The following is a 57,671-nucleotide window of genomic DNA, read 5'->3' as shown; positions in this document are numbered from 1 at the left end:
CGCGTCCGCGAAGGCGTCGACGTCACCGGGCGGCACGACGATCCCCGCGTCGGCGATCGCTTCGCGCGGGCCGTACCGGGCGTCGAACGAGACGACCGGCAGTCCGCGGGCGAGCGCCTCTGCGATCGACAGGCCCTGGCCTTCGAACGCCGTCGACGTGACGAACAGCGCGGCTCGGTCGAAGATCGCATCGCGCTGGTCGGTGGCTCCGTGGAGCGTCACGGATGCTGCGACCCCGAGCTCGTCGATCAGCCCCTGCAGCTCGTCCCGGAGGGGGCCGTCGCCGTACACGTCGAGCCGCGCCTCGGGCACCACCTCGGCCACCTGCTGCCAGGCCCGGATCGCGAGGTCGACGCGCTTCTGCGGGGCGAGGCGGTTCAGCATGACGACGCGGTGCGGATCGCGAGACGCCGCGTCCGGCGGTGTGGCGCCGAGCTCGATCGTGTTGGGCACGACGTGGAACGTGCCGGGGTCGCCGAACCGCGCGGCCACCTCGTCCCGCTGCGCGGCCGTCGGCCACAGCACCGCGTCGTAGCGATCGAACGTCGACAGCCACCGCTGCCACAGCCCGACGACCGGAGCTTGCGGATCGTCGTGGGGCTCCGGCAGGTGCGAGTTGTGCACGGTGTGGACGAGACGCACGCGCGGGTCGTCCCAGTCGACGAGCGTCTCGCCGATCTGACGTGATTCGAAGATCACCACGAGCAGCCGATCGGGGTCACCCGCCTCGGCGCGCCGCTCGTCGGCGAGGTGGGTGAGCCATGCGGCGTAGAGGCTGCGGAACCCGCGCAGCACGCGGTCGCCGTCGGGGGCGTGCACGACGAGCGGGGCGTCGGTGAGGTGCCACGTCGGGTTGTCGCGGAACACCGGGAGCGACACGATCGCCGAGCCCGAGGCATCCATGATCACGCGCTGCTCGCCCTCGAACGAGCCGTCCGTGCAGGGCTCGCCGGCGGCGAAGAGCCATGACGGATCCGCGACGATGTCGTCGAAGAGGTTGCGGGCCGAGGTCGTGCTCTCGAGCAGACCCGCATCGACGAACGCCTGCCGCTGCGCGGCGTGGTCGTCGGGGGTCCCGCCGTCGACGCTCAGCAGCAGCGGATCGGGCGCCCCTGCCGACGCGAGCAGGCGCAGTCGCGAGGGCACGGCCACCGCGAACCCGCCGTCGAGTCCCAGCGCCACCCGGCTGCCGACCAGGAAGTAGTCGGCCTCGGGCAGCGAGTCAGCAGTGTCCGTCACTCGTCCATCCTTCCCCACGCGCCCGGAAACGACGGATGCCCCGAACCAGTGTGGTTCGGGGCATCCGTCAAACAATCACTCCCACTCGATGGTCCCCGGGGGCTTCGAGGTCACGTCGAGGACGACGCGGTTGACGTCGCGCACCTCGTTCGTGATGCGGTTCGAGATCTTCGAGAGCACGTCGTAGGGCAGGCGCGTCCAGTCGGCGGTCATCGCGTCTTCGCTCGAGACGGGACGCAGCACGATGGGGTGGCCGTAGGTGCGGCCGTCGCCCTGCACACCCACCGAGCGCACGTCGGCGAGCAGCACGACCGGGCACTGCCAGATCTCGCCGTCGAGGCCGGCCTTCGTCAGCTCTTCGCGGGCGATGGCGTCGGCATCGCGCAGAATCTCGAGACGGTCAGCGGTGACCTCACCCACGATCCGGATGCCGAGGCCGGGGCCCGGAAACGGCTGGCGGCCGACGATGACCTCCGGGAGTCCGAGCTCACGGCCGATCGCGCGCACCTCGTCCTTGAACAGGGTGCGCAGCGGCTCGACGAGCTCGAACTGCAGGTCCTCGGGAAGGCCGCCCACGTTGTGGTGCGACTTGATGTTCGCGGTGCCGGTGCCGCCGCCGGACTCGACGACGTCGGGGTAGAGCGTGCCCTGGACGAGGAAGCGGATGGGCTCGCCGTCGGCAGCGGCCTCGGCGACGAGGGCCTTCTCGGCCGCCTCGAAGGTGCGGATGAACTCGCGCCCGATGATCTTGCGCTTCTGCTCGGGGTCGCTGACGCCGGCGAGCGCGTTCAGGAACTGCTCGCGGGCGTCGACGGTGACCAGGCGGACGCCGGTGGAGGCGACGTAGTCCTGCTCGACCTGCTCGCGCTCGTCCTTACGGAGGAGTCCGTGGTCGACGAAGATGCAGACGAGCTGGTCGCCGACGGCCTTGTGCACGATCGCTGCGGCCACGGCGGAGTCGACGCCGCCCGACAGCCCGCAGATGACACGGCCGGAGCCGACCTGCGCCTGGATCTTCGCGACCTGCTCGGCGATGACGTTGCCGCTGTTCCAGTCGGCGGGAAGGCCCGCCGCCTTGTGCAGGAAGTTCTCGATGACGTTCTGCCCGTGGTCGGAGTGCTTGACCTCGGGGTGCCACTGCACGCCGTAGAAGCGACGCTCGTCGCTGCCGAAGGCGGCCACCGGGGTCGCGCCGGTCGAGGCGAGCACGTCGAAGCCTTCGGGGGCGCGCGAGACCTGGTCGCCGTGGCTCATCCACACGTTCTGCTCGGCCGGCTGACCGCCGAGCAGCACACCGCCGTCGCCCGTGACCGCAGCATCCGTCGCTCCGTACTCACGGAGTCCGGTGTTGGCCACCTCGCCGCCGAGCGCCTGCGCCATGACCTGGAAGCCGTAGCAGATGCCGAGCGTCGGCACGCCGAGATCGAAGACGCCGGTGTCGAGTGCCGGCGCACCCTCTTCGTAGACCGACGACGGGCCGCCCGAGAGGATGATGCCGACCGGGTTCTTCGCCGCGATGTCAGCGGCCGTCGCCGTGTGCGGCACGATCTCGCTGTACACGCCGGCCTCGCGGACGCGGCGCGCGATCAGCTGCGCATACTGGGCGCCGAAGTCGACGACGAGGACGGGACGCTGGGAAGTCTCGGTCTGTGCGGTCAACGCTTGTTCTCCGTCGGGATCGAGTGGGTGAGGGTCGAGTGCGCGGCCTGGGAGTGCAGCTCCGCTGCCTCACGCTCGGCCAGGTAGGTCTTGACGTCGCGGCCGACGCGCGCCTCCATGAAGAACGACAGCAGGGGCACGATACCGCCGGCGGCGAGCATGCCCAGGCGCAGGAGGTTCCAGCGCATGAGGCTCCACACGCGGAAGCACGAGATCAGGTAGACGACGTAGAACCAGCCGTGGGCGACGAGGATGCCGAGCGACAGGTTGAACCCGTCACCGGTCGACTCGAGGCCCGAGGCCGTCTCGACGACGGGGGCGAACCACAGGAACCCGCCGGAACCACCGAGGAACAGCTCGTAGCCGACGACGTACTTGATGATCATCTCGGCGACGAGCAGCAGCAGCATCGTGCCCGTGATGATCGAGCACACCTGGTAGAGCTTCAGGGCTCCGCGGATCGCCGGAAAGGAAGCGAGCTTCGGGGCGCGGGGCATGACCCCCAGTCTACCCGCGGGGTTCCGGGGCGTTTCCCGCAGGCGTGCGACGCGGAACCGCCCTCCCCCGGCTCGGCAGAGGGCGGTCCCGGATGCTGCGGCCCGGGGCCGCAGCATCCGTCATCGTCACTCGGGCAAGGTCACCTGGATCAGCCCGACCGGATAGCGGTCACGCGCCGAGACGTACAGCGCGTGCGTCGTCGGATCGATCGAGACGCCGTACACCTTGTTGCCGTAGCGGTTCTCCTCCAGGCGCTCGACCAGCGCGAGGTCGCCGGTGTAGACCGACACCCCCGAGTTGTCGAAGATGATCCCCTGATGACCGACCACGACAGTGTCGGCGGCGGGGTCGACGGCGATGGAGCGGAAGTCCGCGTTCGCGTAGGCGAGGCGGTCGACGAGGGTGTAGTCCGATCCGCGGTACACGCGGATGCCCTCGGTCGAGCCGGCCGCGTCGCTGTTGCTGACGTAGATCAGATCGTTCGCGGCGTCGTATGCGATGCCGTGCGAGCGCCAGGCTCCGCCGTCGGCGGGGCCTTCGACGAGCGTGATGAGCTCGCCCGTCGAGGCTTTGCGCACCTCGAAGCCCGACTGACGCAGCGCGCCGAACACGCGGTCCCCGGCGGGGTCGATGTCCATGCCGCGCACGCCACCCGGACCGAACGACAGCGGTCCCGAGACCTTGGCGCCGGTCTCGGCATCCATCACCACCCAGCTGTCGCCGAACCCGACGGTCAGGTTGCCGCTGGCCGAGTCGAACGCGATGTCGCGCAGCCCGTCCTGGGCCGGGTCGAGCGTGGGCGCCGACAGCACCCGGACGACCGTGTCGGTCTTCGGGTCGACGACATGCACCCGCGCGGGGCGCATCTCGTTCGCCACGTAGACCAGGCCGGTGGCCGGGTCGACCGCTGAGCCGACGGGCTTGATATCGGGGTCGAGCTCGGTCGCGCCCGCGGGGAAGACCGTCAGCGCCGTCGCGGTGAACGGCTCCACGCCGGGATCCGTCGGGTCCGTGGGATCGGTCGGGTCCGTCGGATCGGTCGGGTCCGTCGGATCGGTCGGGTCCGCCACGCGGATGCTGACCGTGACGGCCTTCGGGGCGAGCTCCTCGCCGGGCGGGTTGAGGCGGAAGTCGCGGTTCGCGACGAAGACGCGCTGACGCTCCTCGTCCACGACGATGCCGTAGCCGTCCTTGCCGAACTGCGGGCCGACCTGGTCGACGAGCTGCTCGCCGGTCTCGAGCGCGTGCACCGAGAAGCCGCCGCGATCGGCCGACGTGCCGGTGTAGCCGATGTAGAGCAGGCCATTCGTGCTGTCGATGTCGAGCTGACGGGCGTTCGGACGCACCGCTTTCTCCCACTTCTTCACGAACCCGTTCTTCGCGTCGAACGCCTGGATGCCGGCGTTGCCCTCGACATCCGTGAACGACGTCGTCACCATCCAGCCCGTCTCCGGGTCGGCAGCGACGTAATACGCGTCGGCGGTGCCGTTGATGACACCGAGCGACTCGCCCGTCGAGGCACGGAAAACCTCGACGCCGCGCGCCGGCACGGCCACGTAGACGCAGTCGTTGACCGGGTCGACGTCGATCGAGCGGTTGGACTCGATCACCGGGTACGAACCGCGCACCACCTCGCCGAACGTGGCGTCGGCCGTGGAGACGACCACCCAGTTGCGGTTCTGCTGACCCACGTAGAGCAGCTGACGCTCTTCGTCGATGCCCAGATCGCGGATGTTCTCGGGCAGCGTCATCTCACGCAGCACTTCATCCGTGTCGGGGTCGATCTCGAAGACCTTCCGGCTGTTCTGGTCACCGAGGTACAGCAGGTCTCGGCTCTGGTCGTAGGCCACGCCCGCCGGGAGGGCGGCCGTGTGGGCGCCGCCGACGGCGTTGGGCATCACCGACTCGAGGTGACCGAGCTGCTCGTAGACGAACGACTCGGCCGGGTCGGTCGGGTCCTCGGTGTCGATGCGCGTGCTCTCGGTGACGGCGAACGGCTCGAGCTCCTCCCCCGGAGGGTTGAGACGGAAGTCGCGGTTCGCGACGTACACGCGCTCCTGCTCCTCGTCGACCGCGATGCCGTAGCCGTCCTTGCCGAACTGCGGGCCGACCTTGTCGACCAGCAGCGCCCCGGTCGCCAGCGAGTGCACCGAGAAGCCGCCGCGATCGGCCGACGTGCCGGTGTAGCCGATGTAGAGCAGGCCATTCGTGCTGTCGATGTCGAGCTGACGGGCGTTCGGGCGGACGGCCTTCTCCCACTTCTTGGCGAACCCGTTCTTCGCGTCGAACGCCTGGATGCCGGGGTTGCCCTCGACATCCGTGAACGACGTCGTCACGATCCAGCCCGTCTCCGGGTCGGCGGCCACGTAGTAGGCATCCGCCGTGCCGTTGATGACACCGAGCGACTCGCCCGTCGAGGCACGGAAAACCTCGACGCCGCGCGCCGGCACGGCCACGTAGACGTAGTCGTTGACCGGGTCGACGTCGATCGAGCGGTTGGACTCGATCACCGGGTACGAACCGCGCACCACCTCGCCGAACGTGGCGTCGGCGATCGACACCACGACCCAGTTGCGGTTCTGCTGGCCGACGTAGAGCAGTTCGTTCTCTTCGTCGACGCCGAGGTCGCGGATGTTCTCGGGCAGCGTCATCTCACGCAGCACTTCATCCGTGTCGGGGTCGATCTCGAAGACCTTCCGGCTGTTCTGGTCGCCCAGGTACAGCACATCCCTCGCCTCGTGGTATGCCACACCCGCCGGCAGGGCCGCGGTGTGCGCGCCGCCGAAGCTGTTCGGCATCACGGCGTCGAGCTGGGCGGTCTGCTCGTAGTCGAAGTCTCCCGCCGGATCGGTCGGGTCTGTCGGGTCGGTGGGGTCGGGACCGCCGGGCTCGCAGCCGAGGCACGGCGACGGTGTGCCCGGGTCGATCACCTGCGGCTCGACACCGTCGACGACGAGCTTCTGGCCGTCCTTCTTGGTGATCGTGAAGCCGTCCAGGAACGAGCCGTCGGCCGTCCGCGACTCGAAGCGCAGCGTGCCGGAGGCGACGTCGACGACCTGGTAGGTCTGCATCCCGGTCACGAGGCGGCGCAGGTGCGCGTCGTTCTCGTTCCAGTGCCGGGGACCCGCCTCGTAGAACTTCGACCCGACGCTCGAGGTGACGTACACCGTGCCGGTGTGGCTCAGCTCGGGATCTGCGCCGGCCGGCAGGTCGGCCTCGCTCGCGAGGGTGTTGCCGCGACCGTAGGCGTGGTCATGCCCGGTGAGGACGAGGTCGACGCCGTGCTCCTCGAAGATCGGCCCCCACGTCTGGCGGATGCCGAGGTTGTTGCGACCCTCGTCGAGCGAATACACGGGGTGATGGAAGAACACCACCGTCCACTCGGACGGATTGTCGTCGAGCACGCCCTCGAGCCACTCCGCCTGGACTGTCAGCCCCTCGGTGTCGACGATGTTGCTGTTGAGCGAGATGAAGCGCACGCCCTCGTGGTCGGTGTAGTAGACGGTGCCGTCGAGCTCGTCGTACACCCCGCCCTCACCCTCGGGCCCGTTGTCGGGGAACGTGAACTGGCTCTGCCACTGCTCCGAGAGGCCGCCTTCGTACTCGTGGTTGCCGGGCGTCGTGAGCATGTTCTGCGTGCCCAGCGTGTACGAGAACGCGTCGTAGAGCTCGCCCCACTGCGCGTCGGACTCGGCGTCGTCCACCAGGTCGCCGATCTGCAGCACGAGGTCGGCGTTGGGGCGGTCGCGGAACGCGTTGCGGATCACGCGCGAGGCGTCGCTCGAGATGCCGTTCTGGATGTCGCCGAGGTACACGAACGAGAACTTGTCCGCGGTGGCGGACGCCGTCTCGAAGTCCTGCCACTCGCTGAAGTTCGTGCCGTCGCCGACGCGGTACATGTACGCGACGCCGGGGAGCAGCCCCGACAGTGTCGCGGTGTGCACCGCCTGCGTGTAGCCGAGATCGGTCGTCTGCTCGGTGCGCTCCTGTGCGACGAGTTGCTGTACACCGCCCGGGTACGGAGCCGGGGTGAGCGTGCGGAACTCGATGATGCCGTCCGTGACGTCGGTGGACGTGCGCCACGCGACGACCTGCTGCGTGGTCGGGTCCTCACCGGGGGTGAGCGTGATGCGGTCGGGCACGCGCGAGGCGGCGTACCGCTCCGCGGCGGGGACGGATGCCGCGTGCGCAGGCGCTGCGACGAGCACGCCGGCCGCGATCACGCCGAGGGCGAGACCGCCGGCGAGCAGACGCCGGGGTGTGCGATGACGAGCCATGGCTCAGGAGGCCTTTCGGTTGCGGAGGACGGTGCGGGTGATGAGGACGCCGCCGCCGGCGGCGAGGAGGCCGCCGAGTGCGATGAGCGCGATCGGCAGTTCCGTGCCGGTGGTGGCGAGCTGGGCCGCGCCGCTTCCCGCCGGGCGGGTCACGATGATGTCGACGCTCACGGTGCGGTCGGACTCGAGTCCCGTCAGCACGATCGTGTGCTCGCCCGGAGTCGTGTCCTGCGGGATCGTCACGGTCGCAGCGACCGCACCCGCGTCGGTCGCGGTGGAGAGCGCGAGGGTGACCGGCGTCGAGTGCAACTCGATCGAGACGCGCTCGTCGGCGAGGAACCCGGTCGCGGTGAGCGTCAGGGTGTCCCCGGGTGCGACGGTGGTGTCACTCAGCGTGAGCGTGGGCTGATCGGGGTCCGTCGGGTCCGTCGGGTCCGTCGGGTCGGTGGGATCCGTCGGGTCCGTCGGGTCGGTGGGGTCGGTCGGGTCCGTCGGCAGCGCCGGCGGGGCGACGCCGTCGCGGCTCGAACCGGGGCCGCCGGCCCACAGCGTGTCGTCCGTGACGAGCTTGTCGCCGCCTGGGCCCCTGGTGATCGTGAACGCGTCGAACAGTGCGCCGTCGACCGTACGCGCTTCGACGTGCATGCGGCCGTCGTCGGTCACATCGACCGTCTGGAACAGCTGGACGTCGCGCCCCATGACCCGCAGGTCGGCGCCGTTGCTGGTCCAGTTGTTGTCGCCTTCGGGATCGGGAACGTACATCTTCGGTCCCGCGACGCTGACGAGGTAGACCGGTCCGGTGTGACTGGTCGCCGGGTCGGCGCCGTCCGGGAGGTTCTCCTCGTTCGCGACGAGGTTGCCGCGACCGTAGGCGTGGTCGTGGCCCTGAACGACGAGGTCGACGTCGTACTCCTCGAAGACCGGAAGCCACGACTCGCGCAGCTGCGCGTTGTCGCGGCCGCTGGTGACCGAGAACACCGGGTGGTGGAAGCTGACCACCGTCCACGGGTTCGGGTTGTCGGCGAGCACCTGCTCGAGCCACGCGGTCTGCGCTGCGCGCGACTGTGTGCCCATGGCCTGCGTACTGTCGAGGCTGATGAATCGCACGCCCTGGTAGTCGGTGTAGTACACCGTCTCGGCGAGGGTCGGCTGGTCGGCCGGGCCGTTCTTCGGGTACTCGAACTGCGCACCCCAGTACCGCGAGAGGTCGGGGCCGGGGTAGTACTCGTGGTTGCCCGTCGACGCGATCACGTTGAGGTACTGGTTCGAGAACGCGGCGGCCTCATGCCATTCACCCCACTCGGCGTCGCTCGTCTCGGTGTCGATCAGATCGCCGGCGTGCACGACGGCACGCGCGTACGGCCGCGCCTCGAACGCCGCGCGGAAGGCGCGCGACGTGTACGCCTTGTTGTCGTTCTGGGCGTCGCCCTGCACCAGGAAGCTGAAACCGCCCACCGCGTCGGCGGCGGTCGTGAACTCGAGCCATTCGCTCCACGTCTCGCCATCGCCCACGCGGTAGACGTAGGTGGTGTCGGCGGCGAGTCCTTCGATGGTCGCGGAGTGGTGCGCGATCTTGTAGCCGAGGTTCGCGACGAACTCGGTGTTCGTGGACGCTGCGAGCGTCTGCGCACCGGAGACCAGGCTCGGGCCGCTCAGCGCCCACTGCACCTGCGGCGACGTCACCGCCTCCGACGTCCGCCACGTGACCGACTGGCTGGTCGTGGGCGTGGTCGTCGGCGTCAGGATGACCCGGTCGGGCACGGCGGTGGGCTTGTGGACGGTCGCGGGGGTGACGGCAGGCGGTGCGAGGCCGCCACCTGCTGCGACGGCCACACCTCCACCCATCGTGCTGAGACCCACGGCCACGGCAAGGGCACCTGCCGTGATCAGTGCGGGGCGAGCGTTTCGGGGCACGCGTGATCACCTCTCGAAGGAGCCGGCAGGCCGGCTCGGTCGGCGCGCAAGGCGCAGGCCCGCCATATGGCGGGCCCGAGGCGAGTCTTGCGAAGCGGCGAGCCCGAATCCGGGCGGTTCCCCGGCTCTTCCCCGAGTGTTCACCCGCGCGCGAAACATTCACGCGGATGAATCTCGCGGGGCCCTCGGCGCTTCTCCGTCCCGTCGGATTCCGTTCACCTGAAGCCGTGAGGATTCCCCTCGCAGCCACGGAATTGTTGGTCCGGGTTCAGGATGTCGCGGGCTCGGGGTCGCCTTCCGGCTCGCGGCGGTCGTCCTCGAAGTCCTCGACCTCCTTCTCCCACGCGTCCTTCGCGAGGCGGTACCAGAGGTAGAAGGCGAAGCCGGCGAACACGGCCCACTCGACCGCGTAGAAGATGTTGAGCCAGTTGATCCCCGAGCCCTCCACCGGTGCCGGCGACGAGATCGCATCGAGCCCGGCGACGGCATCCACGGAGGCGATGTACGGGCGGTACACGAAGAGCGCATCGGTGTCGTGCCACTGACCGAGCAGGGCCGCGGGCGACATGCGCGTCAGCGTCTGCGGGTCCGCACCACGAGGCGGGAGCAGCGGCCCCTCGTCCGAGATCAGGCGTCCTGTCACCTCGACGGTCTCACCGGCGGATGCTGCGTCCTCGAGCTGCTCGATGGCCGCGCGCGCATCCTCTTCGGTGGCCGCCCACCCGAGCGCCACGGCGACCGAGGTCGGGCCGACCGTCGCGCTCACGTCGGGGTCGATGCGCAGCTGCCCGGTCACCCAGTAGCCCTCGGCGCCGTCGTTGTAGCGCGACTCGACGACGATGAAGTCCTCGGGGACCCAACTTCCGCGGGTCTCCACGCGCTGGCCGACGAGCGGCTCCGGCAGGTACTCGCCCGGCAGGGCGACGTCGGCCAGGGGCTGCACCTCTTCGGTCGCTCCCGGCGGCACCGGGTTCGTCGTCACCGCACGACCGAGCTGCCACTGCCCCAGCCACGCGAACACGCCCGCGACGACGAGGCAGAGCAGCAGCATCCCGATCCATCGCGGGCGCAGCATCACCTCGCGCAGGGTCGGCGGGAAGGCCTCGGGCGCGAGGTCAGCCGCTCCCGTCGGGTCGGGGTCGGTCATGGCACCCGTCATCCCGCGGCGTACGGCGCGACGACGACCTCGACCCGCTGGAACTCCTTGAGGTCGGAGTACCCGGTCGTGGCCATCGACTTGCGCAGGGCCCCGATGAGGTTCGCGGTGCCATCGGCGACCGGCGCGGGGCCGTAGAGGATCTCCTCGAGCGACGCGACCTGGTCGACCTTCACGCGGCGGCCGCGCGGAAGCTTGGCGTGGTGCGCCTCGGGTCCCCAGTGGAATCCCTGGCCCGGAGCATCCGTCGCGCGCGCGAGCGCCACGCCGAGCATGACGGCGTCGGCGCCCATCGCGATCGCCTTGACGATGTCGCCCGACGTGCCCACGCCGCCGTCCGCGATGACGTGCACGTAGCGGCCGCCCGACTCGTCGAGGTAGTCGCGGCGCGCGCCGGCGACGTCGGCGACCGCGGTCGCCATCGGGGCGTGCAGGCCCAGGGTCGCGCGCGTGGTGGACGCGGCTCCCCCGCCGAAGCCGACGAGAACGCCGGCAGCGCCCGTCCGCATGAGGTGCAGGGCGGCGGTGTACGTCGAGGCGCCGCCCACGATGACGGGGACGTCGAGGTCGTAGATGAACTTCTTGAGGTTCAGCGGCTGGTCGACGCTCGAGACGTGCTCGGCCGAGACCGTGGTGCCGCGGATCACGAAGAGGTCGACACCGGCGGCGACGACCGTCTCGTACAGCTCCTGGGTGCGCTGCGGGGTGAGGGAACCGGCGACCGTGACACCGCCCGCGCGGATCTCGGCGAGGCGATCGCGCACGAGCTCGGGCTTGATGGGCTCGCTGTACAGCTCCTGCATGCGACGGGTCGCGGCGGCCTTCTCCATGCCGGCGATCTCGGCCAGCAGCGGCTCGGGGTCGTCGTAGCGGGTCCACAGGCCCTCGAGGTCGAGGACGCCCAGGCCGCCGAGCTGGCCCAGCATGATCGCCGTGCGGGGGCTGACGACCGAGTCCATCGGGGCACCCAGCACCGGGATGTCGAAGCTGAAGGCGTCGATCGTCCACGTGGTCGAGACGTCTTCGGGGTTGCGCGTGCGCCGCGAGGGCACCACCGCGATGTCGTCGAACGTGTAGGCGCGACGCGCCCGCTTGGCCCGGCCGAGTTCGATGTCCATGCTCACGCGACCAGCCTACCTTCCGGGGTTCTCACGACTCGAAAGCGTCAGCGCGCCCGCGCGACGCGGGACTCGTCCCACACCGGCTCGTTGGACTCGAAGACGCGCCCGTCGGAGCCGAAGACGAGGAACCGGTCGAAGGACTTCGCGAGCCAGCGGTCGTGCGTCACGGCGAGCACCGTGCCCTCGAATCGCGCGAGGGCGTCCTGCAATGCTTCGGCCGAGACGAGGTCGAGGTTGTCGGTCGGCTCGTCGAGCAGCAGCAGGGTCGCGCCCGAGAGCTCGAGCAGCAGGATCTGGAACCGCGCCTGCTGGCCGCCCGACAGGCTGTCGAACGTCTGCTCGGCCTGGGCGACGAGTCCGTACCGGTCGAGCGCGCTCGACGCAGCCTCGCGGGGCAGCCCGGCGCGGGCGTCCTCGCCGCGATGGAGGATGTCGAGCAGCGTCTTGCCGTCGAACTCGGGGTGGCGGTGGGTCTGCGCGAACCATCCCGGCACGACGCGCGCGCCGAGGATCCCGCGCCCCGTGTGCGCCACGGGATCCAGTGCCGCGCCCGTCGTCGTGAGATGCCCGAGGCGCCCGTCGGGGTCGGTGCCGCCGCGGGCGAGCAGCCGAAGGAAGTGCGACTTGCCCGAGCCGTTCGATCCGAGCACCGCGACCCGGTCGCCGAACCACACCTCGAGATCGAACGGCTTCATGAGCCCCGTGAGCTCGAGCTGCTCGGCGACGACCGCGCGCCGGCCCGTGCGCGCGCCGCGCAGGCGCACGTCGAGGTCCTGCTCCCTCGGGCGCTCCTGCGGCGGACCCGCCTCCTCGAACTTCCGCAGCCGCGTCTGAGCCGCGCGATACCGAGACGTGAAGGTGTCATTGGCCGTGGCCTTGACCTTGAGGGTCGCCACGAGCTCTTTGAGCTTGACGTGCTGCTCGTCCCAGCGGCGGCGCAGCTCGTCGAGGCGCAGCATCCGGTCCTCCCGTGCCCGGTGATAGGTGCCGAAGCCGCCGCCGTGGACCCACGCGGTGCTCCCCGCGCCGCCCGCTTCGAGGGTCACGATGCGATCGGCCGCACGGGCCAGCAGCTCGCGGTCGTGCGACACCAGCAGCACCGTCTTCTGCGTCTCACGCAGGCGCTCTTCGAGCCACCGCTTGCCGGGAACGTCGAGGTAGTTGTCGGGCTCGTCGAGCAGCAGCACCTGGTCGGGGCCGCGCAGCAGCGCCTCGAGCGCGAGCCGCTTCTGCTCGCCGCCCGACAGCGTGGTGAGCTCGCGGAACCGTGCACGGGAGAACGGGATGCCGAGTGCCGTCGTGGTGCACGTGTCCCAGACGGTCTCGTACTCGTAGCCGCCGGCTTCGGCGTAGTCGGCGAGCGCTCCGGCGTAGCGCATCTGCGTGTCGAGGTCGTCGTGCTCGATGATCGCCGCCTCGGAGTCCTCGAGCTCGCGCGCAGCGCGACGCACGCGGTCCGGAGCGACGGCGATGAGGAGGTCGTGAACCGTCTGCCCAGCCTCGCCGTGGCCGACGAACTGGTCCATGACGCCGAGGCCGCCGTCGATCGACACGACACCGGAGAGCGCCGGAGTCTCCCCGCGGATGATGCGCAGCAGCGTCGTCTTGCCGGCGCCGTTCTGGCCGATGAGCGCCGTCGTCGACCCCTCGCCCACGCGGAACGAGACCTCGTCGAGCAGCGGGCGCCCGTCCGGCAGCGCGTACGAGACGGCGGCGATGTCGATGTACCCCACGGTGTTCCCTGTCTGCTCCGCGGGACGGGTTCGTCCGATGGGGAGCCGACCAGACTACCCCAGCGCTCAGGCGGCGGGGGCGGCGTACCTGCCCGAGCGGATCGCGCGCTCACGCGCCTTGGCGGCCTCGACCTCGCGGTTCTTGGGCGGCGTCACCGCGACGAGGTCGTCGAGCAGGTGCTGCGTGATGTGCGCGATCTCGTGCACGGCGTGGTCGAAGGCCTCCTGGTTCGCCTTCGAGGGCTTGGTCGTGCCCGCGATCTTGCGCACGTACTGGAGCGCGGCGGCGTGGACCTCGGCGGACGAGGCTGCGGGCTCGAAGTTGTGGAGCGTGTGGATGTTCCGGCACATGCCCCCGACCCTACGCCGCGCCCCCGACGCGGGCCAGGGCGCAGCATCCGTCCCCCGCTTCTACCAGCGGTCGGTGCCGCGCGGGAGGACCTCGAGCACGTGGGGCAGCTCGGTCGGGAAGCACGAGCGGAAGAGCTCGGTGATCTGCGGGTCGGAGCCGTAGTCGTCGACGATGCGCAGGCCGATCATCGTGGAGATGAGCATGCCCTCGGCCATGAACGCGCGCGACTCGTCGGCGTCGAGCCCCATCTCGTCGCGGAAGAACCGCCAGACCTTCGCGAAGCCCTGGCGCGCGGCCGCGCCGATCACCGGATGGCTCCCGAGCAGGTAGGCGTGCGCGAGCGTCTGGTGGAGGCCGCGCACCGCGATGAGGTCGACGTAGGCCTGTCCGATGCGCTTGGCCGCCGCCTTCTCCGGCGTGATGTCGGGGTCGTGCGGGGAGTCGTCGGCGAGCGCCGCCCGGAAGCCGGCGAGCATGCGCGCCAGGGCGTCTTCGATCGCCGCGAGGAACAGGTTCTCCTTCGAGCCGAAGAGTCGCACGACGTACGGCTGACTGACGCCGGCGGCGCGGGCCACCTCATCGGTCGTCGCGCCCTCGTAGCCGCGGGCGCCGAACACGGCGAGCGCGGCCACCAGGATCTGACGGCGCCGCTCCTCGGACGACAGGCGCTTGCCCGTCTCGGCCCGTGCCTCGTCGACTGCCGGAGATGTCATGCCGAAAGGTTATCAGCGAATGACTTGACTTTGTAATCAGTCGATTACTACATTGATCTCCAACAGGTAATCATCCAATTACAACCGGAGCCTTCCATGACCGAATCACCCCTCACCGCGACCCCCCGTCGCACGCGGCCGTTCGCGCTCGTGGTGGCCGCGGCATCCCTCCCGATGTTCATGGCCACGCTCGACAACCTCGTCATGACGAACGCGCTCCCGGTGCTGCACCGCGAGATGGGCGCGAGCGTCGAAGAGCTGCAGTGGTTCGTCAACGCGTACACGCTGGCGTTCGCCGGCGCGATCCTCATCGCCTCGGCGCTCGGCGACCGGTTCGGCCGCCGTACCCTCTTCGCGATCGGCATCGCCGTGTTCGGCGTGGGCTCGGTGCTCGCCGCGCTCAGCACGGATCCGGGTCAGCTCATCGCCGCCCGCGCCGTGCAGGGTCTGGGCGCCGCGGGCGTGATGCCCCTCTCCCTGGCGCTCCTGAGCGGGGCGGTGCCACCGGCCAGGCGCGCCCTCGCGATCGGCATCTGGGGCGGCGTCTCGGGCCTCGGCGTCGCGGTCGGCCCGCTCGTCGGCGGGGCGATCATGGAGGGCTGGGACTGGCAGGCGATCTTCTGGATCAACGTGCCCGTCGCGATCATCGCGATCCCCCTCGCGCTCGTCGTGCTGAACAACGACTTCGGGGCGCGCGCCCGGATCGACATTCCCGGTGCGCTGCTCGCCGCGGCGGGTGTGCTCGCCCTCGTCCACGCGATCGTGCGCGGCAACGACGACGGCTGGGACTCGATCGGGGTCATCGCCGAGATCGTGCTCGGCACGCTGCTCATCGCCGCGTTCCTCTGGTGGCAGACCCGCGCGCAGGCGCCCCTCATGCCGCTGCGCCTCTTCCGCGACCGCTCGTTCTCGATCACCAACATCGTCGGATTCGCGTTCAGCTTCGGCACGTTCGGCGCGGTGTTCATCCTGATCCAGTACCTGCAGGTCGTGCAGGGATCCACGCCCCTCGAAGCCGCGGTGCAGACCACCCCGTGGACGCTCGCGCCCATGATCGTCGCCCCGATCGCCGGCATCCTGGCTCCCCGCGTCGGGACGCGCATCCTGCTGGTGCTCGGTCTCGCCCTGCAGGGCATCGCACTCACGTGGATCGCCGCCGTCATGTCCACCGACCTCGACTACCCGACGCTGATCGCGCCGTTCATCATGGCCGGCGTCGGCATGGCGCTGGTGTTCGCCCCGTCGGCGACGGCGCTGCTCGCGACACTCGGGCTCATCGACCACGCCAAGGCGTCCGGCGTGAACTCCACCGTCCGCGAGCTGGGCGTCGCCCTCGGCACCGCCGTGATGACCGCCATCTTCGTGAGCGCCGGTGGCGAGCTGCTGCCCGACATGTACGTCGACGCGGCCCGCCCCGCGGTCTTCACCGGTGCGGCCGTCCTGTTCGCCGCGACGATCGTGGCGCTGTGGCTCCCCTCCGGCAAGGGGACGACGGATGCTGCGACCCCCGCGGCGGATCAGGCCGAGGCGGCCGGGTCAGAGGTGGCAGAGGCGACGCCCGCCGCCGTCTGAGCGCTCGCGCAGCACCCCGGGACGGAGCATCCGTCCCGGGGTGCTGCGCGTCAGCCGTTCCTTCCGCGCAGGAGTCGCGTGAACGGCCCGTCGAGAGCGAACAGCAGGAATGCGATCGACCCGATCCACGGCGCGAGCACCACGACGAGCGCCGAGATGATGAGAGCGCTCAGCGAGCTGCGCCCGTATGCGATGGCGTCGTCCTTCGTCATGTCGGGGAGCAGCACATCGCGCCGGCGCACCGCCCAGCCCCACTGCAGCCAGCTGAACAGGATCGCGAGGAAGAACGTCACGGGCATCGCGAGCCGGCCCGCGAGCCACTCGGAGTACTCGGTCGTGAGGTTGGTCGCGAACGGCACCAGCACGATGAACAGCAGGCGCGCGTTGTTCAGCCACACCGTCGTCGCATCCACGCGCGCGACGTGCTCGAACTGCTGCACGTGCACCATCCACATGAGGCACAGCAGCACGAAGCTCAGGCCGAAGTTCAGGAACAGCTCGTACATGCCCGCGAGCGCGGCCCACATCTCTGCGTCCGACTCGACCTTGCCGAGCGAGTGCTGGGTGAGGTCGAGCACAAGAAGCGTCGCCGCGATGGCGAAGACCCCGTCGGTGAACGCCTCGAGACGCGTCGTTCGCTGCGTCGCCGCCGGATGCCGCCGCTGCCTGATCATGGCGCCAGGGTAGCGACACTTGCGACGCACGGTGCAGAGCGCCTGCCGTCACACGGGGTCACCGCAGCTTCGCGGCCGCACGTGCTGGGGTTGGATGGAGGAGGAGACGGATGCTGCGCCCCTCGGCATCCGAGACCTGGGAGGCCCGCGTGACCGAGCATGTTCCGTACGTCGTCGTCGGCGCGGGTGCCATGGGGCTGGCGACGACGTGGCAGCTCGCGCGCCGCGGACATCGCGTGGTCGCGCTCGAGCGGTTCGAACGGGGACACACCCGCGGCGCCTCGCACGGCGCCACCCGCAACTTCAACAACGCCTACGGCGCCGCCCACTACCTCGATCTGCTCACGCTGGCGCGCGCCGAGTGGGACCAGCTCTCGCGCGCGACCGGCGAACCGCTGCTGCGCCTGCACGGGCTCGTGACCCACGGCGACGACGCCGTCGTCGCGGAAGTGCACGGCGCGCTCATCGCCCGCGACGAGCGCGCCGAGGTGCTCGCCGCGCACGAGGCGGCCCGGCGCTGGAGCGGAATGCGGTTCACCGGGGACGTGCTGTTCACGCCCGACGCCGGGGTGGTGCGCGCGTCCCCGGCCCTCCAAGCGCTCGAGCAGGACGCGCGAAGCCACGGAGCCGACGTCCGCTTCGGGCACCGCGTGGTCTCGCTCGACGAGCGCGCCGACGGCGTCGCGCTGACGGTCGACGTCGGCGGCGAGCGCCACGACCTCGTGGCCGAGACCGTGGTGGTGACCTCAGGAGCCTGGACTCCCGGCATCCTTCCGGCGTCCTTCCCGCTCCCCCGGCTGACCGTGACCGAGGAGAGCCCCGCGCACTTCGCCCCCATCACGCCGGATGCGCTGTGGCCCTCGTTCAACCATCTCCTGCCGCCCGAGCGGTACCCTGCGAACGTCTACGGCATGCCGACGCCGGGCGAGGGCGTGAAGGTGGGCTTCCACCTCGTCGGCCCTGTGGTCGATCCCGACGCCCGCACCTTCCGCCCGGTCGCCGCGCAGGCCGCGCAGCTGCGCGACTATGTGGCCGAGTGGTTCCCGGGGCTCGACGCCGGCTCGGCCGAGCCCATCAGCTGCACCTACACGTCCACCGACTCGCAGGATTTCCTCCTCGACAGGCGCGGCCGCATCGTGGTCGGCGCCGGCTTCTCCGGCCACGGCTTCAAGTTCACGCCGGCCGTGGGCTCCGTGCTCGCCGACCTCGCGACCGACGACGCCGCCCGGGCCGCGGAGCCCTTCCGCCTCCCCTGACCACGCTCACCGGGAACGACGGATGCCTCGACCCTGCGCAGCGCGCGGGGCCGAGGCATCCGTTTGTGAAGCGGGCTACTTCTTGTAGTTGGGGGCCTCGACGACGATCTGGACGTCGTGCGGGTGCGACTCCTTGAGGCCGGCCGCGGTGATGCGGACGAACTTGCCCTTGGCCTTGAGCTCGTCGATCGTGCGGGCGCCGACGTAGAACATCGACTGGCGCAGACCGCCGACGAGCTGGTAGGCGACGGCCGAGACCGGACCGCGGTAGGCGACCTGGCCCTCGATGCCCTCGGGGATGAGCTTGTCGTCGGTGGGGACGTCTGCCTGGAAGTAGCGGTCCTTCGAGTACGACGTCTTCTTGCCGCGGGTCTGCATCGCACCCAGCGAGCCCATGCCGCGGTACTGCTTGAACTGCTTGCCGCCCTGGAAGACGATCTCACCCGGCGACTCGTCGGTGCCGGCGAGGAGCGAGCCGAGCATGACGGTGTCGGCACCGGCGACGAGCGCCTTGGCGATGTCGCCCGAGTACTGCAGGCCGCCGTCGGCGATCACCGGGATGCCGGCTTCGCGCGCGGCCAGGTAGGCCTCATACACCGCGGTCACCTGCGGCACGCCGACGCCGGCGACGACGCGGGTGGTGCAGATCGAGCCGGGCCCGACGCCGACCTTGACGGCGTCGACGCCCGCGTCGATGAGCGCCTGTGCGCCCTCGCGGGTCGCGACGTTGCCGCCGATGACGTCGATGTGGTCGAAGCTCGCGTCGGCCTTGATCCGGCGGACGATGTCGATGACACCCTGCGACTGGCCGTTGGCGGTGTCGACCACGATGACGTCGACGCCGGCGTCGCGCAGGGCCTCGGCGCGCTGCCAGGCGTCGCCGAAGAAGCCGATGGCGGCACCGACGCGGAGGCGGCCCTGCTCGTCCTTGGTGGCGAGGGGGTACTTCTCGCTCTTGTCGAAGTCCTTGATGGTGATGAGGCCCGCGAGCTTGCCGTGCTCGTCGATGAGCGGGAGCTTCTCGACGCGGTGCTGCGCGAAGAGCGCGATGACCTCGCCGGCGCTGATGCCCACGCGGCCGGTCACCAGGCCGTCGGTGGTCATGACGTCGCGCACCTTGGTGGTCTGACGCTCGAAGCCCGACACGAAGCGCATGTCGCGGTTCGTGACGATGCCCACGAGGTGGTTCTCATCGTCGACGACCGGAAGTCCAGAGATGCGGTACTGCGCGCAGAGCGAGTCGACCTCTTCGATCGTGGTGTCGGGGGTGGTCGTGATGGGGTCGGTGATCATGCCCGACTCGCTCCGCTTGACGCGGTCGACCATCGACGCCTGGTCCTCGATCGCGAGGTTGCGGTGGATGATCCCGAGACCGCCTTCGCGGGCGATCGCGATCGCCATGCGCGACTCCGTCACCGTGTCCATCGCGCTCGAGATGAGCGGCGTCGCGACGGTGATGCGTCGCGTCACCCGGGACGAGGTGTCGGCTTCGCTGGGGATCACGTCGGTGTGGCCGGGCAGCAGCAGCACATCGTCGTAGGTCAGTCCGACGAAGCCGAAGGGGTCGTTGTGCTCCATGGGGGGTCTCCTCGCGCGGGCGCGCGCGTGCTCTGGGGGTGGACGGCGGCGGCCGGTGCGCTCGTGACGCTCCGTACTCGATTCTAAGCGCGCACGGGCGCCGTTTGTTCCCGGGATAACGGCACGCGCGAGCGCGCGCGAGCCGGTGAGCGCTGTCCGGTTGCGATCGGATCACTTATCCACAAGGGACCTTGGGCGAAACAGTGACGACACATTACAGTCGTAGCGTCGTCATCACGGCCGATGCGACCCGAGCTTCGGTGTCCGCGTGGTGTGCCGAACTGGAGGTTCTGTGGGTCCTACGACTGTGACCACGATCAACAGCCGCCGCTGGATCCTCGTGATCTTCGGCCTGCTCTTGGCCGCGGGAATGGTGTTCCTGTCCGCACCCACCGGTGCGCACGCGGACGCCCCCGACACCCCCGGCGGCGACCAGGAGCAGACCGACTTCTACTTCGGCGGCGTGATCAAGTACAACGACGAGCCCGTCGAGGGCGTGACGATGTCGATCGAAGGCAACGGCTTCAAGGCCGAGACCGTCACGGATGCCGAGGGCAAGTGGCGTCTGTACGTGCCGGAGAAAGAGGAGTACGTCCTCACCGTCGACGAGGACACTCTCCCCGACGGCGTGATCGTCGACCCGGCGCAGCTGCCGGAGGGCATCCAGCCCAAACAGGGGACGACGGCGTCGTTCGATGTGAGCTTCGGCCTCACCGGCTCGAAGATCGTCAACCTCTTCCTCGGCGAGGGCGAACGCGTCACCACATCGTTCTGGGACCAGCTCATCGAGCGACTCATGAACGGCATCAACTTCGGCCTGCTGCTCGCGCTCGCGGCCGTCGGCGTCTCGCTCATCTTCGGAACCACGGGCCTCAGCAACTTCGCCCACGGCGAGATGCTGACGTACGGCGCCGTCATGGCGCTGATCTTCGGTGTGTGGCTCAAGGTGCCGATGTACATCACGATCCCGATCGTGATCGTGCTGGGCGCCGTGCTCGGCTGGGCGCTCGACGCCGGCCTCTGGCGCCCGCTGCGGCGGCGCGGTCTCGGTCTCGTGCAACTCATGATCGTGAGCATCGGGCTCTCGCTCGCGGGCCGCTACGTCTTCCAGTTCTTCATCGGCGGCGGCACGTACCAGCTGCCGGGAGCCGGCGCCCCGCGCGACATCGTCATCGGCCCGATCAAGCTGTCGTGGATCGACGTCACCTCGATGGCGATCAGCATCGTCCTGCTCATCGCGGTGGCGTACTGGCTGCTGCGCACCCGCATCGGCAAGGCGACCCGCGCGATCAGCGACAACCCGGGCCTCGCCGCCGCCTCCGGCATCAACGTCGACCGCGTGATCCGCATCGTGTGGATCCTGGCGGCCTCGCTCGCCGCGATCGCCGGCGTGCTGTGGGCGTACTTCCGCCCCGGCGTGAAATGGGACATGGGCGTGCAGGTCCTGCTGCTGATCTTCGCGGCGGTGACCCTCGGCGGGCTCGGAACGGCCTTCGGCGCTCTCATCGGCGCCCTCATCGTCGGCATCCTCGTCGAGATCTCGACGCTGTGGATTCCGCCGGACATGAAGTACGTCGGCGCACTCGCCGTGCTGATCATCATCCTGCTGGTGAGACCCCAGGGCATCTTGGGCCGGAAAGAGAGGCTCGGTTAGTCATGGACTGGGGACAGATCTTCAACAACACCGCCTACTGGGTCTTCAGCCCGGAGACCATCGCGTACGCTCTCGCGGCGACCGGCCTGGCCGTCCAGTTCGGATTCGGCGGCCTGCTGAACTTCGGTATGGCCGGCTTCATGGCCCTCGGCGCCTACGGGTACGCGATCTCGATCCTGAGCTTCGGCTGGCCCTGGTGGGCGGGCATCCTGGTGGGCTGCGTCGCCGCCGTGATCTTCGCGCTCATCCTCGGTATCCCGACGCTGCGTCTGCGAGCCGACTACCTCGCCATCGTGACGATCGCCGCCGCTGAGATCGTGCGTCTGCTGCTCACGACCCAGCTGTTCGACGAGTGGACGAACTCCGCCGACGGTCTCGGCGGCTACCATGCCGGTTTCCGCGGGGCGAATCCGTTCCCGAAGACCGGCGCCGACGGCGAGCCGATCATCTACGGCTTCGGGCCATGGCAGTGGACCGCCGACCAGCTGTGGGTGCGCGTCTTCGGCATCATCCTGCTTGCGATCGCCGTCTACCTCGTGTGGGCCATCATGCGCAGCCCGTGGGGTCGCGTACTGAAGGGCATCCGCGAGGACGAGGACGCCGTCCGCTCGCTCGGAAAGAACGTCTTCTCGTACAAGATGCAGGCGCTCATGATCGGTGGCGTCTTCGGCGCCCTCGGCGGTGTGGTGTTCGCCCTCCCGTCGGCGGTGGTCCCGGCGACGTACACGACGAGCCTCACGTTCTTCATCTGGACGATCCTGCTGCTCGGCGGCGCGGCCACCGTGTTCGGCCCCGTCGTGGGGTCGGTCATCTTCTGGGTGATCATGGGCTTCCTCGACAACGTGCTCCCGGTGCTCGCCCAGTCCGACATCCCGATCATCTCGCTGCTGACCGCACAGCAGGCGGCGACGCTGCGGTTCATCCTCGTCGGCGTCGCGCTCATGCTGATCGTGATCTTCCGCCCGCAGGGCATCTTCGGAAACAAGAGGGAGCTGACCTTTGTCAAGTAACCCGCCCAGCAACCCGCCGGCCGACGAGCCGGTGGTCCCGGTCACGACCGCGACCGGCAGCATCCGTCGCCCGAAGACCACGGGTCTCGCGAAGGGCGATGCCGTCCCCGGCGTCGCGAAGAACGATCCGATCCTCGTCATCGACGACGTCACCCGCCGCTTCGGCGGCCTGACCGCCGTCGACGTCGAGCACCTCGAGATCCCGCGGAACGCGATCACGGCTCTCATCGGCCCGAACGGCGCCGGCAAGACGACGCTCTTCAACCTGCTGTGCGGCTTCGACAAGCCGAACTCGGGAACGTGGAGCTTCGACGGGCAGAACCTGTCGGGCATCCCGTCGTTCAAGGTCGCCCGCATGGGTCAGGTCCGCACGTTCCAGCTCACCAAGGCCCTGTCGCTGCTCACGGTGCTCGAGAACATGAAGCTCGGCGCCACCGGCCAGCGAGGCGAGAGCCTGTTCGCCAGCATCGTCCCGGCGATCTGGCGCAAACAGGACAACGACATCGAAGACAAGGCGATGGAGCTGCTCACGCGGTTCAAGCTCGACGCCAAGTCCGATGACTATGCGGCATCGCTCTCGGGTGGCCAGCGCAAGCTCCTCGAGATGGCGCGCGCCCTCATGAGCGACCCGACGCTGGTGATGCTCGACGAGCCCATGGCCGGCGTCAACCCGGCACTCACCGAGTCGCTGCTCGACCACATCCTCGACCTCAAGGACCTCGGCATGACCGTGCTCTTCGTCGAGCACGACATGCACATGGTGCGCCACATCGCCGACTGGGTCGTCGTCATGGCCGAGGGCAAGGTCGTGGCCGAAGGCCCGCCCGACACCGTCATGCAGGACGCAGCGGTGATCGACGCCTACCTCGGAAGCCACCAGGACGTCGACCTCGGTGTCGTGACCGGGCGCGTGGCCGGCGAACTCGACGCGTCGGCGGAGGAGCTGCTCGAGGAGATCAAGGAGGCCGAGGAGGCCTCGATCGCCGAGGCCGAGGAGGAGAACAAGTGACCGACCCTTCGACAAGCTCAGGGACCGGGTCCGGCTCAGGGACCGAGTCCGGCTCGGGCAATGGGGCCGGCTCCGGCAATGGGGCCGGCACCGCACCCGCCGGCGGCACCGCCACCGAGATCAAGAGCGACCGCATCGTCGTCGAGGTCAAGGACCTCACCGCCGGCTACCTGCCGGGCATCAACATCATCAACGGGGCCAACCTCGTCGCCCGCAAGGGCGAGCTGATCGGCATCATCGGCCCGAACGGCGCCGGAAAGTCGACGCTGCTGAAGTCGATCTTCGGCATGGTCAAGGTGCGCGGCGGCGAGATCACGGTCGACGGCACCAGCGTCGTCGGCCTCAAGTCCGACAAGCTCGTGCAGCGCGGCGTCGGCTTCGTGCCGCAGACGAACAACGTCTTCCCCTCGCTCACCATCGAGGAGAACCTGCAGATGGGGCTCTACCAGCGCCCCAAGGCGTACGCCGAGCGGCTCGACTTCGTCACAGGGATCTTCGCCGAGCTCGGCAAGCGCCTCAAGCAGCGCGCGGGCTCGCTCTCGGGCGGTGAGCGCCAGATGGTGGCGATGTCGCGCGCGCTCATGATGAACCCGTCCGTGCTGCTCCTCGACGAGCCCTCAGCCGGCCTGTCGCCCGTCCGCCAGGACGACGCCTTCATCCGCGTCTCCGACATCAACAAGGCCGGCGTGACCACGATCATGGTCGAGCAGAACGCCCGCCGCTGCCTGCAGATCTGCGACCGCGGCTACGTCCTCGACCAGGGCCGCGACGCCTACGAGGGCACCGGGCGCGAGCTGCTCAGCGACCCCAAGGTCATCGGCCTCTACCTCGGCAGCCTCGGCGCCGACGGGGCCTGACCCGCTACAACTCATAAGAAGGAGGGGACCGGATGCTGCAGCATCCGGTCCCCTCCTTCTTCTCTGTCCGCGCGGGGCCGAGCCCGCCGTCGACCCGCCCTCCGCGCTGAGACCCCAGTGGCGGGCCGAGACCTCGGGGAATCCCCACGGTCTCGTCCGCCGACTGTCGTCTCACGGATGAAGGAGGTGTCGCGGCCGCCCATGCCCGGAGCGCCCCCTGGCCTCGGCGAGGGCGCAGGGCACACGCCGGGAACGCGACAGGGCCCCGGATCGCTCCGGGGCCCTGCGCTGCGTCAGCCTGTTTTACAGGTCGATGCGGGTGTAGAGGTTGTCGGCACCGTACTGGAAGACACCGATGGTGGCCTCGGTCGGGTCGCCGTTCTCGTCGAACGTGATCGGGCCCGAGAAGCCGTCGTAGTCCGCGACGCCGCCGCCGAGGATGATGTCGGCGCAGTCGGCGAAGTTGTCGCACTTCTCGCCGTCACCCGAGCCGCCCGAGACCTCCTGCAGCTTGCCGGCGATGTCGGCCGGGTCGGTGGAGTTCGCGGCCAGCGACGCGAGCGCGAGCAGCACGACGGCGTCGTAGGCCTCGTTGGCGTACGAGAAGTCGGTCAGCTCGGGGTTGCCCTCGCCGGTCCACCACTCGTTGAGGCGTCCCTGGAACTCGGTGTCGGGAGCCGGACCCGCGGGGGTCGTGCCCTTCGCACCCTCCATGCTCACGCCGGCCGGCCACTTCTCGTCCGAACCGAAGTTCTTCAGGTTGCCGTCGACGAGGTACAGGTTCTCGGCGGGGTAGCCTGCGGCGAGGAGCGCCGGGCCGATCGTGTAGATCTCGTCGAACGTGATCAGCGCGATGGCGTCGGGGTTCGAGGCAAGGATCGCGGAGATCTGCGCGTCGAAGTTCGTGTCACCGGTGTTGTAGGACTGCTCGGCGACGATCTCGCCGCCCGAGCTCGTGAAGGTGTCCTGGAACACCTTGTTGAGGCCGGTGCCGTACGAGTCGTTCTGGTACAGGACCGCGACGTTCTCGTGGCCGTCCTCGGCGACGAGGTTGCCGAGCACTTCACCCTGGAGCGTGTCGGCCGGGGCCGTGCGCCAGTAGAGGTTGTTGTCGTCCCACGTGGTGAAGTCCAGCGAGGTGTTCGCCGGGGAGAACGTGATGATGCCGGCCGCGACGGCGTCGTCGAGGAAGAGCTTCGTCACGCCCGAGGACGCGGCGCCGATGGCGGCCGAGACCTTCTCGGAGATCAGCTTCTGGATGGTGGTGGCGTACGCCTTGTTGTCGGTGTCGCCGGAGTCGCCCCAGACGATGTCGGGGATCGTGATGCCCTTGGCGGCGTCGTTGATGTCGGCGGCAGCCAGGCCGACGCCGGCCTCCTCGGGCGGTCCGAGGAACGCGAGCGTGCCCGTCTGGGGCAGGATCGTGCCGATCTTCATGGTGAGGTCGCGCTCCTCCGTGGGCGGAGTGGTTTCGCTGCTCCCACCGCCGCCGCCGGAACAACCGGCGAGGACGAGGGCGCTGGCGCCGATGAGCGCGATGCCACCGAGGACGGTGGTCGTGCGCGAGCGGGTGAAGACGCTCATGTTGCTCCTTGCTGTGCGATTACAACGGGAACGGCTCGGGCGCCGACCCAGTGCACTAAACCTAATCGCCGTCAAGCGTCGGCAATGTTGCCTTTCGTTAACGATCTGTAACAGCTTGAAAACCGTGATCGGACCGTAATTCTGGACGCTCGCCGGGTTGCCCTGCTGTGGATAACTCGTCACCCTGTTCGCGCACTGCGCCGGGGCGGAATCCCGGTCCGGCGCCGGCCGCCCATACCCCTTGCGGGTATACACTGGAGCGATCGGGTACCCCTCAGGGGTATCCCCCACGATCCATAGAGGAGAAGTCATGGCTGAGGCCGAGTACACGGTGACGGGAATGAGCTGCGGGCACTGCGAGGCGTCCGTGCGCGGCGAGGTGTCGAAGCTCGATGGCGTCCAGGACGTCCAGGTGAGCGCGGCCGCCGGCACGCTCCGGATCGTCTCCGCCGCCGAGCTCGCCGACGACGCCGTCATCGCAGCCGTCGACGAGGCCGGCTACAGCGCGGTCCGCGCATGAGTGTCCCCACGCCCCCTCCAGACGCCGCTAGCGCGTCGCCCGGAGCCTCCGGGCGCGTGGGCCCAGCCTCGATCCCCGCCGCCCGGTTCGAACTCGAGATCGGCGGGATGACGTGCGCGTCGTGCGCCGCGCGGATCGAGAAGCGGCTGAACCGGATGGACGGGGTCGAGGCATCCGTCAACTACGCCACCGAGAAGGCGTTCGTCACCGCTCCCGCGGGACTCGACCCGCAGGAGCTCATCCAGGAGGTGGAGAAGACCGGCTACACCGCCGCACTCCCCGCGCCGCCGGCCGCCGAGCCCGGCACCGAAGAGCCCGCCGACCCCGAGCTCACGAGCCTGAGGCAGCGACTCATCGGGTCGATCGTGCTGTCGGTGCCGGTGATCCTTCTGGCGATGATCCCGGCGCTGCAGTTCACCTACTGGCAGTGGGCGTCACTGGCGCTCGCGGCGCCGGTGGTGGTGTGGGGTGCGTGGCCGTTCCACCGTGCCGCCTGGATCAACCTGCGCCACGGCGCGGCCACGATGGACACGCTGATCTCGCTCGGCGTCTCTGCGGCGTTCCTGTGGTCGCTGTACGCGCTGTTCTTCGGCCACGCGGGCATGCCGGGCATGACCCACACCTTCGAGTGGTCCGTCACCCCGCAGGACGGCGCGGGCGACATCTACCTCGAGGTCGCCGCCGGCGTCACGACGTTCGTGCTCGCGGGCCGATACTTCGAGCAGCGGTCGAAGCGCCGGGCGGGTGCCGCACTGCGCGCCCTGCTCGAGATCGGCGCGAAGGACGTCGCGGTGCTGCGTCCCTCCGGCGACGGCGTCGCCGAGGTGCGCGTGCCGGTCGCCGACCTCCGCGTCGGCGAGGAGTTCGTCGTGCGGCCCGGCGAGAAGATCGCCACCGACGGCGTCGTGACCTCCGGCACCTCCGCCGTCGACGCCTCGATGGTGACGGGCGAATCGATCCCCGTGGAGGTCTCCCCCGGCGACGCGGTCGTCGGTGCCACCGTCAACGCGGGCGGCCGGCTGGTCGTGCGCGCGACGCGCGTCGGCGACGACACGCAGCTCGCCCAGATGGCGCGGCTCGTCGAAGACGCCCAGTCGGGCAAGGCCAAGGTGCAGCGCCTGGCCGATCGCATCTCGGGCGTGTTCGTCCCGATCGTGCTGCTGATCTCGCTCGGCACGCTCGTGGCCTGGCTGCTCTCCGGCGCCCCGGCTTCCATGGCCTTCACCGCGGCCGTCGCGGTGCTCATCATCGCGTGCCCGTGCGCGCTGGGGCTCGCCACCCCCACCGCCCTGCTCGTCGGCACCGGCCGGGGCGCGCAGCTCGGCATCCTCATCAAGGGGCCCGAGGTGCTCGAGTCCACGCGAACGGTCGACACGGTCGTGCTCGACAAGACCGGCACCGTCACGAGCGGACGCATGTCGCTCATCGACGTCGTGGTGGCCGGGTCAGTCGATCCGCACACGAACGAGGCGTCCGCGGCCCGCGCCGAGCTGCTGCGTCTCGCGGGCGCTCTGGAGCACGCCTCCGAGCACCCGATCGCGCAGGCGATCGCCCGCGCCGCGACCGCCGAAGCCGGAGACCTGCCGCCGGTCGAGTCGTTCCAGAGCGTGCCCGGCAAGGGCGTCTCGGGCGTCGTCGAGGGGCACGCGGTGCTCGTCGGCCGCGAGGCCCTGCTCGCCGACTGGGCGCTGACCCTCCCCGACGACCTCGCCGTCGCGAAGGCCGCCGCCGAGGCGCTGGGCCGCACCCCGGTCCTCGCCGCCTGGGACGGCGCGGTGCACGGCCTCCTCGTCGTCGCCGACCAGGTCAAGCCCACCAGCCGCGAGGCGGTGCGGCAGCTCAAGGCCCTCGGCCTCGCGCCCGTGCTCCTCACGGGAGACAACGCCGCCGCGGCACAGGCCATCGCCGACGAGGTCGGCATCGAGCGCGTGATCGCCGAGGTGCTTCCGCAGGACAAGGTCGCCGTCGTGACCGAGCTCCAGAACGAGGGCCGCGTCGTCGCGATGGTCGGCGACGGCGTGAACGACGCCGCCGCCCTCGCACAGGCCGACCTCGGCCTCGCGATGGGAACCGGGACGGATGCGGCGATCGAGGCGTCCGACATCACCCTCGTCCGCGGGGACCTGCGCAGCGCGGCCGACGCGATCCGACTCTCGCGCGCGACCCTCGGCACGATCAAGGTCAACCTGTTCTGGGCCTTCGCGTACAACGTCGCCGCGATCCCGTTGGCGGCGCTGGGCCTCTTGAACCCTATGATCGCCGGAGCGGCGATGGCGTTCTCGAGCGTTTTCGTCGTGGGCAACAGCCTGCGCCTGCGTCGCTTCCAAAGCCAATCCCGGCCCCAGGGCCGTTCCCGGCCCCGAGGCCGTTCCCGGTCCCTGAGCCCGTCGAAGGGCCGCAGCCTCTCGACCGCTCACCGTTGAAGGAGTCCGACATGACCGACACCGCTCTCGAGCACTCCGCTGAGCACACGCACGCCGGCGATCACGCCCACCACGGCTACATCACCGACAAGGACAAGTACCTCAATCGCCTGAAGCGCATCGAGGGGCAGGCCCGCGGCATCCACAAGATGGTCGAGGACGAGAAGTACTGCATCGACATCCTCACGCAGATCAGCGCGCTGACCTCCGCACTCGAAGCCGTCGCCGTGGGTCTGCTGGACGACCACCTGCGCCACTGCGTGGTGGATGCCGCCCGCCTGGGCGGCGCCGAGGCCGACGCCAAGATCACCGAGGCCACGCAGGCCATCGCCCGCCTGGTGCGCTGAGCGTCAGGCCGCGACCCGGCTGCGGCGGGCGTGGATGAGCGAATCGACCGTGAGGACGACGAGCGCCACCCACACCAGGCCGAAGCCGATCCAGCGCTCGAGCGGCATCGGCTCGCCGAGCCAGAGCCAGCCCACGAGGAACTGCAGGACCGGCGCGACGAACTGCAGCAGCCCGATGGTCGTGAGCGAGACGCGGCGCGCACCCGCGGCGAAGAGCAGCAGCGGCACCGCGGTGATGACACCGGTCAGGCTGAGGAGCAGCGTGTGCTGCCAGCCGTCCGCGCCCATCGTGAGCCCCTCGGTCGCGCCGACGATCACGAGCACGACGACTGCGATCGGCGTGAGCCACAGCGTCTCGAGGGTCAGCCCGCTCACGGCGTCGACCGACGGGCCGACCTTCTTCTTCACGAGGCCGTAGACGCCGAAGGACGCTGCGAGCGTGAGTGCGATCCACGGGAAGGCGCGGTAGCCGATCACGATCACCGCGACCGCCGCCGCGGCGATGCCTATGGCGACCCACTGCGTCGGCCGCAGCCGCTCGCGCAGCACGAGCACGGCGAGCAGCACCGTCGCGATCGGGTTGATGAAGTAGCCCAGGCTGGTCTCGATCACGTGACCGTTCAAGGCCCCGTAGATGAACACCTGCCAGTTGACGTAGATCAAGAGGCCCGCGACCACCGTGAGGCCGAGCACCCTCGGCTGCCGGAAGATCCCCGCGAGTCGCGGCCACGTGCGGGTCACCGTGAGCAGGAGCGCGCAGAAGACCAGTGAGAGCAGGATGCGCCACGCCACGATCTCCCACGGCCCGGTGGGCGCGAGGAGCAGGAAGTACAGCGGCAGGAAGCCCCACAGCAGGTACGCGGAGAACGTGAAGACCCCGCCGAGCCGGCGCTCCCGGGCCTCGGCCGCATCGGACACAGCACTGCGGGTCCCGGTGGTGACGCCCAGGTCGAGCGCCGTCGAGTCGTCGAGTCCGTCCACCACGTCGCGATCGGGAAGGGAAGACTGCTCGTGACTCACCGAGTCAGCCTACGCCCGCCCCGTCGCGGCACGGCCCGCAGGCCAAGGGCCGCGGCATCCGGTTTCCGTCGTCCGTCACGCGATTCCGACCAGCGCGGACGACGAAAGGGCCGGATGCCGAAGCATCCGACCCTTTCGGTACGCGCAGTGCGCGGAACTCAGCGAACGACGACCGCGAGGACGTCGCGAGCCGACAGGACGAGGAACTCGTCGCCGCCGAACTTGACCTCGGTCCCGCCGTACTTGCTGTAGATCACGCGGTCGCCGACGGCGACGTCGAGCGGGATGCGGTTGCCGTTGTCGTCGATACGACCCGGGCCCACCGCCACGACCTCGCCCTCCTGGGGCTTCTCCTTGGCGGTGTCGGGGATGACCAGACCGCTGGACGTGGTCTGCTCAGCCTCGACCTGCTTGATGACGATGCGGTCCTCGAGCGGCTTGATGGAAACCGACACGGTCTACCTCTTCTTTCTTGAGACTAAGACTCGTTAGCACTCTGACGTTGAGAGTGCTTACGTCAGTCTAGGCAACCGGCTGGCACTCATGCAACGTGAGTGCCAATGAGTCGTCACACGGATGCTGCGCCCCGCCGTTGCGCCGAACCGGACACCGATTCGCACGCGGATGTATCAGAACCGCGCCGGGCGACTCCGTGAATGTGTCTTCGTTTTGCGGGCATCCCCTCGCGCTCGACTGTCTGCGGTGGTAGACCAGTCGCGGGGGGAGACTCGTCCTGAACTCTTTGGGGGAGTTTCAGCGATGGTTTCGCATGAGTACGCACTCGCGGTCGATGTCGGCACGAGCAGAACGGCCGCCGCGACGGCCCGAACCGGATCCAGCGGCCAAGCGACGGTCACACCTGTGCCGTTGGGCCGAAGAGGCGACAACGTCGCCTCCGTCGCCTTCGTCACGGACGACGGAGACCTCCTGTTCGCCGACGCCGGCGAGCGCCGCGGCCTGAGTCAGCCCGAACGCCTCATCCGCGAGTTCAAACGCGGCGTGGGCGACGACGTCCCGATCGCGGTGGGGGGACGCTCGCTCAGATCCGAGGACCTCTTCGCGCGCGCCTTCGCCGCGGTCGTGCAGACCGTGACCGAGCGCGAGGGCGCTCCCCCGGCGGCGATCGCGCTGACGCATCCGACGGCGTGGGGACCGCACCGGCTCGCCCTGGTCACGCAATCGCTCGGCGGTCTCGGCATCCGCGACGTCGAGCTCATCCCCGAGCCGGAGGCCGCGGCCCGCCACTACGGCGCGACGCACCCGCTCGCTGTCGGCCAGGCGCTGGCGGTCTACGACCTGGGCGGCGGGACGTTCGACGCCGTCGTCCTCCAGCAGGGTGCCGGGTCGTCGTTCGCGGTGCGCGGCGAGGCCGCAGGCATCGACGACCTCGGCGGCGCCGACTTCGACGACGCCGTGCTGCGCCACGCGCTCACGGTCTCGGGCCTCGCGGCGAGCGCGCTGTCACTCGACGACGCGGACACCCGCCTCGCCCTGCAGCAGCTGCGACGCGACTGCGTCGAGGCGAAGGAGGCACTCTCCTTCGACTCGGATGCCGTGATCCCGGTGTTCGTCGGAGGCGCACGTTCGAGCATCCGGGTGACGCGGGCCGAGTTCGAGGCGATGATCGAGCCGGCGCTGGAGCGCACGGTGGACGCCCTGGAGCGGACGATCGACTCGGCGGATCTCGCGCCCGGTCAGCTCGCGGCGCTCGTGCTCATCGGCGGCTCGTCGCGCATCCCGCTGGTCGCTCAGCGACTGTCCGAGAGATTCGACCGTCCCGTGGCGATCGATGCCGATCCGAAGGCGTCCATCTCGCTCGGCGCCGCGCGCACGGCGCTCGCACGCCTCGAGGAGCGCGCGCTCGCCGTCGTTCCGGAGACGCCGGCGACGTTCGACGACCTCGTGTCGCAGGCCGCACGCGGGCTCGATCTGCTTCCGCCGCGCGCAGTCGGTGCCGCAGCGCGACCGGAGCACGCGGCGAAGCGCGGACTGTCGCTGCTGATCAGCGCCGCCGCGGTGGCGGTGGCGGGCGGGCTCGTCTTCGCCGGCACGATGGCCGCCGGGTCGCTCGCCGACGCGGACGACCCGCGCCCAGCGCCCAGCAGCACCGCGGACGAGGAGGAGCCGTCGTCGGCCCCGCCCGCCGCGCTGCCGAAGGCGGCACCGGTGTCGGCCGCGGCGCCCCTCACCGAGCACGCCGCCGCGCCGGTCGAGGAGAAGACCACCACGCCCGCGCCGAAGACGGCGAACCCCCGCAAGGCGACCGCGACCAAGGCGATGGCGGAGTCGGACGCACGCACCCCCGCCACCAGCCCGAGCCAGGCCGCGAAGGCCGCGTCGCCGTCGTCGGGCTCCGGTTCGGGATCGGGCTCAGGGTCCGGTTCGGGGTCGGGCTCGGGGTCGGGCTCGAACTCCGCGTCGACCAGCCCTTCGACGAGCACCACTCCCGGCGGGTCGACGGCGGACGATCCACCCACCGGCCCGCCGCCGAGCGATCCGCCGTCCGATCCGACGCCGACGGATCCGCCCGCCGATCCCACTCCGTCCGACCCGCCCGCGGACCCGACGCCCAGCGACCCGCCCGCGGATCCGACGCCGACCGACCCGCCGGCGGACCCCACCCCGACCGATCCGCCCGCGGACCCGCCCGCGGATCCGGCCCCGAGCGACCCTCCCCCCGATCCCGCCCCGAGCGAGCCCGCCCCGACCCCCGAACCAACGGACGTGCCGATCCCGCAGTGAGCGGGAGAGACACACGACACGCAAGGGTTCGACATGCTTCTCGCGACAGATCGCCCGGCCACCACGGCCGCTCGCAGTGGTGCACCCGGCCTCCCCCGGCGCCTCCGGCCCGTCGTGGACGCGCTGGCCTCACGGGCGGGGCGCGCACCGCGTGCGCTGGTGGTGGGCACGGCAGGCTCCGGCAAGACCGCGCTGCTGCAGCGCCTGCAGGACGCCCTCGCCGCCGGCGAGCGCGACGTCGCGGCGATGCCGGACACCGCGGGTGAGATCGTCCGTCTTCCCGCGGCGCACGTGCTCCTCGTCGACGACCTGCACCTGCTGCGACCGGAATTGCTCGCCGCGGTGCGCCGTCGGGCCGACGACCCCGACGCGGGTCTCATCGTCGCGAGCAGGCCCTGGCCGACGACGGATGCCACCGTCACCATCGCGCGCCTGCTCGAGCACACGCAGCCCGCGATCGTCCTGGGGCACGTCTCGCGCTCGGACGTGCTCGATGATCTGGAGACACGCCGGCTGTCGATCCCGACGGCGTGCGTGGACCGCATCCTCGAGGTCACGGACGGGGTCTCGTGGCTCGTCGCCGAGGCCATCGCCGCCCACGACGAGCGCGACTGCGTCGACGACGCCTCCCATCGTGCGCTGTCGCGCGTGCTCGACGACCGCGTCGCGCACCGGCTCGAGACCGTCGACGGCGACATCCGCACCTTCGTCGAGCGCCGCTGCCTCGTCGCGGCCCACGGCCATTCGCCGGCGGACGACGAGAGGGATGACGAACTCGCCCTCCGCGCCTACGCGGAGGGGCTGCTGCTACGCGGCGGACGCGCGGCGCCGGCGGTGCGCTCGGCCGTGCGGTCCGCGGCGTCGGCGCAGACCATCGCCCTGCTGACGGCGGAGCTCGGCGACGGCCTCACCCTCGCCGTCGCGAGCGACGACCCGGACTACGCCGCGATGCTGTCGCGCCTGCACACACCCGGGCTCGGTGCCGCGCTGGCCGACCAGGGCGACCGGCTGCTCGAGACCCACCCTGAGCGGGCACGCGAGCTGTACCAGGCGGCCTGGGATGCCGGTCTTCAGACGACGGCGGTTCTCGAACGCCGCGCGCAGGCGGCCTGGGCCGTCGGCGATCTCGACGAGGCGTCAGTCCTCACCGAAGCCGCGCGCACCCGGGCGGGCGAAGAGCCCGGCACCGGCGACGCGGGTGCCCCCGAGCATGCCGAGCCCCTCACCGACCTCGCCGCGGCCGTCTGGGCCGCACGGGGCATGCTCACCCAGAGCGCTGCGACCTACCGCGCGATGCCACCCCAGACCGCGACCGCATCGGCCCGCGCGACCATCGCGGCGCTGGGCGTCGGCGACGGCGCCGCCCTCGCCGCCGCGAAGACGGAGCCCGACGGGCTCCCCGCCATGCCGTCGACCCTCGGCACCGCGATGAGCCTCGTCGACCGGGGCGTCCGCGCGACGCTCGCCGCCGACGCGACGGACACGGTGCTCGTCGACCTCATCCGGGCGTCCGAGATGTACACGTCCGCACGCACGTCGGCGCCGATCGCCGAGCCGCCCGCGGTGATCGCCGCGATCGTCGCGCTCAACCTCGGCGACACCGTCACGGCGCAGTCCGTCGTCGACGATGCGATCGCGGGCGGGCACGGCGGGCAGTGGGCGCGCCCGCGGCTCCTGCTGTGGCGCGCGTGGATCGCCGTGCAGCGCGTGCGCCCGCACGACGCACGCCTCGCGCTGGCGCAGGCCGAAACCCAGCCGGGCGCGCGCTCGCCCCGCGACCGGCTCCTCGCGCGGGCGGTGGAGGTGGCGCTCGCGCGCCGATACGGCGACGCCGCCGATCTCGCCGCTGCCTGGCGCTCGGCCCACACCGCGCTCCTCCGCGTCGACGTGGACGCCTTCCTCTTCCTGCCCCTGACCGAGCTCGTGTGCGCGGCCGCGAAGACCGGCGACGCCGATCGCGCCGCGCAGGCCCTGGAGCGGGCTCTGGAGGTCGCGGACGGGCTCGGGGGGTCGCCGCTGTGGACGGCGGCCGTGCGATGGGCGGGCGTGCAGCGCAGCATCCTTCTCGGTCGTCCGGATGAGCTGATCCCGCACGCGCACGCCCTCGTCGCCGCCGGCCACCACAGCGCCGTGGCGGCAGCGATGGCGAAGGCGGGCCGCATCTGGACGTCGGTGCTCGCGGGCACCGTCGACCCCGACGCCGTGGAAGCGGCCGCCCAGCAGCTCGCCTCGTACGGAATGGCATGGGATGCTGCGCGCCTGGCCGGTCACGGAGCCGCACGCTCGACGGATCGGCGCGTGAGCGCGCGGCTGCTGGCCCGGGCACGGGAGCTGCATCCGATCGAGCTGGAGCGGACCACGGCGCCCGCGTCCGGCGAGCCCGCCGCACGCGCCGAGAGCGACGCGTCGCCGGCCGCCGAGGTGCTCAGCGAGCGCGAGCGCGAAGTCGCGCGGCTCGTGCTGCAGGGCAAGACCTACGCAGAGATCGGCGAGGCCATCTTCATCTCGCCGCGCACCGCCGAGCACCACATCGCGCACATCCGCCGCCGCCTGGGCGCGACGTCGCGCTCGGACGTGATCGCGAAGCTGCGCCTGCTCATGAGCGAAACCGCCACGACGGCGGACGCTCCGGACACCGAGACCGACGCGGACCCCCATCGGGCCGCGTGACGCCATAGGGGTTAGCCCCGATGCCGACCCCACGACATCTGAATACCGTGAGCAAGACGTTCAGTATTGCGGACACCTGTGCCGCAACCACCCGACGCTGGAGGGGACCATGACTACGCCGATCGAGACGGTCGCGGATGCGCTGATCGCGTTCATCCTGAGCCTGCTGCGCGATCCGAACGCGGTGGAGGAGTTCAACGACGACCCCGGCGCCGCGATGGCCGCACGGGGACTGCAGGGCGCCTGTGCCGCCGACGTGCGCAGCGTGGCGCCCGTCATCGTCGACCACCCCTCGGTGGCGCCGCGGCCGGCGTCGAATCAGCACAGCGTCGCGAGGGACACCGTCCCAGAACCCTCCACTCACACGACCGACACCGAGACGATCCGCGAGATCTCGCGCATCATCAACCAGTTCACGACGATCGACGCGCGCTCGACCATCGTCGACCAGTCCACGAATCAGAACATCTGGACGCAGGGCGGTGACGTGACCCAGATCTTCGACCAGAGCGCGGTCATCGCCGCGGGCGACGGATCCGTGGCCGCGGGCGACGACGTCCTCGTCGACGAGTCTGAGACGACGATCGGCGTCGGCGACGTCGCGGTCGGCAACACCACCGGCAGCCACAACACCACTGCGACCGGCGACGCCGACGACGAGGCCGACGCACCCGTCGACGCCGATGCGACCGACGGCGACGGGGCGGAGTCGGATGCCGCAGCATCCGTCCTCGCGGATCCCGCGCTCGACGACGGCCTGTCGCAGGTGACCGACGCGGTGGACACGGCAGCGGATGCCGCTGCCACCGCGGCGACGGACGCACCGGCGCCCGCCGAGCCCGCACCGGCGGAGGACGCGGCACCGCTCATGGCGGACATGACGGACACGTCGGGCGTGGACGCCGCGGAGCCGCTGACGCCGCCTGAGCCCGAGGCATATCCCGACGAGCCGCTCGAGGATCAATGAGCAATCCGGCCGTGACCGACCCGACGACTCCTCCGCCCGGCGCGCCCGCGGCGTCGTCCTCGCCGGCCTCCGGTCCGGCGCGGCCCGCGCCGGAGCGCCCACCTGTCGCGCGACCGAGCACGGCGCCGGTGATCGTGAAGCTGACGCCGCCGTTCTCGGTGAGGCTGAGCCAGTTCTGCTGGATCCTGAGCTTCGCGGTCGGCGCGTTCGCGATCGTCTACATGTTCGTGATCCGCGAGACGCAGCTGCCCCTGATGGCCGATGTCGTGCGTGGCGTCACGGAGGGCCGGAGCGACGAGACCTACACGACGGCGGCCGACATCATCTTCTGGTCGGTGTTCGGCACGCTGGTGGCGCTGTTGCTGACCCAGGTCACGCTGCTCGTGTCATTCATGAGCCGCAAGCCTCATGTGCGGTGGTGGCAGCTGGGCACCCTGCTGCTGCAGGCGATCGTGGTGCTGCTGGCGTCAGAGGTCGTCGCGATCGGCGAGCGCGGCGAGCCGCTCTTTCCCGTGCTCGCCGGACAATGCGGACTCGTCGCGCTCGCTCTGCTCATCAGCGCGCTCCCCCGAGCGATCGCCTGGTCCGCCCGGCGTCACGACGTCCGCCACGGTGCCGACCCCCCCACCCTCGGGGATTTCTGACACGATCGCCTCCAGGCTGCGGATCACGACGCGGCACACCGCGACCGCGGCGCGGTCGGTGAGCGGCGAGTCGCTCAGCCGCCGCCAGTGGTCGAGCTGCGCGAGGGCGCGCTGTCGCACGGCCTCCGCTCCCGCGTCCTCCGGGAGCCCCAACCGCGTCGTCGCTGGCGTCCCATCGCCGCCGATGATCGCGACGGCCTGCGCCGCGTCGGGTCCCGCGAGCGGCAGCCCCTCGGCGCGGGCCGTCGCGAGCAGCGAGAGCTCGCGCAGGGCGTGGGCGCCGGCCGACAGCCGCTCGATGCCGGCGCGGATGACGACGGCACCGGCGACCGGGCGCTCGTCGATGAGCCGCTCGAGCCCGAGGAGCACACCGCGGACCTTGAGCGTCGCCTCGCGGGTGCGGAACTGATCGCGGACGAACTGCTGCAGCGGGATGAGGCCGCTCTGCTCGACCAGCTCGCGCGACAGGTCGGACGAAGAACGCGCCCCTCCCCGGATGAGCGCGGTCGCCAGCCGCACGCCGAAGATGCCGAACCGCTCCAGCAGGGCGGTGCGCTCGTCGGCGCCGAGGGTCGTGAGCGCGGTGTCGCGGACGAACCGGTCCGCCGACACCAGGAGCCGCTCCCGGTCGGCCCGCTCGAGAGCGGCAAGCTCCCGGAACGCGGCGTACTCCCGTTCGCGCAGTGTGCGCGCCCCCTCAGCGAGGAGCCCGGCGACGGGGATCACCCCCAGGAGCAGCGACGCGAGCGAACTGTCCCGCGCGTAGCGCCGCGCGACCTTCCCCGCTGAGAGGAGGGAATCGATGCGGCCCGACCCGATCTCGTCGGCGCGCGACAGCACGCCGACGGCGCAGATCGTCTGTGCGGCGCCCGCGGCGGTGTCGCGGAACGCCTCCAGGAACTTCACGTCCGACGGATGCAGATGGCGGAGGAGGTAGACGACGGCGTCCGCTCCGGAGGCGGACTCCTCGGGCGCGAGGAAGGTCGCCGCGCGCGCGGAGGTCGAGGCCGACAGCGACGCGATGCCGGGGGTGTCGATGAGGATCACCGATTTCAAGGCATCCAACGGCCATCCGACGTCGATCCACGAGACGTCCTCCGCGGCGGTGTCGCCGAGGTCCAGGACGAGGCGGCCGTCATCGCGACGCACGGGCATCCGACGGGTCTCTCCGGTCCGCAGGTGCAGCGTGATCGTCGGTGTCATCGAGTAGCGGTACCAGGTGACGACCTTCGTGCACTCGCCGGCATCGGTGGGGGCGATCTGCTCGCCCAGCATCGCGTTGAGGAGCGTCGACTTGCCCGCCTTGACCATGCCGGCGAGCGCGAGCCGCAGGGGCTCGGCGAGACGCCGGTCGAGCTCGTCGAGCACGCCCAGCGCGGTCGCATCGCCGCCGTACGCGTCACGTGCCTCGGCCAGCAGCGCCCGTGCGTCCTCCCGCATCGACGTGCTCACCGGTCGGCCGCCGCGGGCTGCGGCTCGTGCGGCGAAGCCGCCGGCGTCACAGCCGGCCGCGGGGGCGCGGGTGTCACCGCCCGCGTCTCCCCCTTCGGCAGCGGAGGGATCGCCTTGCCGAAGGTCTCGAGACGCCCGAGCTGTGCGCGCAGCTGGGCGACGCGCTCGTCGCGCTGCGAGGTGTAGGTGACCGCGGACTGCTTCGCCGCGTTGAGGGCGTCGGTCAGTGACCGGTGCAGCTCGTCGGCGATGGCGCCGAAGTGGTCGCGTCCCGCGCGCTGGACGAGCCGCAGGCGGTCCTTGAGCTGCTTGCCGACCTGGAAGCTGACTTCGTCGATGTACCGGCGCACGAGGGTCTTCGCCTCGTGCTGCCGGCGCGACAGCCGCGCCGACATGTCTTCGCGGTAGGCGCGGCGCCCGACGAGCACACCCGCCAGCAGGGAGAACGGGTTGATGAGCGACAGCCCGACGAGGCCCGTGGCGAGCCCCACCATGAGCACCCCGCCGTACGAGCCGCGCACGCCGATGTATATGCGCTCGGCGGCGTTCATGCGTCCGGGGTCGAGGCCGGCGAGCTCTTCGACCGGATCCATCACGCCCCGCGTGTCGCCCACGTCGATGTGCGGCAACGAGAGCTCCCCCTCGGCGAAGAGCTGCGCGACCTCCTCCGACAGCCACTTGGAGCGTTCGTCGGTCCAGACGAAGGTCTCCGACACCGCCGCGACCACGCGCTGGCTCAGCCACTCCGAGAACTGGTCCCAGATGGGCCCGGGGTCGCCGTCCTCGATCGCGTTCTCGGCCTCGCGCTGAACCTTGCGCAGCCGATCGCGCAGATCGTGCTCCATGTCGGCGATGAGGTCGGCGATGCCGTCGGTCAGGGTCACCTGCCATCGCGCCGAGCGGCTGCGGAACTCGTCGGCGCGCGCCTTCGCCTCCTCGAGCCGGGCGATCATCTGCGGCGTGCCCTCGGGGTTGAGGATCGTGCTCAGCTCGGTGCGCAGCGACATCGCGAGCTGCTCGACGACCGAGGTCAGATCGTGCACCGCGCTGCGCTCGTGGATCAGCTCCGCCTGGGCGAGCACGTCGCGCCTCAGGTGCGCGACGAGCGCCGGGAAGCCCGATTCGTCGTTGAGCGTGCCGTCCTGCAGTTCCGCGGCGAGCAGGCGCAAGTCGCTGGAGACGGAGTAGAGCGGCACATCGCCGATTCCCTCGAGGTGCCCCTTGTCGATTGACTCGATCTCACGCCACGACGGGTAGAGGTCGGTCTTGGCGAGCACCGCGGCGACGTTCGGCGAGATGCGCATCGCGTGCTTGAGCAGCTGCATCTCGGGCTCGGTGTACTCCTGCGACGCATCCGAGACGAGCAGCACCGCGTGCGCCGTCGACAGCGCCGACAGCGTGCTGAGGGCGTTGAACGACTCGAGGCCGCCGACACCGGGCGAATCGACGAGCTTGAGCCCGCCCTTGAGGATCTCGCGCGGCAGCAGCACCTCCGCCGACACGATCCGGCGTTCGTTGCCCGGGTTGCCGCGTTCGGAGACGTACTCGGCCACGGATGAGAGGGGGATGGTGCGCCGTTCGACCGCGTCCGCGGCATCCGTCTCCCTGATGAGCACGGATGCCGACGGCTCCGCCGCGTAGCCGACGGAGGTCGACACGCTCGTCGCGATGTCGTCGTCGACGGGGCAGGCGGGGGCGTTGACCAGGGCGTTGATGAGCTTGCTCTTGCCCTGCTTGAACTCGCCGACGATGATGACGCGCACATCCGGGTCGAGCAGGCGCGCCCGGGTCTGCTCGAGACGGCGGAACAGGTCGGCCCGCCCGGTCTCGGACGCGATCTTCTCGACGCCGGAGGCGACCTCGATGAGGTCGGAGGTGCGGCGGGCGGCGGGCGCGAGAGCACCGGGGCGGTCTGCGGGGTCGGCAGTCGCGGCCATCGTGGCCTCCTCAGGGTCGCGTGTGTCAGCGCCCCTCCCCTCCCCCATGCTGGCAGAGGGAGCGAAGGGATGCACCGGGTGCGGTTGCGGCCGATCCGGTGCGCTCAGAAGGGAAGGTCGTCGCCGCCGTCGGCCGGCGTGTCCGGCCCCCAGAGAAGGTCGGCATCCCAATCCGAGGCGTCGACGTCGGCGATCTCGGCAGAGAACGGGTCGGTCGAGTCCGCGAACGCGGAATCCGCGAACGGGTCCGGCGCTGCGTCCGCGGCGCTCGACCAGTCGTCGGGCTCTGTGGGCACGGAGTCGTCGGGCGTCGGGTCACCGGGGATCCGCCAGTCCGACATGACCTGCACCTCCCTCGCGCCGCTCCGACTCTAGCCCGAGCCCGATTCCCGGGGCATCCCCCGGCGTGCGACGTGCCCGGCCGCCGGTGTGGGGGCGGCCGGGCCTGTCGCTCGGGTGTGACTCAGAGATCGAGATCGAAGTCGTTCGCGTCAGCGCCAGGGCTGAGCAGGTTCACGTCTTCGACGTCGACGTCCACCGAGTGGTCGTCTTCCCAAGAGTTGTCGACCGAGTTGTCGTTGAAGGCGTCGCTGACGTCGACCGTCCAGTTGTCGGAGTAGTCGTAGTCGTCGTTGTACGAGTCGGTCGTGTTGCCGATGTTGACGTCGCCGACGTTCACCTCGAACGAGGAGTTGTCGATGTTGACGTCTCCGCCGGCTGCGGCCGACCCGTCGCCCGAGGCGACGACGTTGTCGTTGCTGAACACCTGCGTGACGTTTCCACCGGTCGCCCAGCCACCGGCTGCGCCGGTGTCGCCGGCCGCGCCGCCCGATCCCGCACCACCCGTGCCCGCGCCGCCGCCAGCGCCGGTGCCGGCGCCTCCTGCCGCGCCCGTGCCTGAGCCGCCCGTGCCATTGGCTTCGGCGTTCGCGTCCGCGCCGAGGCCGACCGTTGCCGTCGCGGTTCCGCCCGAGCCCGAACCGCCCGTGCCCGCACCGCCTGCCGCGCCCGTGCCCGAGCCGCCTGAGCCCCCAGTGCCCAGGCCGCCCGTGCCGGACCCGCCGTCGGCGCCGATCGCCCACGCAGCTCCACCCGAACCCGACGCCGTCGTGATGTTCTGGTTGACGGAGTTGTCGACGTTCGTCGAGCGGTTGTCGATCGACAGGTTGAACGCGCCGCCGCCGTCGTCGAGGGCCGCGAAGCCCGCGCCGCCACCGCCGCCGCCGTCACCGGTCGAGCCGATGATGTTGAGGTCCTCGAAGCCGACGTTGTACTGCCGCACGCCGGCGTTGACCGAGAAGTCGTTGGCCGAGTCGTGGACCGACTTGTCGTTGAAGGCGTCCTCGATGTCGACGTCGATGTGGGTCGAGTTGTCCGAGTTGTCGGAATTGTCGGAGTTGTCCGAGTTGTCCGAGTTGTCCGAGTTGTCGGAGTTGTCGCTGTTGTCCGAGTTGTCGCTGTTGTCGGAGTTGTCCGAGTTGTCGCTGTTGTCCGAGTTGTCGGAGTTGTCGCTGTTGTCCGAGTTGTCCGAGTTGTCGGAGTTGTCGCTGTTGTCCGAGTTGTCGTTGAACGAGTCGGAGATGCCGACCCCGATGTCGGTCGAGTTGTCGTTGTTCGAGAGGAGATCGTTGTTCGACAGGATGTCGTCCGTGACGGTCTGGATCCCCAGCAGGTTGTTGTTGTCGTCGGCCATGATCTTCCTTCTCTCAGAGTGCCGAAAAACCGCTTCCAGATGAGTGTCCCGAGGCGGGCGAACCCGCACATCGGGGGTGTTCCCGGGGCTTGCCCCCGATGAGAGGGGGATTCGGATGGGGGTTCCGGGGGGAGCTGCGGGGTCAGCGGTGCCCGCGCGGGCGCCCGCGCCGTAGGCTCGGCGGGTGGAACTCTCCGAACTCGAAGCGCTCCTGACGCCCGAGGGCCTGCGCCTGCTCGACGCGATGCCGCCGGTGGACTCCTCCGACGACGTCGCGCGCACCGTGACGCGGCTGCGCCGCGACGGCCACTCCCCCGACCTGGTCTCGGCGGTCGTCGGCCAGGCACGCCTCCGCACGCGCGCGCGGGCGAAGTTCGCCGATCTGGCGGAACGGATGCTGTTCACCCGCGCCGGGCTCGAACAGGCGACGCGCCTCGGTATCGCGGCCCGCCATGCGGCGCGGTTCCGCGACGCGGGCTTCACACGGGTCGCCGACCTCGGCTGCGGCATCGGCGGGGACGCCCTCGGCCTCGCCGGGCTCGGCCTGCGCGTGACGGCGGTCGACGCCGACGAGGTGACCGCCGGCATCGCCGCCTACAACCTCGCGCCGTTCGGCGCGGATGCCGAGGTGCGTCTCGGCACCGCGGAGGACACCGACCTCGACGGCATCGAAGCCGTGTGGCTCGATCCGGCACGCCGCACCGCCGGGCACTCCGAGACCGCGCGCACGCGCCCGGAGGACTGGTCGCCCTCGCTCGACTGGGTCTTCGACCTCGCGCGTCGCATGCCCGTCGGCGTGAAGCTCGGTCCCGGCCTCGATCGCGACCTCATCCCCGACGAGGTCGAGGCCCAGTGGGTGAGCGCGGACGGCGCCACGGTCGAGCTCGTGCTGTGGTCGGGCGCGCTCGCGCGCCCCGGCGTGCGCCGCGCTGCGCTCGTCATCCGCGGCGACCAGGCTCACGAGCTGACGGCGGAGACGGATGCTGCGGACGAACCCGCCCGCGAACTCGGCGCCTTCCTGCACGAGCCCGACGGCGCCGTCATCCGCGCGCGCCTGATCGGCGACGTCGCACGCACCCTCGAGGCGGGGATGCTCGACGAGCACATCGCCTACCTCACCTCCGACGCCGCCCTCACGTCGCCATTCGTCTCGACGTTCCGCGTGCGGGAGGTGCTGCCCGCTGACGAGAAGGCGCTCGGCAAGGCGCTGCGCGAGCGCGACATCGGCCGACTCGAGATCAAGAAGCGGGGCGTGGACGTCGACCCCGCCGCCCTCCGCACCCGCCTGAAGCTCCGCGGCTCGGCGGCCGCGACCCTCCTCCTCACGCGGATCGGCACCCGCCGCACCGCGATCCTCGCCGACCGCGTCTGACGCGGATCAGCCGATGATGTTGGCGCGCGCCGCGGCGTAGAGGAGCCAGCCGGCGCTGTACAGGATCGACAGCGTGCCGAGCACGATCGCCCAGACGGCCACCGCGCGGCTCTCGAGCGGGCGGCGCAGGGCGATGATCGCGGACACGACCGCGACGAGCCCGATCGGGAAGCCCCAGCCGACGAACATCGACACCAGGAGCCCGAGGATCGCGAACCCGAGCGACCAGCCCGCGAGCCCGCGGTGGAACGCCGAGTCCGACGTCGTCCACGACGTGGCGTCGGGCGTGAACTCGCCTCCAGGCTCTGCGGGTGCGGTCTCCACCGTGACGGCGACCGGTGCCGTCGGCAGCCTCTGGAACCCGCCGCGGTGGGCGCCGGGCAGCGGCGACGCGTCCTGCGCGAGGTCGACGTCGGGTGACACGGAAGACACTGTCGGCCCGGCCGGCCGAGCCGGAGCCTCAGGGGGAACACGCGCCGCGGCATCCGACGTCGCCGAGTCGAGGTCGCCCGGATCCTCGGTGCGTTTCGTCTCGCTCGTTCCTCGCTCGCTCAACGAACGGGATGTGGCGTCGGGATCTCCCGTGAGGGCTTCGGCCGGATCAGTCCCGGGCGTCGCGACCTCGGGCTTGGCGGGGTCGCCGGGCTGCGGCATCCGTTGGTCCGTCATGCCGACTCCGCGACCTGGATGTCCGTGACCGGAAGAGTCGAATCGGCGCCGAACTCGAGGGTCGAGGGCGCGCGGCCCGACATGATGAGCTCGGAGGTGAGCGCCGCGATCATCGCGCCGTTGTCGGTGCACAGCGACAGCGGCGGGATGCGAACGGTGACGCCCTCGGCGGCGCCGCGCTCGAGCGCGACGTCACGCAGCCGGCGGTTGGCGATGACGCCGCCGCCCAGCAGCAGGCGCGGCACGCCGTGGTCGCGACACGCGGCCAGGGCCTTCGTGACGAGCACGTCGACGACGGCCTCGCGGAAGCTCGCAGCGACATCCGCAACGGGTACCGGCTCACCCGCCGCCTCCCGTTGCTCGACCCAACGGGCGACCGCCGTCTTGAGTCCCGAGAACGAGAAGTCGTAGCGATGCTTCGCCATGTCGCTCGCGCGCGAGAGTCCGCGCGGGAACGGGATCGCCTTCGGATCACCGGATGCTGCGGCCCGGTCGATCTCGGGACCACCGGGGTACGGCAGCCCGAGCAGCCGCGCGACCTTGTCGAAGGCCTCGCCGGCGGCGTCGTCCATCGTCTCGCCGAGCAGCTCGACGTCGGTGGTGAGGTCGCGGACCAGGAGCAGCGAGGTGTGCCCGCCCGAGACGAGCAGCGCGACGGTCGGGTACTCGAGCGGCGGCGCGTCGGCGTCGAGGATGTCGGCGGCGATGTGCCCGACGAGGTGGTTCACGGCGTAGAGCGGCTTCTCGAGCGAGACCGACAGCGCCTTGGCGGCGCCCACGCCGACCATCAGCGCGCCGGCGAGCCCCGGTCCGCTCGTGACGGCCACGGCGTCGAGGTCGGCGAGCGCGACGCCCGACTCGGCGAGCGCCGCTTCGATCGACGGCTGCAGCGCCTCGAGGTGCGCCCGCGCGGCGACCTCGGGCACGACGCCGCCGTAGCGGGCGTGCTCGTCCATCGAGCTCGCGATCGTGTTCGACAGCAGGGTGCGACCGCGCACGATCCCGATCCCGGTCTCGTCGCAGCTCGTCTCGATGCCCAGCACCAGCGGTTCGGCGCGATTCACGTGCACACCCCTCCGTCGAATCCGGTCGCCGAGCCTGTCGAAGCGCGGGCCCACCCGCGCAGATCGAGCTTCATCACCACGGCGTCGACGTCGTCGGGCTGGTAGTACCGGGGCTTGCGGCCGATCTCGGCGAAGCCCTCCGACACGTACAGCGCCTGCGCGACGGGGTTGTCGGCGCGCACCTCGAGGAACACGTCCGTCACGCCGCGGCGCGCGGCCTCCTCCAGCAGCGCCCGCAGCATCGCGCGACCGCGGCCCCGCCCCCGCGACACCTCGGCGATCGCGATGGTCTGGATGTCGGCATCCCGTGCCCCGGCGACGGCGCGGAGTCCCGCGTACCCGACGAGACGGCCGGCCTCGTCGTCGACGACGTACCAGCCGTGCGGCGAGGCGAGCTCTTCGCGCATCATGGCCTCGGACCACGCGTCGGTCGGGAACGACGTCCGCTCGAGCGTCATGATGGCGGCGAGGTCCTCGCCGGTCGCGGGGCGGAGGGTCACGAACCCACCCGCTTCGGTGCGTGCGGGAGCGTCACGTCGGGCGAGCGCAGGTAGAGCGCGTCGGCGGGGCCGATCGTGCGCCCGGCGACGAGCGCGCGGGCCGCGGCGAGCGCGAGCATGGCCGCGGGGATGCGGTCGGCGTCGCGGCGTGCGGCCGCGGCGTCCGCGAGCACGTCGTCGAGGGCGTCGCGGGGCGTCAGCGCGGACTCCGCCACGCGGATCGGCAGCCCGTCGTCGTCGATCCCGCGGTACAGCGTGTACGCGAACTCGCGGCGACGCGCGTCGGTGACGACGGCGAACGTCTCGTCGGCGGCATCCTCGTACCCACCCGTGAGCGCGTCGTGCAGAAGCAGTTCGAGGGCGACCGCGTCGTGGCTCGGGACCGGAACGACCGGCACGCCGCGCCCGAGGGCGAAGGTGCGCGCCGCGGCGATGCCCACCCGCAGCCCCGTGAACGGGCCGGGTCCCATACCCGCGGCGACATGCGTGACATCTGTGGCGGAGATGGATGCCTCCGCCAGCGCCCGTTCGATCAGCGTGCCGATGACCTCGGCGTGGCCGCGCGGGTCTGCGCTCTCGACCTGGGAGCGGATCACGCCGTCCGGCTCGACCACCGCCACCGCGGAGCCGAGCGACGTGTCGATGCCGAGGATCACCCTTCCAGGGTAGTCGGGCGCGGTGGGAGCCTCTCCGCCCGACCCTCCCGGCCCCCTCATTCGAGGACGAGGGCCGAATCGAGGAGCCGAACCGCCGGTGCGATCCGCATCTCGGCACACATCCTCAATCGAGGGCAGGGGGAGGAGTGCGCGCCCGATCGCCTCGCGTCGACTCGGCGGCCGTTCCGAGCCGCCGACGGCTAGGGGTGGCGGGTGATCTTCACCAGGCGGGGGGTGTCGGCGTCGAGGTCGGCCTCGTGGGCGATGGTGCCGCAGGCGTTGTCGACGCCGCGGCCGTGCCACTCGCGCTCGAGCTCGACCTCCCACCACCGCTCACGGAGTCCGTCGACCAGGCCCCGACCCCACTCCACGATCACGACGGAGCCGTCGAAGTCGATATCGAGGTCGTCGAGCTCGGCCGCCGAGCCCAGGCGGTACGCGTCCACGTGCACGAGCGGCGCGCCGCCCGAGAGCGACGGGTGCGTCCGGGCGAGCACGAACGTCGGGCTCTGGATCGGGCCACGTACGTCGAGCCCCCGGCCGATGCCGCGCGTGAGCGTGGTCTTGCCTGCGCCGAGCGGACCGGTGAGCACCACCATGTCGCCGGGGCGCAGCATCCGTCCCATCTCTTCGCCGAGTGCCTCCATCGCGTCGGGCGAGGTGATCTCGCGCGTGCCGACGAGTGCGTCCAGACCTTGTGCCGTGGTGTCCACGCCCGGTGCAACAACCGGGACGTCGTCCGCGTTCCCGCTCACTCCGACACCTGCCGGCGGGGCACGCGGGGTCCGATGCGCGTGACGATCTCGTAGTTGATGGTGCCCGCGGCCTCCGCCCACTCGGTCGCCGACGGCGCCCCGAGGGTCGGGTCTCCGAACAGCACCGCCGTGTCGCCGACCGAAACCTGCGCGTCTCCCACGTCGACGACGAACTGGTCCATCGCGATGCGGCCCGCGACGGCGAACCGTCGTCCGCCGATCACGACGGGCCCGGCACCCGACGCCTGACGCGGCACCCCGTCGGCGTAGCCGAGGGGCACGAGTGCGAGCGTCGTGTCGCGCTCGGCACGGTAGTCGTAGCCGTACGACACGCCCTTGCCCGCGGGCACGCGGCGCACGGCGGCGACCGCGCCGCGCAGGGTCATCGCGGGACGCAGGCCGAGATCCGCGGACGAGCGGTCGTCGAACGGCGAGAGTCCGTAGAGGCCGATGCCGATGCGCACGCAGCCGAGGCGCGATTCGGGAAGGTCGATCGCGGCGTGCGTCGCCGCGATGTGCCGCAGCGGTGGCGCGAGACCGAGGGAAGCGGCAGCGGCGACGCCGTCTTCGAAGGCGCGCAGCGCCGCGCGGTCGTCTTCGGTCGACGCATTGGAGAGGTGGCTGAACAGTGCGATGACGCGGACGCGGCCGATCCGCTCGAGGCGCGCGGCCTCGGCGAAGACCACGCGGTAGTCCTCGGGCGCGATGCCGTTGCGCGAGAGCCCGGTCTCCAGCTTCAGGTGCACCCCGACGGGACGATCGGCGGATGCTGCCGCCGCCGCCTTCTGCAACTGCTCGAGGCTCGAGATGCCGAGTTCGATCCCCCGCGCGGCGGCTTCGGCGAAGTCGGCGGCCGGCGCGTGCAGCCACGCGACGATCGGCGCGTCGATGCCGGCGCGGCGCAGGGCCAGCGCCTCGGTGATGTCGGAGACGCCGAGCCGCGACGCGCCGCCGGCGAGCGCCGCGAGCCCCGATCGCACCGCGCCGTGCCCGTATCCGTCGGCCTTGACGACCGCGATGACCTCGGAGCCCGTGAGCCGGCGGAGGTGCCGCACGTTGTCCTCGATGGCGCCGACGTCGATCAGGGCCTCGCGCAGGACTCCGGCCGGGAGGCGGCTCATGCGCTCTCCTCGGACTCGCCGGCGGGCACGGCCTCGGCGATGACATACGCGGTCGCGAGTCCCGCGTCGTGCGAGAGCGAGAGGTGCAGCGCCGTGATCCCGCGCTCCGCGACGACCGCGGCCGTCGATCCGCACAACGAGAACACGGGACGACCGGACGCCTCGGACGCGATCTCGATCTCGGTCCAATGCACCCCGTCGGAGCCGCCGAGCGCCTTGATGAGCGCCTCCTTGGCGGCGTACCGCGCGGCCTGCGAGTGCGGCTTGAGCTGCTGCTCCGCCGCAGAGAAGAGGCGCTGCAGCAGTTGCGGGGTGCGTTCGATCGTCCGCTCGAACCGAGGGATGTCGACGAGGTCGACGCCGATACCGACGATCATGTGGTCCTCCTGCGTGCTGCAGCCGCAGCATCCGCCACCCTATCGCGCGGGCGCGTCACCGCCGCCTGCCGCGCAGCGCACGGCGGAACGGATGCTGCTACTCGACCGTGACCGACTTCGCGAGGTTGCGGGGCTGGTCGACGTCGAGGCCCTTGGCCGTGGCGAGACCCATCGCGAAGATGTGCAGCGGCACGACCGCGAGGAGCGGCTCGAAGAACGGGCCGGCCAGCGGGATGCGGAGCACCTCGTCGGCCTTGGGCAGCACCGCCGCGTCACCCTCTTCGGCGATCGCGATGACGCGGGCGCCGCGTGCGCGGATCTCCTCGATGCTCGAGATGACCTTCTTGTGCATCTCCGACGACTTGCGGGGCGACGGAACCACGACGAACACGGGCTGGCCGGGCTCGATCAGCGCGATCGGTCCGTGCTTGAGCTCGCCGGCGGCGAAGCCTTCGGCGTGGATGTAGGCGAGCTCCTTGAGCTTGAGCGCACCCTCGAGGGCGATCGGGAAGCCGACATGGCGGCCCAGGAAGAGCACCGAACGCGTGTCGGCCATCCAGTGCGCGAACTGCTCGATGCGCGGCTGCTCGCGCTCGAGGATCTGCGCGATCTTGGCGGGAACGGCCTCGAGCTCGCGCACATGATCGGCCGCGGCCGACGCGGTGATCGCGCCGCGGACGCGACCGATGTGCAGGGCCATGAGGTACAGCGCCGTGATCTGCGCGACGAACGCCTTGGTCGACGCGACCGCGACCTCGGGGCCGGCGTGCGTGTAGACGATCGCGTCGGACTCGCGCGGGATCGTCGCGCCCTGGGTGTTGCAGACCGACAGCGTCTTCGCGCCGTGCTCGCGGGCGTACTTGACGGCCATGAGCGTGTCCATGGTCTCGCCCGACTGGCTGATCGAGACGACGAGGGTGTCGGGGCCGATCACCGGGTCGCGGTAGCGGAACTCGTGCGCGAGCTCGACGTCGACGGGGATGCGCGTCCACTGCTCGATCGCGTACTTGCCGACCTGGCCGGCGTACGCCGCGGTGCCGCACGCGATCACGATGATGCGCGAGACGCCGGCGAAGAGCTCGTCGAGACCGTCGAGCTCCGGGATCACGACCTCGCCGTCGCGGACGCGGCCACGCAGCGTGTTGGCGACGGCCTCGGGCTCCTCCGAGATCTCCTTGGCCATGAACGACGACCAGCCGCCCTTCTCGGCGGCGGAGGCATCCCACGTCACCTCGAACGGCTCGACCTCGACCGGGTTGCCGGCGAAGTCGGTGACGGTCACGGCGTCCGGGGTGATGGCGACGATCTGGTCCTGGCCGATCGCGAGGGCGTTGCGGGTGTGCTCGACGAATGCGGCCACGTCCGACCCGAGGAAGTTCTCCCCCTCACCGAGGCCGATGACCAGCGGAGAGTTGCGGCGGGCGCCGACGACGAGGCCCGGCTGGTCCTCGTGCATCGCGAGCAGCGTGAAGGCGCCCTCGAGGCGCGAGACGACGGCGCGGAAGGCCTCTTCGAGGTCGCCGGCGCGGCGGTACTCGCGGCCGAGGAGCACGGCGGCCACCTCGGTGTCGGTCTCGCTGCGGAAGGTGAACCCATCGGCGAGCAGCTCGTCCTTCAGCTCGGAGAAGTTCTCGATGATGCCGTTGTGGATCACGGCGAGCTGGTCGTCGTCGGCGAGGTGCGGGTGCGCGTTGCCGTCGGTCGGCCCGCCGTGCGTCGCCCAGCGGGTGTGGCCGATGCCGGTCGTCCCGTCGGCGAGCGGGTGGGCGGCGAGGTCGTCGCGCAGCACCTTCAGCTTGCCGGCGCGCTTGCGCATCCCCAGCCCGCCGTCGCCGTCGATCACGGCGATGCCCGCCGAGTCATAGCCGCGGTACTCGAGGCGCGAAAGTCCCGAGATCAGGACGGCCTGGCTCTGGCGCGGGCCCACGTATCCGACGATTCCACACATGCGCTCAATGGTAGGCGGCGGGTTTCGCTAGGAACCCTTACGAATCAACAACCCCAGATCACGGCGATGATGGATGCTGCGTCGCGGGGTTTCGTCTCGCTCGTTCCTCGCTCGCTCAACCTTGACCCGCATCGCATCAACGCTCCTTCGTCGCATTGATCCGACGCGCGTCAAAGCTTGCGCAGGAGCACCGTCTCCACGGTGTGGTCGGCCGACTTCTGCAGCACGAGGTTCGCGCGGTGGCGCGTCGGGAGCACGTTCTCCTCGAGGTTCGGCAGGTTGATCGAGTTCCAGAAGCCGAGCGCGCGCTCCACCGCTTCCTCGTCCGACAGCTGCGCGAACACGTTGAAGAACGACTTCGGGTTGCTGAACGCGGCCCGGCGCAGGGCGAGGAAGCGGTCGACGTACCATTGCGCGATGTGGGAGGCATCCGCGTCGACGTAGATCGAGAAGTCGAACAGGTCGCTCACGGCGACGTCGTTCGGGGTGGGCGGCGGCTGCAGCACATTGAGTCCCTCGACGATGACGATGTCGGGGCGGCGCACGGTGACGACCGCGTCGGGCACGATGTCGTACCGCATGTGCGAGTAGAACGGCGCCTTCACCTCGGGGGCGCCGCTCTTCACCTCGGTGAGGAACGACACGAGGGCGCGGCGGTCGTACGACTCGGGGAATCCCTTGCGCTCCATGAGGCCGCGGCGCTCGAGCTCGGCGTTCGGATAGAGGAAGCCGTCGGTCGTGACCAGCTCGACGCGGGGGGTTCCCGGCCAGCGCGAGGTCAGCTCACGCAGCAGGCGCGCGATCGTCGACTTGCCCACGGCGACCGAGCCCGCGACCCCGACGATGAACGGGGTCGTGGAGTCCGCCTCGCCGAGGAACCCGGACTCCTCCGCGCCGAGGCGCTTCGTCGACTCCGCGTACAGCGACAGCAAGCGCGACAGCGGCACGTACACCTGCGCGACCTCGGCCATGTCGAGGCGGTCCCCGAGCCCGCGGATCTGCACGATCTCGGTCTCGGTGAGCGGCTGCGTCATGCCCGACGCCAGGCGGGCCCACTCGGCTCGGTCGATCTCGCGGTACAGCGAGAGTGCGGGGGCGACAGCGGTCGCTTCGTCGGCGGACATCGCGCCCATCGTAACCGCTGGCACGGGAGATGACGGATGCTGCGTCCACAGGCACTCCGCGCCGGCACCGGCGCGCAGCATCCATGTGCCGATGTATCTCACGACAGCGGAGACCGCTCTCCCAGAGTGCGCGTTCGCGCGCAGGGGGAGTCCGTTCGAAGGAGATGATCATGACCCGCCACGGCTCGTATCCGGTCGACATCGTGCCGCCCCGGTCGAAGTACTACGACTCGGGACGCTTCGGCCGCATGTTCGGCAAGCTGCCGCCGTTCGCCGCCGACACCCCGGAGGTGCGCGCGGCACTGCTCGACATCGGGAAGCCGGAGGGGATCATGGACGCCCGCGACGATCTCGCGGCCGGGCCGGTCCAGCTCATCGTCGACCCCGCCCTGTCGCACCAGAACCGCAACAGCACGACGCATGTCGCGGGTGACACGTTCCTCGGGCAGTTCATCGACCACGACATCACGTTCGATCCGACGTCGAGCCTCGAGCGCCAGGCGGATCCCGAGTACATCTCGAACTTCCGCACCCCGAGCCTCGGCCTCGACAACGTGTACGGGTCGGGCCCGAACGCATCACCGTTCCTCTACGACCAGCAGGCGGGCCACGGCGTCACGATGCTCGTCGAAGAGTGCGGCACGCCGGGCAAGTCGGACCTCCCTCGCAACGCACAGGGCGTCGCGCTGATCGGCGATCCCCGCAACGACGAGAACCTCATCGTCTCGCAGCTGCAGACCGCGATGCTCCGGTTCCACAACGCCGTCACCGAGCACGTCCGCACCGACCTCGGGATCACCGCGCCGGGCGAGCTGTTCGCCGAGACGCAGCGGATCGTCCGATGGCACTACCAGTGGATCGTCGTGCAGCAGTTCCTCCGCAAGCTCTGCGGGTCGGCCGTCGTCGACGACGTGCTCCAGAAGGGGCGCAAGTTCTACGCCTGGCACAACGAGCCGTTCATCCCGGTCGAGTTCTCGGTCGCGGCGTACCGGTTCGGCCACAGCCAGATCCGCCCGTCGTACCGGGCGAACTTCACCGGCAACCCGGGCGGCACGCCGTTCTTCGGCATGATCTTCACTCCGACGGGCGGCCCTGCGGGCGACCCCGACGACCTTTCGGGCGGATGCCGCGCCCCGCGCCGCTTCATCGACTGGCCGACCTTCTTCGACTTCGGCGACGGCAACGTGCGTCCGAACAAGAAGATCGACACGACCCTCTCGTCGGCGCTGTTCGCGCTGCCGGGCTCGGTCGTCGCCCGCCCGGACGCCGCCACGAACCCCGCGTCGCTCGCGCAGCGCAACCTGCTGCGGCACCTGACGTTCTCGCTGCCGTCGGGGCAGCGGGTCGCCCGCGCGATGAACCTGCCCGAGCTCGCGCGGCGAGACCTCGACGACCTCCAGGAGTACGGCATGGACGACCGCACGCCGCTGTGGTTCTACATCCTCCGCGAGGCCGACATCGTCGAAGACGGCGAGCGCCTCGGCCCCGTCGGCGCGCGGATCGTCGCCGAGGTGTTCCTCGGTCTTCTGCAGGGCGACCGCGCCTCGTACCTCGCGCAGGACCCCGACTGGCAGCCGTCCCTCCCGACGATCGACCCCGGGCGCACGGGCGACGACTTCCTCATGATCGACCTGCTCCGCTACGCCGGCGTCGCGTAGAAGACGTGACACGGATGCCTCGGCCCGGCCGCTCCGGCCGGGTCGAGGCATCCGTGTGTCCGGTCGTGCCGCTACTCTTCTTGCGTGCGCCTCGGAGTTCTCGACATCGGCTCGAACACCGTCCACCTGCTGGTCGCCGACGTCCGCCCCGGCGGCCGGCCGCTCGCCACGACGAGTCAGCGCACGGTGCTGCGGCTGATGCGGTACCTCGCGCCCGACGGCTCCATCACCGAGGAGGGCGTCACGGCGCTCGTCGCCGCGGTGACCGAGGCGCGCAAGATCGCGTCGGCCGAATCGGTCGACGAGCTGCTGGCCACCGCGACGAGCGCTGTGCGCGAGGCGAAGAACGGCCCGGAAGTCATCGCCCTCATCGAAGAGGCGCTGGGCCAGCCGCTCCAGGTGCTGGGCGGCGAGACCGAGGCACGGTACACGTTCCTCGCGGTGCGGCGCTGGTTCGGGTGGGCGGCCGGGCAGATCCTGCTGTTCGACATCGGGGGCGGCTCGCTCGAGATCGCGGCCGGAGCAGACGAGCTGCCCGAGCAGGCAGCATCCGTCCCCCTCGGCGCGGGGCGCATGACGGTGCAGTTCCTTCCGGACGACCCGCCGGGTGAGGCGGCCGTCGAGCAGCTGCGCGACCACGCGCGCGCCACCCTCGCCCCGGTCGCGGCGTCGTTCGGCTCCCTCGCGAAGCCCGACCACGTCGTGGGCTCGTCGAAGGCGATCCGCTCGCTCGCGAAGCTGGTCGGCTATCCGGTTCCGGGCTGGTCGGGCATCGAACGGATGCTGCTCCCCCGCGCGTCCCTCGGCTCGTGGATCCCGCGCCTGGCTCGCATACCCGCGTCGGCGCGTCAGGAGCTTCCCGGCATCACGCCGGACCGGACGTTCCAGATCGTCGCCGGCGCCGTCGTGCTGCACGAGGCGATGCGCGCGATGGACGTGGACGAGCTCGAGGTCTCGCCATGGGCCCTGCGGGAGGGCGTGCTGCTGCGCTACATCGAGTCGCTCAGCTGGAGCGCGCCGAGCGTCTGAGCGCTGGGCGCTACGCCTCGACCGCCTCGGTGTACGCGGTGTAGATGCCGTAGACCGCGATGCCGGCGAGGTGCCAGTCGCGCGGGCCCTCGGGACCGAGGGCGGTGACACGGGGCGCGTCGACCATCGCCGGGTTGATGCGGCGGTGGTCGCTCATGCCGTCGACCATCGCCATGATGGCCACGGCCAGATCGCGCTCGTCGACGCCCTCGCGCATGCGGAGGCCGAAGGCGGCATTGAGCCCGCGGTACGTCTCGGCCATGTGGGTCAGGTAGCGGTCCTCGATCTCCGACAGCAGTGCACGCACCTCCGCCCCGCCCGGCACGGCGTCGCCGCTGGAGAGCGCGGCCGACATCGCCCGGTAGGCCCGGAACGCCACGGTGTGCTCCACGGCGGTCATGTTGTGCGAGACGGTGATCCGCAGCGCTTCGCGGAGCGCGATCTGCCGCCACTCGGGAGTGCTCATCGCCTGGGGGTCGCCGGCCACCGCCTCCTCGAGGTGGTGGAGCGTCTCGCCGTCGAACCCCTTGTCGAAGCCCGGGTCGGCTTCGAACAGGGCGCGCACCAGGTCGGCGACGAACGCCACGCGGTCCGGCCAGATGCGGAAGACGGTCGAGCGCGGCACGCCGGCCGTTCGGATCAGATCCTCGAGCTCGATGTTGGCGTAGTCGAGCAGCAGACCTTCTTCTTTGACGCGGTCGACCGCGACCGCGAGCATGAGGGCGCGCGTTTCGCCGGCAGGCCGCCGCGATCGGGCTTCGGGTTGCTCCACCACTCGATTATCGCCCTCGACGCGCTGTCCGGTAGGCCCCTTCGCCTCCGCAGAAACTCGCGGTGCCGGGTCCCCAGAACCCGGCACCGACTAGATCGAACGCAACGGCATGGGGCCGCCGGCAAGATCGGTGTGCATGAGCCCCCCGACTCGTGCACGCATTCCAGACTAGAGACTGGGAGTCTCATATCTCAAGTCGACTCGAGAATCCGCGATCCCCGCGTTCCGTCAGTCCGCGAGGACGACCTGGTCGACCATGAGATGACCCCACTGTCCGGTCGCGTCATCCAGGATCTGGAACTGCGCCGTGCGCCCGGCGAGGTCGCGGAGGTCCCACTGCACGTGCCGCAGGTCCGCCGAGTCCGCGCCCGTCGCGGTCCGGACCGGCTGCCCGTCGACGAGCAGCTGCACGGAGGTGGCGGGTTCCACGCCCAACGCGTGATCGCCGCCGCCGATGAGGAAGTGCAGGAAGTTCCTGTCGATCGTGAACGCCGGTGAGGTGATCGTGCCGGTGGCCGGGTCTCCCCCGCCGGCGAACGTGTCGGCAACCCGCGCGCCGACCTGTCCGCGCAGGTCGGCCGCGCTCGGTCCTGCGTCGATGAAGCTGCCCGTCGCCGTCCATCCCCGACCCCACGTGGCGCCGTCGAAATCGGCGATCACCCGAGCCGGCCGCTGCACGACGCTGCCGAACTCGGTGATGGTCAGATCGTGGAACACGGCCGTGCCGCCGGACGTGTACAGCGCGACACCGTCGTCACCCGGCGGCGCGAACACCTGACTCGAGTGCACGTACCTCCCGTCGTCGACGAAGACCTCGATCGTCGTGCGGTCGACCAGGATGCGCAGATGCACCGTGCCGGCGCTGCCGGCGAAGGGCGTGCGGCTCTCGGTCTTCCAGGTTCCGGCCGGGTGACCGGTCTGGCCGCGGTTCAGGTAGGCGTACCCGCCGGTCACACCGACATCGGCGTGGCGCGTCCCATCGGCGGAGCGTCGCAGCTGCAGTCCGATGTTGGTCGCGGCCTCCCATGTCACGTCGGCCTCGATCTGATACGCGTCGCCCTCGTAGGCGAGGGGCAGGAATCCGTCGACCGTCACGTCGCCGAGCGCCGTTCGAGCCGTCGCGATGTCGGCGAGGGCCGCAACCGGCTGCGACACCAGGCTGAACGTCGAGCCGTACCTCTTGAGGCGGATCTGGCGGGTGATCGAGTCCGTGCCGTTGAAGCCGTCCGCGGTCCAGGTCGGGGTGGAATGCGCGTAGTCCCAGTTGTTCATCCAGCCCACGGCGTACCGGCGGTCCAGCGGCGCGGCGGGATCCTCCCACGTGACCGCCCCGTACCAGTCGAACCCGTGATCGAGCCACTGCGGAGCGCTCGAGTCGAAGGCGAACGACGTGCCGTCGAACGCGCCCGTCCAGTACGCGAACGTCGCCGGCTCCCCGGTGGCATACCCGTTCGCGCTGACGCCGAACACCCACTTCACGGTGCCGTCGTCGGCGCGGATCCGGAACAGGTCCGGACACTCGATCGTGCCGATGCCGGGGTTCACGTACTCCCAGGTGCGAGACCACGTCTTCAGATCCGGCGACGTGTAGAAGCTCACCCGGTCGCGCTCGGCGATCAGTGCGAGCCAGCGGCCGCGCTCGGCATCCCATACGACCTTCGGGTCGCGGAAGTCCGCGCGCCCGCCGTTCGGGATGACGGGCTGGTCGCCGTACGGCCGGAAGTTGCGACCGCCGTCCGTCGAGTACCAGAGGAACTGCGCCTGCGGCCCCGAGGCGTTGGCCTGCTGCGACGGTGTCGGATGGTCCATCTGCGTCACGAGCATCACGACGGCGCCGGCGCCGAACCCTGCGGTGTTCGCTTCGTCGACCACAGTCGACCCCGACCAGAGGTCGTAGTTCGCGTTCGTCTTCTTGGGCGCGGCGACGCCCTGATCGGCGAAGACGACCCCGTCGTACGAGGTCGCGAGCCGCCACTCCGTCCCGAAGTTGGCAGCGGGATCCGCGTCGTAGTCGCTGTTGTAGAGGTAGTAGTAGTGGAACTTGCCGTCCAGGAAGACCGGCCGCTGGGGGTCGTTCTTCCAGTGGTCGGGCACCGTGAAGTGGTACTGCGCGCGGTAGTCGTCGGCGGACTCGGCGGCGATGGCATCATCGCCGACGCCCGCCACGCCGCCTCCCCCCCCCCCCCCCCCGCCCGGTCCGGCGCGGATGCCGAGGTGCGTCTCGGCACCGCGGAGGACACCGACCTCGACGGCATCGAACCCGTGTGGCTCGATCCGGCACGCCGCACCGCCGGGCACTCCGAGACCGCGCGCACGCGCCCGGAGGACTGGTCGCCCTCGCTCGACTGGGTCTTC

The 57,671-nt window shown here is 70.7% G+C and carries 45 protein-coding genes (1 of these 45 running past the window's edge); 15 read left to right on the top strand and 30 right to left on the bottom strand.

What is annotated here, in order from left to right:
- The 10 genes from ACLBXX_RS16640 to ACLBXX_RS16595 form a co-directional block, all read right to left on the bottom strand.
- Positions 1-1,239, bottom strand: partial view of a glycosyltransferase gene (locus ACLBXX_RS16640; RefSeq protein ID WP_447658947.1) — the 5' portion only. Its footprint begins 150 nt before the window's first position; 1,239 of the gene's 1,389 nt are visible here — the first part of the coding sequence; the start codon lies at positions 1,237-1,239; its stop codon lies beyond the left edge, outside the window.
- A gap of 75 nt (positions 1,240-1,314) precedes the next feature.
- On the bottom strand, positions 1,315-2,898 hold the full coding sequence (gene guaA, locus ACLBXX_RS16635; RefSeq protein WP_387144270.1) for a glutamine-hydrolyzing GMP synthase: 1,584 nt from the start codon (positions 2,896-2,898) through the stop codon (positions 1,315-1,317).
- Entirely contained in the window at positions 2,895-3,395 is a 501-nt protein-coding gene (locus tag ACLBXX_RS16630) for a DUF3817 domain-containing protein (RefSeq protein ID WP_447658946.1), read from the bottom strand. The genes guaA and ACLBXX_RS16630 overlap by 4 nt, the downstream gene beginning before the upstream one ends.
- Positions 3,396-3,521: 126 nt before the next feature.
- Positions 3,522-7,673: a metallophosphoesterase gene (locus ACLBXX_RS16625; protein ID WP_447658945.1), complete on the bottom strand. Its 4,152-nt coding sequence runs from the start codon at positions 7,671-7,673 to the stop codon at positions 3,522-3,524.
- A gap of 3 nt (positions 7,674-7,676) precedes the next feature.
- The gene (locus tag ACLBXX_RS16620; RefSeq protein WP_447658944.1) at positions 7,677-9,587 is read right to left on the bottom strand and encodes a fibronectin type III domain-containing protein; all 1,911 of its coding nucleotides are present in this window, start codon (positions 9,585-9,587) and stop codon (positions 7,677-7,679) included.
- 268 nt (positions 9,588-9,855) lie between these two features.
- Complete coding sequence (locus tag ACLBXX_RS16615) at positions 9,856-10,662, bottom strand: SURF1 family protein (RefSeq protein WP_447658960.1); 807 nt, start codon at positions 10,660-10,662, stop codon at positions 9,856-9,858.
- Between the two features lie 80 nt (positions 10,663-10,742).
- Entirely contained in the window at positions 10,743-11,861 is a 1,119-nt protein-coding gene (locus ACLBXX_RS16610; protein ID WP_387145253.1) for a GuaB3 family IMP dehydrogenase-related protein, read from the bottom strand.
- Between the two features lie 47 nt (positions 11,862-11,908).
- Positions 11,909-13,597 carry an ABC-F family ATP-binding cassette domain-containing protein gene (locus tag ACLBXX_RS16605; RefSeq protein ID WP_447658943.1) on the bottom strand — a complete coding sequence of 563 codons (1,689 nt, stop codon included), beginning with the start codon at positions 13,595-13,597 and terminating at the stop codon, positions 11,909-11,911.
- A gap of 66 nt (positions 13,598-13,663) precedes the next feature.
- On the bottom strand, positions 13,664-13,948 hold the full coding sequence (locus ACLBXX_RS16600) for a DUF2277 domain-containing protein (protein WP_045297069.1): 285 nt from the start codon (positions 13,946-13,948) through the stop codon (positions 13,664-13,666).
- Positions 13,949-14,008: 60 nt separating this feature from the next.
- Positions 14,009-14,662, bottom strand: coding sequence for a TetR/AcrR family transcriptional regulator (locus tag ACLBXX_RS16595; RefSeq protein ID WP_447658942.1), 654 nt, complete (start codon positions 14,660-14,662; stop codon positions 14,009-14,011).
- A gap of 96 nt (positions 14,663-14,758) precedes the next feature.
- Between ACLBXX_RS16595 and ACLBXX_RS16590 the strand changes: the two genes are divergently transcribed.
- Positions 14,759-16,234, top strand: a complete 1,476-nt coding sequence (locus ACLBXX_RS16590) for an MFS transporter (protein WP_447658941.1) — start codon at positions 14,759-14,761, stop codon at positions 16,232-16,234.
- 50 nt (positions 16,235-16,284) lie between these two features.
- Here the strand turns inward: ACLBXX_RS16590 and ACLBXX_RS16585 are convergent, their stop codons facing one another.
- Positions 16,285-16,908 carry a TMEM175 family protein gene (locus ACLBXX_RS16585; RefSeq protein ID WP_447658940.1) on the bottom strand — a complete coding sequence of 208 codons (624 nt, stop codon included), beginning with the start codon at positions 16,906-16,908 and terminating at the stop codon, positions 16,285-16,287.
- A gap of 110 nt (positions 16,909-17,018) precedes the next feature.
- On the opposite strand from ACLBXX_RS16585, the gene ACLBXX_RS16580 reads away from it, so the two are divergent.
- On the top strand, positions 17,019-18,164 hold the full coding sequence (locus ACLBXX_RS16580; RefSeq protein ID WP_447658939.1) for an FAD-dependent oxidoreductase: 1,146 nt from the start codon (positions 17,019-17,021) through the stop codon (positions 18,162-18,164).
- Positions 18,165-18,239: 75 nt separating this feature from the next.
- Here the strand turns inward: ACLBXX_RS16580 and guaB are convergent, their stop codons facing one another.
- A complete protein-coding gene (gene guaB / locus ACLBXX_RS16575) occupies positions 18,240-19,742 on the bottom strand; it encodes an IMP dehydrogenase (RefSeq protein WP_310288600.1) in 1,503 nt (500 codons plus the stop codon).
- A gap of 370 nt (positions 19,743-20,112) precedes the next feature.
- Between guaB and ACLBXX_RS16570 the strand changes: the two genes are divergently transcribed.
- The 4 genes from ACLBXX_RS16570 (at position 20,113) to ACLBXX_RS16555 (ending at position 24,272) form a co-directional block, all read left to right on the top strand.
- The gene (locus ACLBXX_RS16570) at positions 20,113-21,396 is read left to right on the top strand and encodes an ABC transporter permease subunit (protein WP_447658959.1); all 1,284 of its coding nucleotides are present in this window, start codon (positions 20,113-20,115) and stop codon (positions 21,394-21,396) included.
- Positions 21,397-21,398: 2 nt separating this feature from the next.
- Positions 21,399-22,406 carry a branched-chain amino acid ABC transporter permease gene (locus ACLBXX_RS16565; RefSeq protein ID WP_447658938.1) on the top strand — a complete coding sequence of 336 codons (1,008 nt, stop codon included), beginning with the start codon at positions 21,399-21,401 and terminating at the stop codon, positions 22,404-22,406.
- 31 nt (positions 22,407-22,437) lie between these two features.
- Complete coding sequence (locus ACLBXX_RS16560) at positions 22,438-23,415, top strand: ABC transporter ATP-binding protein (RefSeq protein ID WP_447658958.1); 978 nt, start codon at positions 22,438-22,440, stop codon at positions 23,413-23,415.
- Positions 23,416-23,534: 119 nt separating this feature from the next.
- Entirely contained in the window at positions 23,535-24,272 is a 738-nt protein-coding gene (locus ACLBXX_RS16555; RefSeq protein WP_387145266.1) for an ABC transporter ATP-binding protein, read from the top strand.
- A 303-nt stretch (positions 24,273-24,575) separates the two neighbouring features.
- On the opposite strand, the gene ACLBXX_RS16550 is transcribed toward ACLBXX_RS16555, so the two are convergent.
- The gene (locus tag ACLBXX_RS16550; protein WP_447658937.1) at positions 24,576-25,856 is read right to left on the bottom strand and encodes an ABC transporter substrate-binding protein; all 1,281 of its coding nucleotides are present in this window, start codon (positions 25,854-25,856) and stop codon (positions 24,576-24,578) included.
- A gap of 310 nt (positions 25,857-26,166) precedes the next feature.
- On the opposite strand from ACLBXX_RS16550, the gene ACLBXX_RS16545 reads away from it, so the two are divergent.
- From ACLBXX_RS16545 to ACLBXX_RS16535, 3 genes are all read left to right on the top strand, one after another.
- Positions 26,167-26,376, top strand: coding sequence for a heavy-metal-associated domain-containing protein (locus tag ACLBXX_RS16545; protein WP_310288591.1), 210 nt, complete (start codon positions 26,167-26,169; stop codon positions 26,374-26,376).
- 107 nt (positions 26,377-26,483) lie between these two features.
- Positions 26,484-28,799: a heavy metal translocating P-type ATPase gene (locus tag ACLBXX_RS16540; RefSeq protein ID WP_447658957.1), complete on the top strand. Its 2,316-nt coding sequence runs from the start codon at positions 26,484-26,486 to the stop codon at positions 28,797-28,799.
- Between the two features lie 11 nt (positions 28,800-28,810).
- Positions 28,811-29,146 (top strand): metal-sensitive transcriptional regulator, encoded by a 336-nt coding sequence (locus tag ACLBXX_RS16535; RefSeq protein ID WP_447658936.1) that lies wholly within the window; start codon positions 28,811-28,813, stop codon positions 29,144-29,146.
- Positions 29,147-29,149: 3 nt separating this feature from the next.
- Here ACLBXX_RS16535 and rarD read toward each other — a convergent pair whose 3' ends face one another.
- Complete coding sequence (gene rarD, locus ACLBXX_RS16530; protein ID WP_447658956.1) at positions 29,150-30,064, bottom strand: EamA family transporter RarD; 915 nt, start codon at positions 30,062-30,064, stop codon at positions 29,150-29,152.
- Positions 30,065-30,324: 260 nt separating this feature from the next.
- Positions 30,325-30,621 carry a co-chaperone GroES gene (gene groES / locus ACLBXX_RS16525; RefSeq protein ID WP_045275440.1) on the bottom strand — a complete coding sequence of 99 codons (297 nt, stop codon included), beginning with the start codon at positions 30,619-30,621 and terminating at the stop codon, positions 30,325-30,327.
- Positions 30,622-31,033: 412 nt separating this feature from the next.
- On the opposite strand from groES, the gene ACLBXX_RS16520 reads away from it, so the two are divergent.
- The 3 genes from ACLBXX_RS16520 (at position 31,034) to ACLBXX_RS16510 (ending at position 36,545) form a co-directional block, all read left to right on the top strand.
- Positions 31,034-32,908 (top strand): Hsp70 family protein, encoded by a 1,875-nt coding sequence (locus tag ACLBXX_RS16520; protein WP_447658935.1) that lies wholly within the window; start codon positions 31,034-31,036, stop codon positions 32,906-32,908.
- Between the two features lie 33 nt (positions 32,909-32,941).
- Complete coding sequence (locus ACLBXX_RS16515) at positions 32,942-35,578, top strand: LuxR C-terminal-related transcriptional regulator (protein WP_447658934.1); 2,637 nt, start codon at positions 32,942-32,944, stop codon at positions 35,576-35,578.
- A gap of 109 nt (positions 35,579-35,687) precedes the next feature.
- Positions 35,688-36,545, top strand: a complete 858-nt coding sequence (locus ACLBXX_RS16510; protein WP_447658933.1) for an IniB N-terminal domain-containing protein — start codon at positions 35,688-35,690, stop codon at positions 36,543-36,545.
- A 467-nt stretch (positions 36,546-37,012) separates the two neighbouring features.
- Here the strand turns inward: ACLBXX_RS16510 and ACLBXX_RS16505 are convergent, their stop codons facing one another.
- The 4 genes from ACLBXX_RS16505 to ACLBXX_RS16490 form a co-directional block, all read right to left on the bottom strand.
- Positions 37,013-38,641 carry a dynamin family protein gene (locus ACLBXX_RS16505; RefSeq protein ID WP_447658932.1) on the bottom strand — a complete coding sequence of 543 codons (1,629 nt, stop codon included), beginning with the start codon at positions 38,639-38,641 and terminating at the stop codon, positions 37,013-37,015.
- Entirely contained in the window at positions 38,638-40,578 is a 1,941-nt protein-coding gene (locus tag ACLBXX_RS16500) for a dynamin family protein (RefSeq protein WP_447658931.1), read from the bottom strand. Before ACLBXX_RS16500 ends, ACLBXX_RS16505 begins: the two co-directional genes overlap by 4 nt.
- Before the next feature lie 104 nt (positions 40,579-40,682).
- Positions 40,683-40,919 (bottom strand): hypothetical protein, encoded by a 237-nt coding sequence (locus ACLBXX_RS16495; protein ID WP_447658930.1) that lies wholly within the window; start codon positions 40,917-40,919, stop codon positions 40,683-40,685.
- Positions 40,920-41,041: 122 nt separating this feature from the next.
- Positions 41,042-42,271 carry a hypothetical protein gene (locus tag ACLBXX_RS16490; RefSeq protein WP_447658929.1) on the bottom strand — a complete coding sequence of 410 codons (1,230 nt, stop codon included), beginning with the start codon at positions 42,269-42,271 and terminating at the stop codon, positions 41,042-41,044.
- Positions 42,272-42,455: 184 nt separating this feature from the next.
- On the opposite strand from ACLBXX_RS16490, the gene ACLBXX_RS16485 reads away from it, so the two are divergent.
- Positions 42,456-43,643 carry a THUMP-like domain-containing protein gene (locus ACLBXX_RS16485; protein ID WP_447658928.1) on the top strand — a complete coding sequence of 396 codons (1,188 nt, stop codon included), beginning with the start codon at positions 42,456-42,458 and terminating at the stop codon, positions 43,641-43,643.
- A gap of 6 nt (positions 43,644-43,649) precedes the next feature.
- Here ACLBXX_RS16485 and ACLBXX_RS16480 read toward each other — a convergent pair whose 3' ends face one another.
- The 9 genes from ACLBXX_RS16480 to coaA form a co-directional block, all read right to left on the bottom strand.
- Entirely contained in the window at positions 43,650-44,312 is a 663-nt protein-coding gene (locus ACLBXX_RS16480) for a hypothetical protein (protein WP_447658927.1), read from the bottom strand.
- The gene (gene tsaD / locus ACLBXX_RS16475) at positions 44,309-45,376 is read right to left on the bottom strand and encodes a tRNA (adenosine(37)-N6)-threonylcarbamoyltransferase complex transferase subunit TsaD (protein WP_447658926.1); all 1,068 of its coding nucleotides are present in this window, start codon (positions 45,374-45,376) and stop codon (positions 44,309-44,311) included. Before tsaD ends, ACLBXX_RS16480 begins: the two co-directional genes overlap by 4 nt.
- The gene (gene rimI / locus ACLBXX_RS16470; RefSeq protein ID WP_387144336.1) at positions 45,373-45,876 is read right to left on the bottom strand and encodes a ribosomal protein S18-alanine N-acetyltransferase; all 504 of its coding nucleotides are present in this window, start codon (positions 45,874-45,876) and stop codon (positions 45,373-45,375) included. Before rimI ends, tsaD begins: the two co-directional genes overlap by 4 nt.
- Positions 45,873-46,532: a tRNA (adenosine(37)-N6)-threonylcarbamoyltransferase complex dimerization subunit type 1 TsaB gene (gene tsaB / locus ACLBXX_RS16465; RefSeq protein WP_447658925.1), complete on the bottom strand. Its 660-nt coding sequence runs from the start codon at positions 46,530-46,532 to the stop codon at positions 45,873-45,875. Before tsaB ends, rimI begins: the two co-directional genes overlap by 4 nt.
- 200 nt (positions 46,533-46,732) lie before the next feature.
- The gene (tsaE, locus tag ACLBXX_RS16460; protein ID WP_447658955.1) at positions 46,733-47,179 is read right to left on the bottom strand and encodes a tRNA (adenosine(37)-N6)-threonylcarbamoyltransferase complex ATPase subunit type 1 TsaE; all 447 of its coding nucleotides are present in this window, start codon (positions 47,177-47,179) and stop codon (positions 46,733-46,735) included.
- A gap of 104 nt (positions 47,180-47,283) precedes the next feature.
- Positions 47,284-48,408, bottom strand: a complete 1,125-nt coding sequence (gene alr, locus ACLBXX_RS16455) for an alanine racemase (RefSeq protein ID WP_447658924.1) — start codon at positions 48,406-48,408, stop codon at positions 47,284-47,286.
- Positions 48,405-48,785 carry a holo-ACP synthase gene (locus ACLBXX_RS16450; protein ID WP_447658923.1) on the bottom strand — a complete coding sequence of 127 codons (381 nt, stop codon included), beginning with the start codon at positions 48,783-48,785 and terminating at the stop codon, positions 48,405-48,407. The genes alr and ACLBXX_RS16450 overlap by 4 nt, the downstream gene beginning before the upstream one ends.
- 97 nt (positions 48,786-48,882) lie before the next feature.
- On the bottom strand, positions 48,883-50,733 hold the full coding sequence (glmS, locus tag ACLBXX_RS16445; protein ID WP_447658922.1) for a glutamine--fructose-6-phosphate transaminase (isomerizing): 1,851 nt from the start codon (positions 50,731-50,733) through the stop codon (positions 48,883-48,885).
- A gap of 170 nt (positions 50,734-50,903) precedes the next feature.
- On the bottom strand, positions 50,904-51,857 hold the full coding sequence (gene coaA, locus ACLBXX_RS16440) for a type I pantothenate kinase (RefSeq protein WP_447658921.1): 954 nt from the start codon (positions 51,855-51,857) through the stop codon (positions 50,904-50,906).
- Between the two features lie 170 nt (positions 51,858-52,027).
- On the opposite strand from coaA, the gene ACLBXX_RS16435 reads away from it, so the two are divergent.
- Both ACLBXX_RS16435 and ACLBXX_RS16430 read left to right on the top strand, forming a co-directional pair.
- Positions 52,028-53,515 carry a peroxidase family protein gene (locus ACLBXX_RS16435; RefSeq protein ID WP_447658920.1) on the top strand — a complete coding sequence of 496 codons (1,488 nt, stop codon included), beginning with the start codon at positions 52,028-52,030 and terminating at the stop codon, positions 53,513-53,515.
- An 84-nt stretch (positions 53,516-53,599) separates the two neighbouring features.
- Positions 53,600-54,544, top strand: coding sequence for a Ppx/GppA phosphatase family protein (locus ACLBXX_RS16430; RefSeq protein ID WP_387144358.1), 945 nt, complete (start codon positions 53,600-53,602; stop codon positions 54,542-54,544).
- Positions 54,545-54,554: 10 nt separating this feature from the next.
- On the opposite strand, the gene ACLBXX_RS16425 is transcribed toward ACLBXX_RS16430, so the two are convergent.
- Positions 54,555-55,316 carry a hypothetical protein gene (locus tag ACLBXX_RS16425; RefSeq protein ID WP_447658919.1) on the bottom strand — a complete coding sequence of 254 codons (762 nt, stop codon included), beginning with the start codon at positions 55,314-55,316 and terminating at the stop codon, positions 54,555-54,557.
- Positions 55,317-55,544: 228 nt separating this feature from the next.
- Positions 55,545-57,482, bottom strand: a complete 1,938-nt coding sequence (locus ACLBXX_RS16420; protein ID WP_447658918.1) for a glycoside hydrolase family 32 protein — start codon at positions 57,480-57,482, stop codon at positions 55,545-55,547.
- Positions 57,483-57,671 lie beyond the last annotated feature (189 nt).

It is taken from the genome of Microbacterium sp. C23T (genome assembly GCF_053345975.1).
Note: the sequence above shows the minus strand (reverse complement) of the source record. Positions and strands in the feature narration are given on the sequence as shown.

Coding starts and splice junctions, on each gene's coding strand:
- ACLBXX_RS16630 (WP_447658946.1), bottom strand. CDS start 3,395: ATGCCCCGCGCCCCGAAGCTCGCTTCCTTTCCGGCGATCCGCGGAGCC.
- ACLBXX_RS16625 (WP_447658945.1), bottom strand. CDS start 7,673: ATGGCTCGTCATCGCACACCCCGGCGTCTGCTCGCCGGCGGTCTCGCC.
- ACLBXX_RS16615 (WP_447658960.1), bottom strand. CDS start 10,662: ATGCTGCGCCCGCGATGGATCGGGATGCTGCTGCTCTGCCTCGTCGTC.
- ACLBXX_RS16610 (WP_387145253.1), bottom strand. CDS start 11,861: ATGGACATCGAACTCGGCCGGGCCAAGCGGGCGCGTCGCGCCTACACG.
- ACLBXX_RS16600 (WP_045297069.1), bottom strand. CDS start 13,948: ATGTGCCGGAACATCCACACGCTCCACAACTTCGAGCCCGCAGCCTCG.
- ACLBXX_RS16595 (WP_447658942.1), bottom strand. CDS start 14,662: ATGACATCTCCGGCAGTCGACGAGGCACGGGCCGAGACGGGCAAGCGC.
- ACLBXX_RS16590 (WP_447658941.1), top strand. CDS start 14,759: ATGACCGAATCACCCCTCACCGCGACCCCCCGTCGCACGCGGCCGTTC.
- ACLBXX_RS16585 (WP_447658940.1), bottom strand. CDS start 16,908: ATGATCAGGCAGCGGCGGCATCCGGCGGCGACGCAGCGAACGACGCGT.
- ACLBXX_RS16580 (WP_447658939.1), top strand. CDS start 17,019: ATGCTGCGCCCCTCGGCATCCGAGACCTGGGAGGCCCGCGTGACCGAG.
- guaB (WP_310288600.1), bottom strand. CDS start 19,742: ATGGAGCACAACGACCCCTTCGGCTTCGTCGGACTGACCTACGACGAT.
- ACLBXX_RS16570 (WP_447658959.1), top strand. CDS start 20,113: ATGGTGTTCCTGTCCGCACCCACCGGTGCGCACGCGGACGCCCCCGAC.
- ACLBXX_RS16565 (WP_447658938.1), top strand. CDS start 21,399: ATGGACTGGGGACAGATCTTCAACAACACCGCCTACTGGGTCTTCAGC.
- ACLBXX_RS16550 (WP_447658937.1), bottom strand. CDS start 25,856: ATGAGCGTCTTCACCCGCTCGCGCACGACCACCGTCCTCGGTGGCATC.
- ACLBXX_RS16545 (WP_310288591.1), top strand. CDS start 26,167: ATGGCTGAGGCCGAGTACACGGTGACGGGAATGAGCTGCGGGCACTGC.
- ACLBXX_RS16540 (WP_447658957.1), top strand. CDS start 26,484: ATGACGTGCGCGTCGTGCGCCGCGCGGATCGAGAAGCGGCTGAACCGG.
- ACLBXX_RS16535 (WP_447658936.1), top strand. CDS start 28,811: ATGACCGACACCGCTCTCGAGCACTCCGCTGAGCACACGCACGCCGGC.
- ACLBXX_RS16515 (WP_447658934.1), top strand. CDS start 32,942: ATGCTTCTCGCGACAGATCGCCCGGCCACCACGGCCGCTCGCAGTGGT.
- ACLBXX_RS16510 (WP_447658933.1), top strand. CDS start 35,688: ATGACTACGCCGATCGAGACGGTCGCGGATGCGCTGATCGCGTTCATC.
- ACLBXX_RS16500 (WP_447658931.1), bottom strand. CDS start 40,578: ATGGCCGCGACTGCCGACCCCGCAGACCGCCCCGGTGCTCTCGCGCCC.
- ACLBXX_RS16495 (WP_447658930.1), bottom strand. CDS start 40,919: ATGTCGGACTGGCGGATCCCCGGTGACCCGACGCCCGACGACTCCGTG.
- ACLBXX_RS16490 (WP_447658929.1), bottom strand. CDS start 42,271: ATGGCCGACGACAACAACAACCTGCTGGGGATCCAGACCGTCACGGAC.
- ACLBXX_RS16480 (WP_447658927.1), bottom strand. CDS start 44,312: ATGACGGACCAACGGATGCCGCAGCCCGGCGACCCCGCCAAGCCCGAG.
- tsaE (WP_447658955.1), bottom strand. CDS start 47,179: ATGGAGGCACTCGGCGAAGAGATGGGACGGATGCTGCGCCCCGGCGAC.
- alr (WP_447658924.1), bottom strand. CDS start 48,408: ATGAGCCGCCTCCCGGCCGGAGTCCTGCGCGAGGCCCTGATCGACGTC.
- ACLBXX_RS16450 (WP_447658923.1), bottom strand. CDS start 48,785: ATGATCGTCGGTATCGGCGTCGACCTCGTCGACATCCCTCGGTTCGAG.
- glmS (WP_447658922.1), bottom strand. CDS start 50,733: ATGTGTGGAATCGTCGGATACGTGGGCCCGCGCCAGAGCCAGGCCGTC.
- coaA (WP_447658921.1), bottom strand. CDS start 51,857: ATGTCCGCCGACGAAGCGACCGCTGTCGCCCCCGCACTCTCGCTGTAC.
- ACLBXX_RS16435 (WP_447658920.1), top strand. CDS start 52,028: ATGACCCGCCACGGCTCGTATCCGGTCGACATCGTGCCGCCCCGGTCG.